The organism is Desulfosoma sp. (assembly GCA_037481875.1).
Classification (GTDB): Bacteria; Desulfobacterota; Syntrophobacteria; order Syntrophobacterales; family DSM-9756; genus Desulfosoma.
In genome coordinates this window covers 114,099-167,163 of record JBBFKY010000002.1, presented here as the reverse complement: position 1 = coordinate 167,163, position 53,065 = coordinate 114,099, and the positions used below count along the sequence as shown (strand labels likewise).

Sequence of the window (53,065 nt, the reverse complement as noted above, 5' to 3'; positions counted from 1 at the left end):
TGACTCACTAACTCAATGACTCACTAACTCAATGACTCACTAACTCAATGACTCACTAACTCAATGACTCAATGACTTAATGACTTAATGACTTAATGACTTAATGACTTAATGACTCAATGACTTAATAACTCAATGATTCCATTTTGATTCCCCTCAACCCATTTCCGTGAATCACATACTTCATGAACCTCTTTGCCCAGCCACTCTTAGGTGTCGGTTACCTTTTTGGGGCCTCAAAGAATAGGTCATAACGGGGAACGGTGTGGCCTAAGGTGGAGCGGCCATCGAAAAACCAGGTGATGGCGGCACCGGCAGACCAGCGCGTGTAATCGGAGGACCTGTCCACATCCAGGTGCATTCCTATGGCCCAATGAGGCTTGAGAAGTCTCACGGCCTTAAAGGATCCTGAATAGCCTAGGCCGGAAAAACGGTCCGCAGAATATTTTTCAGGCCGATCGCGCCGCGGGTAAACCGGGCTCGAATCGGTTTTGTAATAGAGGTAACCTGCAGATGCTTGGGTATCCAACCACCAAGGCTTGTCGGGGTCCGTGCGATACCGAACCGTAGGCCCCGCCATTATAAAACCGGAGGGACTGAAGTAACCCCCGTGGCCTAGGGTGTAAAAGTCGACATTTCGATCGTAGTGACCCGCAGCAAGAAACGCTCCTACGGAAACGGTTCCGGCTTTCCAAGGGTAGCTTTGGCCTGCCGCCACATCGCTCGAGACGGAAAAGTTCCGCCACACCTCTTCTCCATGATAATAGTCGGCACCCACTCGAACACTGGACCAGGTTCCACCGGATCCGGAACGGCTATAAGCCAGTGATCCTCCGGTTCGAACCACTCGGCCCCAGGTCTTGTCCGAATAGGGATCTCGCTGGCCGATCCAAGAAAGGAGCGAATCTTTCACCGGCTCCTGATGGAATTCCAAACTCCATGCAGGATCCGAGAGCTCTAAAGCAAAGGTCGGCAAGGGATCCACCGGTCCTTCCAAAGGGGTCAAGCCTACTTCAGCTCGAAGATTCCAAACCCCTTCTTTGAGAAACGCCACAGAAGGGGAAATCAAAGTCTTGGATGTGATCCATCGAGACGCATGGAAGGTTGGGGACTGCAAAAGGCCTGCAGATCCCACAAAAGGTCTTTTTCCGGGATCATTGCAATCCAGATCAAGGCCTTCCAGCTTCAGAGTCCACAAAGACGCGGTAGCTGTGGGCACATAAACGTGCCAGGGCATGCGAAGGGTTTTCAACCGCGATGTTCCGTCATCTCCAGAGCGGCTTTCATAGGCGATAGCGAGCGTACTCCACGGCGAAGCCTCCTTTGCCGTCTTTGAGGCGGCCTGAGCGGCATGCAGGACCTTACCTGTTCTTTGAAAATGAGCTGTCGCGGCTTCCCTCAGAGAAGGGTCCTCGCTTGCAGTAAGTACCATAGCCTTCCAGTAGGCCTCAGCCATTTTGCCGGACCGTTCCAAGGAAAGCAGGAGCCCTTGAGCGTCTTCGTGCTCTTGTGCCAAAGCCAGAGCTGTTTCAAAAGCTGTAGCGGCTTCGGACGCCCGTCCCTGCTTCAAAAGAACCCAGCCCAGTGAACGCCATGGAGCTACGACTTTCTTCTCAAGCTCGGCCGCTTGTCCATAAGCGGCTTCAGCTCCCGGAAGATCGTTTTCCTGCTCTCGATGAGCTCCTTCTTCCATGTGAAGGCGAAAAAGTGCTTTTCGACGATCTTCGGAATAAGGCGGTGTCATGGAATCCAAGGTTTGCTGTGCTTGAGCAAATTTCTTTTGGGATATGAGGGCGTGGGCAAGGCCTAAAAGGCTGTCCTGACGCTCTGGTTGAGTGGTGTGAGCCTTAGAAAAAAAGCCTTGCGCCTCCGAAAACCGGCCCGCATGAAAAGCATGCCAACCGAGCTTCACCAATGTATCGGGATCATCTGGTTTTTTTTCCAAGATCTTGCGCGCCAGTTGTTCCGTTTCTGCAGAGGTTTCGGGAAGAGTGAACAGCTTTCGACGCAAAGCTTCCGTTTCCAAGGCATCCAGGCCGTCTCGATAAGACGCGGGAACATACACCCGCTCCTTTTCGGACTTGATCCATGCCAGCAACTGGTCCGCCGGCGCTAGATCCAAGAGTTCGGAATACACTCCCAAACGAAGGGCATATCGGTGATGCGTACATTCCAAAAGTTTTTCTTGAAGATTTCGAGCTTCAACCATTTTTCCCTTTTGCCGAAGCACTCGAGCCGCTTCGAAAAAGGCTTCCGGGGCCACGCAACGGCGAAGCACTCTCTGGTTTCGGTCCACGAATTCTGAAGCTTTTTCAGCATCCTCAGCCTTGGTCACCAAAGCCGCCTCTTGCCTGATCCTTGTTTCCAAGAGGTTCCTCTGCACCCGGGCTCCTGCCCGGTGGTATCCCCTAAGCCACTTTTCCATCTCTTGAAGGCGATATCCCTGCCTGTGAAGATCTTGGACAAGAACAGCCGCCTCTTTTCGCCTCTGCAGTCGCTCTAGACATAAGGCTTTCCCCCACTGCGCTTCCTGACGCACTGACAGGGGTCCCGTGCTAGACAGCACCGTTTCAAAAAGTTCAAGGGCCCTCTGAGGCCTCCCTTCACGAAAATGCCACCAGGCGATTTCCAGGGTGGCACGAGCCCGAACGCCGGGTTCGTTCTGATCCGAGGCCAAAATCTGTTGCGCCGACGCAAAAGACGGTGCCGTTGCACTTGCTGTTAGGCCCCCGATAAACACCACCCAAAAAATAGCCGCCAGCAGCTTTGTTTGTCTCATTTGGAAAATCTCCCCACAGCTCCTTTGAAGAAAGGCAGATTCAAAGCTTTAGGAAGCCTGCCCGCAGCCGGCAACCTGCGGGTACCGATCGAAGATTCTCTGAGACCGCCCGAGGATCATTGCAGCGAACACCCTTTCATTTAGGGGCGAGGCGGCGCCTCGCTTCTACAGCCTGAAACTGTGTGTTTTCTCCTGGAAATGCGAACCTTTCGCCGACTCTTTGTGTGTGAGGGGACGCCCGCGCTCCCAGGATAAAAAACCGCTCTCGGACAGCCTCATAGTCGTCTGCAAGACTCTTTTTTGATCTGCTTGACAACACACTGTCCGTAGGGGCGGACCGAAGTGTTCGCCCAAAACCTTCCCCCTGCTCAAGTCATTTCCAAGAAGACGTAAAGGCAGGCTCATACATTCAGCCTAAACTCTCTAAGGCGCGTCTGGTGGCCAAAGACCTCTAGGGGCAGAACGAAGGGTTGGCCTGAAACCTTCACACCAAAACACTGTCCCTTACACAGCCAATCTTTACAAATGATTCTAGAGTCTTATGCGTCACGAAAATATCCATCACGAACCGAAAGTTTCGGGGAACTTCCAGACAAAAGCTTCAGCGCAAAAGAGGTAGATACTTTTCCGCATCCTGATACCGTTTGAGAGTCAGGAGGGTTTCCACTAGAGCAGGTGCCGTTTCTTCAAGTCTGATGCCCTGAGTCACCAAATCTTCCAGCAAGTCCGCAGCGTCCGAAAGACGGTTCAATCGAATCAAGCTGTACGCCAGACCCAATCGAGCTTCCTCGGTGACACTCTTCAATGCTTCCTCGCGGGTCAACTCTTCAAAAAGTCTTGCAGCATCCTGGTATCGAGCCTGATTGTAGTAACCCCAGGCGATGGTCAGGCGAGTGCGTGCCATGTCCAGAGGATTCCCTACAGGCCGTTTTTCCTGAACATCGTGCTGGAAATTCCCCGTCGAACGGGGAGGCTGCTCGGCAGCGGGGTGCGATGCCACGGGAACAGAAACGGCCTTCGGAAACAGGAGGTGTTCCTGCGATCCCTTTTCCACATGAATCAATGCCGCCTGATTGGATTCCTGAGCCCTGGCTTGCAGGACTCCGAAAAGCGTGAGGGCCAGGATTGCTCCCACCAGGCATCTTACGGAATGCGAGTGATGGCTTCGACACCGTCGGCGGAAAGAAGCAAAAGGATTTAGAGCCAAAAGCCTGTCCGATAATGAAGAAAAGCGATGGTGTTCCAGGGAGCGTGGGCCCTCGCCCCGCTCTTGATGCGGGCAGGACGCCGGCGATTCCAGCCGAAAATCGGTTCTAGAACGTGCGCCCAGCGGTTTGAAAAAAAAGAGGGTTTTCATAGGGCTTTTCACCTCGTCGGGAGTGGGCTCTTAACGTTTTTCCGACATTTCTGGGTCCGGCGTGTTCGGCGTTTCGGACTGTGCGAATGCTTGGAAATAAGGTTTGCCTTGCCGGATTTGCATGAAATGTCCGTCCATGGTGAAAACGGCTGCTTGTAGGGGCGCACCGGTGTGTGTCCCTGAGGATTTCCCATTGCCGGTCGGGTTCAGGACGGACATAAAGGTCCGCCCCTACACAGGTACGCGCGGGCCTGATCGTCTATGGACGTCCGTGGGGCCAGCCCTGAGGCGCACATGGGCTTTCCCCTACTTGCGCAGTCACGGTCTGACCCTACGAGGCTTTTGGTAAGAAGCGACAACCCTAAATTGACCTAGAGACCTTCCACCGATCGAAGGCTCAGGAGGTACAGGGTATTGGAATAGTAGTCCTCCTTTTCATGAACCACCTTTTCGCGGGCCAGTCTCCAAAGCTTTTCGGCGGTCTTTAATTTGTTCAGTTTTTGAGCTGCCGCCGCCCACACGGCGTGAAACCCTCCCGGTGCTTCGTCTAAAGATACCGCCGGTTCCAGAACATCGACCCACAGGGGCAAGGACTCATTTCTGTCCACCCAATCTAACATTCCTGACCATTGTTGAAGAGCTTCCCGATGGTCCGCCCAGGCCAGATACAACGGGATTCGCACGGCCTCATAGCCGAAGCGGGAAGACCTTTTTTTAAAAACCTCCATAGCCTCCTCTCGCACTAGGATCCAATCCGGAGGAAGATTCCAGGAGAGGCTTCGAAAACGATTCAGCATTTCCAAACCGCTTTGAACTAGACGGTTCCAAATCGGGTCATTGTCATAGCGAGCTAGGATCTGAAAAGCCGGAAAAAAATAGTACGATAAATTCACCACAAGGCCTTGTTCCTCGAAAAAGCCGTAGTAGCCGGGAAGAAGAAGTGGACGGTCTTTTATGTTCCCAATCAGGTGTTCCTTAACAGCGCCGGCCAGTTCCAAGGCTTTGGTTCGAAGGCCCGCATCCCCCCAACGCTCGAAACCCTTCAAGAGTCCATAGATCACTAAAAGATCACCGTCCGTAGCGTTGTTCAAATCAAGCACACGCCACTTTCCGTTAGGTCTTTGTCCCCAGGCCCAAGCCAGTAAGCGATCCGAACCGCGTACCTGCAGGTTATTTTGAGTCCATTGCCAAATGAGATCAAAAGCCTGCCGGTCATCGACGGAAACAGACAGAATCAAGCCGTAACCCTGCCCTTCGGAATGGCTTATCTGCCGATTCATACGATCAATGATCCGCCCGTCTGGACTCACAAAGCGATTCTTGTAACTATCCCAGAGAGCCCGTTCCAAACCCAAGGCCGTAAAGGGCTTTCCCATCACAAGAATCATCCCTAAGAAAACCACACTAATCTTGACTCGCACTTAATCGCCTCCGACGGTACTTCTTAAGGAGCCTGAAAATAATGTAGCTTACCAAAGCCAAGGTTAACAGGACCGTGAGTGCAAAAGCCCAAGGGTACGTGTAGACGAAAAAGTCTAAACGAGTCAACGGGGTAAGGCTGCCCACACGATAAGTTTCACCCACGCGAAGGCTTTGCACCCGTGTCTTGAGCCCATCCCAATCCAGGAGCGCCAGATCGCCTCGACACGCGCCCTGGGTTTCAAATTCCCAAAGAGACTTGGCTGCTCGAGAGATCACCGCCGCCTCGTGCGCCGTCAAGACCAACAGGGTCCGATTGGATGTTCCCGGCAAACGATATTCCATCAGGGCGGCTCTTCGTGCGGAAAGGCCCCCGGTTTGGTCCGTTCGAGCGAAACGCGCCACGGAGGTGTCCTGAGGCACACCCGTCCGGCCCAACAAACCCCGCAGCCAACGGTTGATCCAGTTTTCCCCTTGGGGAGGTTCACTGCGCGGCGGTGAAGCCACAGGATAAGCGGCCTGGACGGGCTGGAGCAGATGATACGGGGCGGCCCGCAACAAATCCTGGGGAAGGGCCTTTAAGGAAGCCACGGCCAGGACATTTACGGAAGGCTGTCCCGGTAACGTCTCCCAAATCTGCAACCCCACCGGAGGATAGCCGACTTTTTGGCTCATGAGCGCCACCAGGTTCACAGCCGCTTCCATGGAAGCGAAGTCGGCCTCGGGAAGAAGCAGGGCGGCTTCACGTCCGTCAGGATGCCGGGCGAAGGGAAAACCATCTTTGAAAAAGAGACTCAAGTCAGGCATGGCCGCAAAGTGAGAAATGCCTGGAATATGGAGTGTGGAGTCATCAAAGACGGTAAGGAGAAGATGGTTCGTCTGAATAAGGGTACAGCGGCCTGTGATGAGAGGCGTTAAAACCGTATGGAAAGCCAGTTCGTTGTCACCTGGTCGCAAGAGGTAGGTGGGAAAGGAGATACGATACCCTTGGTAGTGCGCACCAGCTTTTTCACTAAGGGGAATAGAGGCAAAGAACTTACCGTTAAAAAAGAGCGCCAACACGGAATCCTCACGCATGCCCGCACTGTAGGCTACATGCAAGGATAAGGTGGCGTACTTATGGGGTTTGATAAGGATATCCGACGGCAAGCGAAACCGTAGGATGGACGGAGCGGGTCTGTAGCCCTGAAAGGTAACACTGGGAAAACCCAAGTCTTGAAAGGTGTAGGTCCGGTCCAATTGCAGCATCCCTCGAGCTTCGTACGGATTCACCGCAGGCAGAGCCACCTCTTGAACCAGGGTGAACGCCGAATCCGGAAAAGGAAAGGAAAGAAAAGCAAGAGCCTGAACCGCCTTTTCCACCGCAGCATCATTTGGTCCGCTCACAAGAATCAACGCATGAGTGGCATCCAACGTGTTGGAGGCATCATTCTCTTTCCCAGCAGGATTTGGCATATGCCGAACTTCCAAGTAAGCCCCGTCGGGGGTTGGAGCCGAAGATCCCAGAATGCGCGAGAGAAACTCAGGGGATCCTACCACGACGTTGTCCCGGCCGGGTTCCAAATTGTCGGAGACGGAAAACGTCACGGGACGATAAGCAAAACGAAGAGCGACCGCAGATGCCGCAAGGACAGCCCGTTTCGCATCGTCCTTAGATGCAGAAGCTACCACAATGTGAACCTTTTCCGGCCTTGGATTGGCAGGGTCAAAAACCACGGTGGGCAGGGCGCTCAGTCGCAACGGCAAAGGCTTCAGTGATACGGTCCAATCCAGGTAAGCTTCATCCAGCTTGAGGGTCGTCCACAGCTCCGGAGCGGTAGGATCCTCGCAGTCCAGCACATAGTGCTGAGTGACCTTAAAAGAGAGATCATTGTAACCCGGGCTCAAGAGATTCGTCGGCAAACGAACCGAAACCCTTCCTTCGGGAGCCTGTGCCTCGAGGACCACTTGGGCCAAAGGGTGCCCGTTGAGTTCAACGATGAGCCGTGAATTTTCCCGGAGCAGGGCCGTGGAATTCACGTAGGAAAAGGTGAGCACGGCTTCATGGATATGCCACCGTTCGGGAACCGGCAGGCTTACGTCAAATCCGTTGTAAGCTCCCTGCATCTTGTGAACGGATACGGGCACCAACTGAGGCAATGGCACCCTGAAACGCATGGGCCCCGTTGGGACACCGTTCTTTTCAACATCGGCGAATGCCCCCAGAGGACAGAGCTGGCACAGAAAGGCCGCTGCCAGAACCCAAGCTAGCGGGATCACAAAGCCTCTTGGTCTCTTTTGAATCCTCGCGTCCATAGAATCCCCATCATCTTCCATGTGTTATGCGCCAACAATCTGCCCGTGCCGACAAAATTCTGAAAAGCTTTTTGAATACCTGTCTTAAGAAGCAACACATAGCCACGTCCCAAGGCCAAATGCCCCCGTGGATAAGATTCCCAAAAACGCCGCCAACGCTCACTATCGCCATAGATAAAACTTACTCGATCCGCAAAGGCTTGAGCCCCGTCATCCGCCCATTGGCAGCCGAAGGTGCATTCTCGTTGTTTGTTGATTTGACAAGGATCCATTCTAACGATTTGAATCGATAGGGAATACTCCTTTTGGGAACTGTCTGTGGCGCACAATGTCAAAATCTTACTCGGGTGAAGAAGTTGGGCGTCGTTCGAACCTACTCGAAGTCTCACACCGCCTAAAGAGAGATCCACGATGCGCGCCTGTATCCTGCGGTTGTCTTCGGTAAGAAGAAAGGCCGGTTCATCGGTGACCACCCGATGATGGCGCCGCCATTGATGCAGTTCCCAAGCGGCTCCCAAACAGAGCAAAATGATTCCCAGATTGTAGACATTCCAGAATAAGCAGATGAGGATGACGTCCCGTTCGAGAGGGAACGTGATCCAGCGGTGGTAACCTGCTCCCATGGCCAATAATGCCAGGACCAACATGGCATAAAAGGGATATCCCAAAGGGCTGGGGGCATCCGATTCAAGATGCCCTCCTTTGGGGGTGACCTTGAAACGGGGGGATCGAGGGTTCTTAAGGGTAGAGAGGACCGCCGGCAGCAGATAAATGCTCTGAACTGTCTCGAAGAATTCCGAAAACAAAGTGTGGCGCACATCCCCGTAAAGATAATGGGCTGCAAGCATGGACCCAAAAAGATGCGGCAGGGCGTAGGCGATCACCTGAATCACCGACGCGTTGTAGACTCGAAGGCTGAAGAAAAGGTAGGCCATGGGGGCGAGAAGGAAAACGATACGGGCCAGGCCGAAAAACCAGAATAGACAGGAATTGAGATAACAAAGTTTCTGGATAAAGCTGAGCCCCTTAGACAGCAAAGGGTTTTTAAGAAGAAAAAGCTGAACCATGCCTTGGGCCCAACGAGAGCGCTGCAGTATGAAGGCGTCAAAGGTTTCCGGAGACAGGCCGCAGACCATGGGACGGTTGACGTACACGCTCCTATAGCCACGCCGGTGAAGTTCTAAGGCCGTTTCGGCGTCTTCCGTGATGGTTTCCCCCTGAATGCCGCCCACTTCGACGAGGTAGGAACGGCGCAAAAGGGCTGCGGAGCCACAGAAAAAGGATGCGTTCCAGAAATCCAACCCCAGGTGAATGCGCCGGTAAAACATTTCGTTTTCTCCGGGTAAGCGTCCATAGATGCCAAGGTTCTTTTCCACGGGGCTGGGATTGATGAAAAAGTGAGGGGTTTGCACCAGGAAAAGCTTTTCGTCCTTCAAAAAGTAAGGCACCGTTCTTTTGAGAATATCTCGAGTCGGAACATGATCACAGTCCAAAATAAGAATAAGATCACTGCAGGACTGCTGAATCCCCACATTCACGCAGGTAAAACTTTTCCCTTCCATCTTGAAAGCATCGGTAGAACAGAGGCACTGCAGCGCATAATTAATGTTGCCCGCTTTGGCGCGCCCGTTATCATCTCTGGTCATGTAATGGACCCCGATCTCCGAGGCCAGCTTCTTCAGTCGTTCATGACGAATGGTCGCCGCACGGGCCTTTTCCGGGTCCGGATCGTTTCTTCGGGCTACCGTTCCCCCGTCGTCTAAAATGTAAATGTTCATTTTGTCTGGAGGATAGTCGATGAGCGTGCAGGCCAGAGCCGTGGTTCGAACAATCTCTTCGGGCTCGTTGTAAGTGGGAATGAGAATGTCCACGGTTGGATATTGGGATGGGTCTTGAGGAAGGCTCGGCTCTTCTGTGCGTTCCAAAGGCCAAATGTTCACGAAAAGTCCCAGAAGATGAATGCTGATACCGTAGGTTTCGGCGCCGTAGAGAAGCAGCATGCCGATACAATCCCACGGGCCGGTATAGCTAAGGGTTTCAAAGGTTCGAAACATCCAATAGCGGAGCGAAAGAAACGCACTCAGAAGAATGATGAAAACGCGAATGGGAATGGTCCCGGTTTTCCAGCGTATCAGGAGCCATAAGACCACAAGAAGGCCCCAGCCCACCAAAACTTGGTCCCGAAGTTCCAGATAAATGGTGGCGGCATAGGTAAGATAAGCCCAAAGAACAGAAAGAAATGCCCATGGAATCCAGCGCGTCACGCTCACGTTGTTCATTTGCCGCTGTGCTGTGTTCGACGACATATCCAAGTCGACTCTCGGAATTCAGCTCTAATAGAAAACACTCCACCATGACTCTATTCTCATTATGTCTTATCGAACGGTCAAACGAGGCTCTTTAAAAAAAACTTTGCCTTTTGTCAAAAAGTTGTAGGTTTCAAGAAATCCGTCTCTGAGCACGGTCGAGCCATTCGCGGGCATGAGCTAAGGTTTGGTCGGTAATGGTGACACCGCCCAGCATGCGCGCCAGCTCTGAGACACGTTCCTGAGGCTCGAGTCGAGTCATAATGGTCTGGGTGGTTTCGCCTGCGAGTTCCTTGGCCACACGGTAATGGTGGGTTCCGAAACAGGCGATTTGAGGCAGGTGTGTGATACAGATAATCTGAAAACGCTGCGAAAGATTGTGCAACTGACGTCCCACAAGCTCCGCCGTGCGACCGCCAATGCCTGTGTCCACTTCGTCAAAAATGAGTGTTTCCGCTTCGCCCTGGCGACTGAGAAGGGTTTTCAAGGCCAGGAGAATACGGGAAAGTTCACCGCCTGAGGCCACCTTGGACAAGGGCTTCAGGGCTTCCCCCGGATTGGCGGAAAGAAGGAATTCCGCACGGTCGATGCCTTTGGGCGTCACACGTCCGGCAAAGCTTTGACCCGTGTCTTCCCCCGAATGGCAAAAAGCCACATCAAAACGAGCCTTGGGAAGATCCAGACGCGCCAAGATGTCTTCCACTTCACCTCGAAGTTCTATGGCCGCCGCTTGCCTTTTTCGAGAAAGTTCCTCCGCCAAAGCACGCAAACGTTCTTCCGCCTGAACCACCTCTTTCTGCAGGACCGATTCTTCCCACGCCACGTCGGCATCTTCACCTAAAGCCTTTCGAAGATCTTCCCGTTTTCGAATCATGTCCTCCACGGTGGGACCATACTTTTTCGCCAACCGTCCCAACACCGCCAGACGGTCTTCCACCTCCGCCAATCTTCCTGGATCAAAGCGAATGGATTCCACGTAACGCTGCATCAAAAAACTTAATTCTTCCGCATGAATTCGAGCTTGCTCCACATGCTCCAGAGCCTGCCTCTGAGAAGGATCAATACCGACGATAATCTCAAGATGTTTATTGATCTCTCCCAGTTTTTCCAACACCGATCCGTGATCTCGATAAAGAAGCCGATACGCCGCTTCGGCGGCTTCATGCAGGACGGCCGCATGTTGTAAGAGCTTGCGTTCCGCCTGCAATTCCTCGTCTTCGTGAGGCAAAAGCCCAGCTCCTTCCAATTCCTGAAGTTGAAAGCGCATGAAATCCATCTGCTGCTGCCTCTGTTCTTTCATGCGCTGAAGTTTTTTTAGAGACTCCAGCCGTTGCACCCATTCCCCGTAAGCTTTCGTCACCTTCGAAACATCGGAGCCCAGGTTGCCGTACTGATCCAGAAGCTCCAAGTGAATGTCAGGGTTCAAGAGGATCTGGTGTTCGTGTTGTCCAGAGATGGAAATGAGTCCTGTGGCCAGAGCCTGCAGTTGGGACAGGGTAGCCAGGCGCCCGTTGATGAAGATTCGGTTTCTTCCCGAACGACTGACTGTGCGTTTAATCAGGAGCTCCGTAGATGGTTTCACGTCGAGACTTTCAAGACGCGGCCCCAGAATCTCCGGGGTTTCGAAGGTAAACAGAGCTTCCACGGTAGCTTCTTCGGCTCCTGTACGAATCATTTCCTGGGAGGCACGTCCTCCTAAAAGAAGATTCACGGCCCCAACCAATATGGACTTTCCGGCTCCGGTCTCCCCGGTGATCACCGTAAAACCCGAATCAAAGGTCACATGAAGCTTCGAAATGATGGCAAAATTGTGCACCACAAGTTCACTCAGCACGGAAGACTCCCCCTTGAATGCTCGTGGAAAAAACTTTTCCTAAACCGAGCCTCTTTTGGTAAGTTACTACGCTTTGCAGACCCGAAGCGCCATTTTTTTCAGCAAGGAAGGATTGCATGATGAGCAGCTGGTTTCAGTCCGTCAAGAAGGCTTTTTTCGGTGAGAGGGGAAAAGAAAAACAAAGCCTCTCAGACGATGCCTTTGGCTTTTCGATCCCGGACAAACCCCGGTTTCTTCTCAGCCCCATCTTTGAAAAACTCATCGCTAAAACCTCCATTCCCGAAGATCAGCAAAAGCTACTGGAAACCTTAGCCGATAAGGGTTGCATCATCTACGCTCTTCGACATCGATCCCAGCTGGATTTCGTTTACGTGAGTCTGCGACTTCACCAGTTAGGGCTTCCTGCTCCGACCTTTCTCTTCGACCTAAGGCCGTATTTTTGGCAGCCTAGAACCTACGCAACCACCGTGATCCTTCGAAATCTTGCGCAACATCTGAGTCGCGACGGTGTTCCGGACCCTTACGAACACGGCTATTATCGCGATATGCTGCACCAGGGCCGATCAGGCCTTCTTTTTCTTTTAGGCAAAAAAGGCTACTACCAACGGGCCGTCATGGTGCAGCACGATCCTTTGGATCATTTGCTGACCTTGCAAAAAGAAATATCCCGCCCCATTTTCGTGGTGCCCCTGGTGCTGCTTTACAGCCGCGCCCCTCGAAAAGAAAGACGTGGAATTTGGGACATTGTCTTCGGTAACCTGGAAAATCCAGGTCTAGTGAGAAAGCTCGTCTCTTTCATTCGAAACTACTCCTACGCCGCCATTGAAGTGGGGGAACCTTTAGACCTGCTTCAGGTGCAGGCCGAATTGTCTCAAGACCCTTGGGAACGTCGCAAACAGGTTTTTGAACTGCGGCGGACCTTAACCGAATCGGGTGACAAGATTCGCCGAGCCGTGGTGGGCCCCCAAATCAAAAGCAAACTGGAACTCAAGGAGATCATTCTCCATCACCCTAAGCTGGAAGCCTTTATGAAACGCCGGGCCAAGGCTTCTGGGGAACCCGTATGGAAGATCCGTAAAGAAGCCGATAAATACCTTGAAGAAATCGCCGCCGATTACAGCTACACCATGATTCAATTGGGTGAAAAGCTTCTTACCTGGTTGTGGAACAACCTTTTCGACGGCATTGACGTCGACATGGAAAGCCTCCACCGCGTGCGCAAAGCCGCTCGGCATAATACTTTGGTGTACGTGCCCTGCCACAAGAGCCATATCGACTATCTGATTCTCTCCTACGTCCTCTTTCGAAACAACCTTTACTCGCCCTTTATCGCCGCAGGCAAAAATCTATCCTTTTGGCCGTTGGGTCCTATCTTTCGTCGAGGCGGTGCCTTTTTTATTCGCAGAACCTTTAAAGGGGCTCGGTTTTATTCAGAAGTCTTTTCCCTTTACGTCAAAACCATGGTACGTTTCGGGCATAACATCGAGTTTTTCATTGAAGGGGGACGCAGCCGCACCGGCAAAATGGTCCTGCCCAAACTGGGTCTTCTGGCCATTCTTATTCAGGCTGTGGAAGAAGGGTTCTGTGACGACCTTGTATTTGTCCCGACGTCTATTTGCTATGACCGCATTCCCGAAGAGGAAGTTTACGTTAACGAAATCACGGGAGGTACCAAAAGAGAAGAAAGCTTGGGACAGCTTGTTCGGGCCGGACGTTTTCTCAAAAAACGTTACGGACGTGTCTATGTTCGGTTCGCTGAACCCATATCGCTGCGGCGTTACCTGGAACGTCACCGTTATGATTTAAAAAACCTCTCTTCCAAGGTTCGCCATGCCATGTACCGAGACTTCGCTTTTCGCATCATTTCCAACATCAACCAAGCCTCCTTGGTCACGCCCCATGCCCTCGTCTCTGCGGCTTTGTTGTCTGGAGCACGTAAGGGCACGGCTTTGGTCCAACTCACCCAGACGATCCACCTGCTCTTTCAATACCTGGAACAAAACGGTGTGCGATTTTCCCGAAGTTTTCAAAACTACGACCAGGTCATTGAAGATACCCTCAAGGATTTGGTCAAAAGCAAGCTTCTGGAAAGGCTCAAAGACGAAGATGACGAACTGGAAGAAGAAGTCTTTATCCTCGACGACGATCACCGGCTCACTTTGGAATACTACAAAAACAATATCATCCACTTTTTTCTGCCGGCCTCTTTCGTGGCCACGTCCATTCTCAGGCAAGAAACCTTCCGGTTCAGTCTTGGGGATATCTTGGAAGACCTGGCTTTTATGAAAGACTTTTTCAAATATGAATTTGTCTACGACATGGATGTACGCGACCATCAGATGGCCAAGCAGCTCCTGAATGTTTTTGAAAGACTGGGCTGGCTGCGTAGCCTTGATCCTGCCGAAGACCAGCCCTACATGCTGACGCATCGAGGTCTCATGGCTGTGCAGGCTTTTCACGGGCTGATTCGCAACTTTTTCGAAACTTACTGGCTGGTCTTGCGCTCTCTTCGCTATGTGCAAAAGAAACCTTACTCGGAAAAAGATCTCATCAAAAAGGTACTGTCCACAGGTCAAAAACACCTTAAAATGGGACTTATCGAAAGACCCGAATCCATTTCCAAAATCGTCTGCGGGAATGCTCTGAGCTATTTCGTGGAAAAGGGGCTTTTGGAACGGCGCCTCGATGAATCCAAAGGCATAGACAAGGCGGTGGAAAAATTGGAATACACCGCCGAACGTCAACAAGTGCAATACTACAGCCGGCAGATCAGCCGGCTGCTTCGAGCACCCCATTTGGCTTTGCAATAAAGCGCCGAAGGACCATCAGGGAAGAATTACCAGATCCTCCGGCGTGATATTGATCGGTTCAGCCCTATGTGCTGTCACCACATAGGTGTTTTCGTATCCGGCGATACCAATGCCCGGGATGACCCATTTAGGTTCAAAGGCAAAAGTCATTCCTTCACGCAGCACCATTTTTTGTCCCTTGGCGATAAAGGGAAACTCATCCACTTCCAGGCCCAATCCATGCCCTAAAAAGGAGACACCGGTGTCATGAGGACCCATAAAATGCTCCAGTCGTCCAGCCTTTCGAACCTGCTCCAGCATCTGCTCGTAGAGCTCACCGGTCACGGCGCCAGGCACTGCGTGTTCTCGAAGCCATAGATGCAGCTCTCGGCACATGGCGTAGCGATCTTGCAAAATGGGAGAAGGGGGGCCTAGGCTGAAGTTCCGTGTTTGATCGTTCAAATAGCCGTTATGGTTCATCATGGTGTCCACACTGACGAGATCCCCACGGCCTATGGTGCGATATCCTGAACCTTGGCTGAAAGCGGGACTGATCCCTGGACCTCCGGTGGGATGATCGGCATAAGGCGCCTCGGCAGCTTCAGGCCCTGAAAGAACATGTCCGAAATAGATTTCCAGGTTGAATCCTCGCACCCTGGAAAACCCTAAATGGCCCGCCAACCTGGCTGTTTTTTCCAGTTCCGCCAAAAGATCCCATTCCCGCATGCCTTCGTGAAGAAACCGAGGCACCGCTTGAGCCACCGCATCGGAAATGACCGCCGCTTGACGCATCATGTCCAACTCCCAGGAAGACTTAAGCATGCGCACCTGCCTAATAAGACCGCTCACGTCCACGATGCGATCCCTGGGAAAGAGTTTCTCGTCAAAGTAAAAGAAGGTGTTGGCCGGCAAGACATCCAGCTCCATGCCCAACGTGCGTGGGGATGAACGCCCTACAGCCTCATCCACCAGAGAAGGAAGTTGTTTAAGGCTTTCCAACGGAAGGACCGGTCTCAGCGGCGTTTGTTGTTCGGCACGCTGCACATCACGGCGCACGGCAAAGAGGGGATGTCCGGAGGCTGGAATGATGAGACAGGCGTCTTGAACCGTCCCGGAAAAATAATAAAGATCGGTGTTTTGGCGAATGAGGGCCGCATCCACTTGGTGAGAACGCAGCAGAGCTTGAAAGCCGACGATCCTTTGAGCAATTTCGGAAGAAGGAACGAGAAGCATGGTCTTTCCCCTTTTTCTTTTGACGCCGCACGTTTCGGGTCATGGATTCGGCCGAGATTCCTGAACCTGCATGGCGTGACGAAGACGATCCAAGGAAAGATCCGCAAGGCAAGGCACGACCCAATGGGCCTGCTGCAGAGCGGCTGGAGGATACGTATGGGCCACAGCCACCACGAAAAGACCGGCACTTAGAGCCGCCTGAATCCCTGTGGGGGTATCCTCGATCACTACCACCCCTTGCGGTGAGGATCCATCATCTTCCGGGGCACCACGCAGGGTAGGATGGATGGCCCGGAGAGCCTCCAGGGCTTTTTGATAGGTTTCTGGATGTGGTTTCCCCTTGGCCACATCATCGGCCGAAACAATGACGGAAAAAGCGTCAAGCATTTCCAGGCTCTTCAAAATGAGGTGGATTTCTTCTTTTCTGGCACCGGATGCGATCGCTAAAGGCAGTCCGGCACTGTTAAGGTTTTCCACGAGCTCCTTCGCTCCGGCAAAGGGAACCACGCCTCGCGAGACAATATTCTGAAAAGCCGCTTCTTTATCCCTCAAAAGACGTTCAAAAAGATCGCTATCCAGGGCTCTGCCGGCATCCTCAAAGATGGTTCGAAGAGCGTCCCGATCATCGAAACCGATATAGCGTTCCAGATAGACCTCGTAAGAGTGAGCCAACCCCAAAGGGGCTAACACATCGCAAAAAGCTTGGTAATGCAAGGGTTCGGAATCCACGAGAACACCGTCGAAATCGAAAATGACCGCTTTAAGTTCTTGCCGGTTGACAGGCATCTTGAGCTCCTTTGCATGAGAATCGTTCCTGCCTTTGAGAGTTTTGTTTGCGAATGATAGCAGAACGGCGCTATTGTTCAAAGGATCCTCCTATAGCGTCGAGATTCTCTTTGCGTGTCGTGCATCCAAACCTGCGGACGCCGCACACGGCACTGCACCATGAGGCTTCCCATGGGCTTATTCTCAAGCAAATACTCAGTTCTGGCTTCCACACGCACCAAACTTATCGCCACTTTCTTTCTCTTTTCCTTTCTCACCGGCGGAGTTCCCCTTTTGATCGGTGGCGGCATGCTCTACAAAACATTCTTGCGTGAAGCCAAAATTCGGGTCATTCAGGACTTGAACGCGGCACGACAAATGTATGCGGATCACTTGGACAAGATGGCGTTGGCCTTGTCCGTTGCGGCGCATACGGAGCCTTTTTCACGTTTGTCTCAAGACATCCATGAACAAAACTTGGAGCCGCCTCTTCGAACTCTGGCGGAAAACGGTCCTTTCGACCTGGTGGCCCTGGCCTATGAATCTCAAGGCATCTGGGTTCTTTCCTCCAAGGCCTTGCGCCGTGTGAACGCCTCATTGGGCGCTTTCCCCTGGCTTGAAAAGGTCTTGAAGACCCATCGGCCCCTTCGAGGAACCTTGGTGCTTCCTCTTTCCGATTTAGCCCTTTTGGACCCTGTGCTGGCCGAAAAGGCTCGACCCCCCCTCAAACCTTCCTCGTCCAAAGACACCTCCTCGCTCACCTTTTTGGAAGAAGCCATGGTGCTGGCGGTCGTGCTTCCAGTGGGGGGTTCTTCTGAGGGCTCGGCCGCCCTTTTCGGCATTACGGTGTTGAACGGAGCGTCCGCGTTTGTGGACACGATTCGGGAAAGCCTGTTTCGAGGCACCGAGCACCACGGCTGGAATTTGGGGACCGTGACCGTTTTCTTGAAAGATGTGCGCATCGCCACCAATGTCTTGAATGCCGACGGTCAGCGAGCTTTGGGCACAAGAGCTTCCCCTGATGTAGCCCGCCAGGTTCTGGAACAGGGTCAACGTTGGAATGATCGAGCCTTTGTGGTGAACGACTGGTACATCACCTGTTATGAACCCATTGTGGATGAGGATGGGCATCGCATCGGCATGCTCTACGTAGGCGTCCTGGAAAAACCGTATGCCGACGTGCGCAACAAAGCGATCCTGCTCTTTGCGGCCTTAAGTGTCCTTGGCATGAGCGTGGCCATCTGGCTGGGGTACTTTCTGGAATGGAAAATCATCGCCCCCATGGCACGCTTGAGCCGCGCGGCGGCGGAAGTGGCTCAAGGCAACATGCATCCGGATTTGGGCCCTGCCGAAAAGGGGGAAGTCGGAGCCATGCAGAAAGCCTTTGCATCCATGCTGGAAGCGATTCGCGATCGAGAAACACGGCAAAGGCAAGAAGCTGAAAACAAGCTCGTGGTGGCACAGAAACTGAGCAGCATCGGTCGATTGGCGGCAGGAGTGGCCCATGAAGTCAACAATCCTTTGACGGGGGTTCTCACCTGCGGCCATCTTCTGTTGCAGCGAGATGATCTGGACGAAGAAGCCCGGGAAATGCTGACCGTTATCGTGGACGCGACGGAAAGAGTGCGCCGTATCGTCAAAAGCCTTCTGGACTTCTCTCGACAGACCACACCGCGCATGGAACCTTCGGACCTGCACCGAGTAGTCCTGGACACTCTTCCTCTGGTGGAAAATCAGGCCACCCTCAAGGGCATTCAGTTGCGGTACGAACCCGGCCAAGACCTACCCCTGGTGAAAATGGACGTGCAGCAAATCAAGAGTGTGCTCCTTAACCTTTTACTCAATGCTTTGGATGCCACCGAACCGGGAGGGAAAATCACCGTTGCGAGTCGTGTGGCACCTGCGACAAACCGAGAAGGGATCAAACGTCTTGGGGTGGAACTGAGCGTCCAAGACACCGGATGCGGCATCCCTTCTGAAAATCTGGAAAAGATCTTCGAACCTTTCTTTTCCACAAAAGAAGTCGGAAAGGGAACCGGGTTGGGACTCTCGGTAGCCTACGGCATTGTATCCCGACATGGAGGTGTGATTCGGGTACAGAGTCAGGTAGGGCAGGGTACAGAATTCAGCCTCTGGCTTCCCGTAGAAGAAGAGCCAAAAAATAGAACCTTGCAGGAAAGCACATTGTGACCGTTGCATCGAACACCATTTCTTCGAAGGGGCGAGGCTATGGCTCGTCCCTACAAAGGCCAAACCAGGCCGTTTCCTTAGATGCGTGCTCATGACCCGCCGTTTATGCGGGCGGGACACCCGCACTCCCAGGGAGAATTTTTTTCCCAGACACGCTTCTGGACCTCCTTGTTTCTTATGGGTTATCTAGAGCTACTGTCTTTGAACCACCCAATGACCCTCTACAAAAAGGAGAGAAGCCATGATCAAAACAGTCGCGCTCACCGTCGGATGTTCACTGCTATGGGTATCATCTTTGTTTTTGGTTCCAAAAGCGGTTGAGGGAAGCCCTGAAGGACGTCAGCTTGTCCAAAGTCGGTGCACCGTATGCCACAATCTCACGCGTGTTCGAGACCATATCCCCAAAAACGACCGAAACACCTGGCATGCCTATGTGACGCGGATGCAAAAGCATGGAGCGCGCGTTAGCGATGCAGAAAAGGAAGTTATCGTAGACTTCCTTTCTTCTCTGAAATCCGGAAAAGATCTCTAAGCTGAAGCTTGGGCGATGGATGGACGAGCCGTAAAAATCTTTATCGGTCTCGGGGCTTTTCTGCCTTTGCTTCTCATTGGCTCATGGGTAGCTTTTGTCTTGCCGCAAATGGGAACCATGGGAACAGCCGATAGGGCTGCGGCGTTGAGTTCCATTCTCGCCCAAAACGGCTTGGTTTTTCTCGTCGTCCTCGTGGTGCTGGGAAGTCGAACTCGGGTGGTCGAACATTTCATTGGACTGGATCGAATGATCCGCACTCATAGACCCCTGGCGCTGCTCACTTTCGGCCTGCTCCTTTGTCATGTGGCCTTTCAAGGTGTACGCTTCTATGCTCTCGGAGGAAAAGACCTTGCCCTGTCGGCGCTTGTCGGCTCCACCGTGTGGGAAATGACGGTAGGTCGTATGTCCCTTCTCCTGGTTCTCCTTGTCGCCATGGCGGCCCTGTCGGGAAAGATTCTTCGTGTTCCTTTCATCCTGTGGAAACCTCTGCATGGCCTGGCTTATGGGGCTGTTCCTTTAGCGTTTGCCCATGCCCTCTTTCGAGGGACCACCATGGGAGAAGGACTTCGCTTTGGAGTTTGGCTTGTTCTTCTGTCAATTTTCTTGGGTGTTTCGCTTGGACGGTTGATAAAAATCCTTCGAGGAAGTCGCATCTTATGCCAGGTTGAGCAGATCGTTCCGGAAACGCATGATACGGTTTCTGTTTGGCTTCGACCCCTGAAAGAAACGGGAAAATTGGCGCCTCGACGGGCGGGACAATTCGCCCTGTTACGCCTTGCCACAAAGCGCGGGTTCAGTGAACCGCACCCTTTCACCATCTCTGGTCCTCCCGAAGACCAAGTGCTTCGTTTTACCATCAAGAGAACCGGTTCGTTCACTCAGCGGATTCATAGGCTGTCTTCAGGGGATCGTATCCTGTACGAAGGGCCTTTTGGCGTGTTTTTGGCCGACGTGAACAGGTACTCATCCCTTGCCTTAATTGCGGGCGGAGTCGGCATCACACCCTTTTTGAGTTTGTTGCGGCATTTTCAGGTCACCAGCCAAGCAGTTCCCACGGTTCTTCTGTATGCCAACAAGACCCTTAAAGATATCATCGCACGGGAAGAGCTGAGCGCCATGGCTCAAACTATGCCACTTCAAGTGGTCCATGTCCTCAGTCGAGAAACCTTCCCCAACGGATATCCCGAAGATGGCCCGCGGGTTTTATTCCTTAAAGGGCATATCACAGCCGAAATCCTGAAAAGCCAACTTCAAGCCGATCAGGGCTTTTACCTGTGCGGACCTCCTGCCATGCAACAAACCGTCCTCAAAGAAATTCGGGCTGCCTTCGGCCTGAAACCTTCTTCTGTCTCGAGAGAACTTTTTTTCTGGTAAAAAAAGACCGAAACTGAGCGCATTTTCTCTAAAGTCCTGTCCGTTCTGTGCCGATCATAGGGCAGGATGGAAAAGCGGTGCATCGGCAAAGCATCTTACTTTTCGTCATGCACGCAGACCCTGAAACATGCAAAAGACAGAGGAGGGCAAGAGATGCAACAGAGACGATGGACTGTGGGGAAACGCTTGGGTTTGACATTTGCGGTGTTGTGTGGGGTTGTGGCGGTTCTCGGAGGCGTGGCGTACTTTACGGCTATTCGGGCTGTCAGCGCTTTAAATGAGGTGGGCCATGTGAGACTGCCCAGTGTGGAAGCGACCTTGGTCATGGCCGAAAAGCTGCAAGACATTCGCGCAAGTCTTCGAACCTTGGCCATTTCAGGGCTGGATTCTGCGGTCCGGCAGCGCCAGTATGAAAACATCGCCAAAGCTCGAGAGGCCTATCAAGGCGCCATGAAAATCTATGAGCCGTTACCGCAGACTCCGGAAGAAGCCGAAGTGTGGAAACAGTTCAAGGTGGCCCATGAAGCTTGGAAGGCGGAAAACAACAAGGCGCTGGAAATGTCCAAGCGCTTTGACGCCTTAGGAATCAAGGATCCTGACGAGCTCAAATCAAAAATTTCGATGTTCACCGCAGATCACCTGAATCTGGAAGCCCGAGTTTTGGACATGATCCTTACGGGCAAATCGTTCCAAGGCGGTGAAGACCATACAGCCTGTCGTTTCGGAAAATGGCTTACCCAGTTTTCCACGCAAAATCCTGAACTCAAAAATCTCCTGGCTTCCGTTCAGGAACCTCATCGTCTGTTTCACGAAACCCTTCGTGAAATCAAGGAATTGGTTCGTTCAGGAAGGAACGAAGAAGCCCGCGTGCTTGTTGAAAACCGTTTTCGACTGGCTCGTGAAGAGGTCTTCAAACACTTTGAAGGGATTAACAAGATAGCCGATGACGCGCATGCGACCATGGCAGCCCTTGAAGAACAATTGCTTGGGCCTGTGCTCGAGAAACAACGCATCGCCTTGCCTCTCTTGGAAAAAGTGGTGGCCATCAACCGAGACGTGGGGAAAAGCGTCTCCGAGCACTCCATCACCTTTGCCGAACGCATGAAAGTCTTCATGACTTCTGCGGCGCTGATCGGCCTTGGGTTCGCCATTCTCCTCGGGGCCGTCATCACTCGCGGCATCAACGCGGTGCTGAGAAAGACTTCGGAGGAACTGGGGGAAAGCGCCGAACAGGTGGTTTCGGCGGCCGGTCAGGTGGCTTCGGCAAGCCAGCAGTTGGCTGAAGGGGCTTCTCAGCAGGCCGCAGGTATTGAAGAAACCTCTTCCGCCGTGGAAGAGATGGCTTCCATGACCCGGCAAAACGCAGACAATGCGGCTCAGGCCGACGGACTCATGAAACAGGCCGCCAAAGCCGCAGAAAAAGCTAAGGTCAGCATGGTCGAGCTCTTGGAATCCATGGAAGAAATTACACGATCAAGTGAACAAACCCAAAAGATCATTAAAACCATTGATGAAATCGCGTTTCAGACGAATCTTTTGGCTCTGAACGCCGCCGTGGAAGCGGCTCGAGCGGGGGAAGCCGGGGCCGGTTTTGCGGTGGTGGCCGATGAAGTCCGAAACCTTGCCATGCGTGCGGCGGAAGCGGCCAAGAACACGGCGCAGCTCATCGAAGGCACGGTGGTGCGGGTGAAACAAGGGGCGGATCTTACGGAAGCCACCAATCAGGCTTTTTCCCAAGTCCATGAAAGTGTGATCAAGGTGGCGGAACTGGTGAACGAGATCGCTGCGGCTTCCCATGAACAAAGTGAAGGGATCACGCAGGTGAACACGGCCATCTCGGAGATGGACAAAGTGGTGCAACAAACGGCGGCCAATGCTGAAGAATCCGCCTCCGCCGCGGAAGAACTGAATGCTCAGGCGGCTCAATTGCAGTCTCTGGTGGAAGAACTTCAGGCCCTCGTGGGAAGGCGAGGCGACGGTCTCAAGATCAAAGGCTTAGCCTGGAAGAAAGAAAAAGCACCCCCTTCGCCAAAAGACAAAGTGTTTTCGCGGAAAGAGCCGAAATCCGTGGCCAAGGCAGGAAACGGCAAAGCTCACCCTGCGACGCTAAACAAAAGCGACAAGACCTCACCACAAGAACTCATTCCTTTTGACGAGGATTTGCAGGATTTCTAAGAGACCATGAGTTTGTCCGAAAACTTACAGTGACCGTTGCATCGCTTGCCATCTCAAGGCAGGGGCGAGTCGGCGCCTGGCCTCTGCCGAAAACGGCATTGTCGCAGCAGTCCTTCGCCTGCTTGGACGAGATCCTAAGAGCTTATTCGAGAATAAGACAAGGCGATGGTTTTTTTATGAAAGCAAGGACATCCACCCAGCCGTTTGTGCAGCCAAAAAGCACGATAACCCAAGGGAAAGATGGGCTTGAGACGTAGGGGTACGGCGCGCCTGGCCCCCTACGTCTTGACCTGGAACGGTTCCATCTAAGTTCTCGGACAGCCTTCAAGGCTCTGATTAAAAAGCCGGCTTGTAAATTTCTTGCCAATCGAAACCAATACCCATTTGGTCATTTCTGGGAACTTCGTCAAAATAAGCCGACGCAAGGCCTGATGGGGCCGATCGACGTATCCCCCTCCAGATTTACCTTCCAGCTCCGCATTCACTGAAAAATATTCTTAAGTAGGCCTGCCCGATGGGTGTTGTCTCCACGAAAAGAAAAAAGTCGCACCTGGACCGGAAGCTCATGGTGCCGCTCACTGAAAATCCCACCAAATCTCTTTGTCACGTCTCTGGCACACCCATCTTTCTCAACGCCAGCAGCAACCTCATTGTCGTTTGGCAAACGTAGTGGAAGACGACAAGACGCTGCTCAAGGTGACCGGATTACCTTCTAAACCAAGCCCTGAAACTGCAAACTTTTGTTAGCAGATGCTAAGGCAGGTATACGCTAGCAAGCCCGCGGCATGGAACATATTTAGAAGTATTCCGATAGGTTAAGCAATTATCGCCTTATGGGGCTCGCTATTTGCTTTGCAGGCGAGAGTCAACGGCGCCTGAGCCCGAGCCCAGTTGGGGGCGGCTGACTGAAAAGATGGCACGCAAAAGAGGAAAACCCAAAAGCAAAGGAGAGGAATATGGAGCCGACATCCAAGAACGAGCAAATCGTTATGGACAGAGCCACAGCAAGCTGGTCCGACCTATGGACAAAGGAAGACTATTGGGCCATCTGGCTGGGATTCATTCTTCTGATCGCAGGTCTTATTGCCTTTTGGTCTGCAAAACCTAAAGGAATGCACGAGATCATCGCTAAATCCAATGCGATCATGGAGGCGGAAGCTTCCCGAGCGCCGTTCAAGACCATCGAATGGTACCAAGCTCAGGATGCCAAAAAGAAATTAAAGGCGACCAACAGTGAGGTTGGCAAGTTTTTCAGGAAATGGCTGGCGCACCCGAAAGATTGGAGCACCGATATCACTCAGTCTTTTTACATGAGCAAGGAGCGGGCCGATGCTCTCAATACGGCCAACATGCCGAAATACGAAGCCGCCAAAGCCAAGGAAGCCGACGCTTTGGCGGTTGCCATGGCCGCTCAAAATGCTGCGGCTCAAGCCGGATTCCAAGATGCGGCGTTGAACGCTGCGGCCGTAGAAAAGATCGACGCCTGGCGAAAAGCTCATGCGGCCGCTTCCAAGGCCAAGGCTAAGACGGAGCATAAGCCGTACAATCTGATTCCGACGCTTCTCGGACTCGGTGTCGTGATGGCTCTCTTCTTTTCCATAGGCATTAAATTTATGGGAAAAGGTGTTTTTGCTTTCCTCAAGGGCTTTGGAGCGGTCTTCCTTATTAGTGTCGTGGCTTACTGTTTGGCGAGTCAGGCCACCATGAAACACTATGGTGTCGAATACGCCGTGTGGGCTATCGCCATCGGCATGCTGATCGCCAATACCATCGGAACACCGCAATGGATCAAACCTGCGTTAGAAGTCGAGTATTTCATCAAGACCGGACTTGTCCTACTAGGCGCTGAAGTCCTTTTCTCAAAGATTGTCGCCATCGGGATACCGGGTATCTTCGTGGCCTGGGTTGTAACTCCTATCGTCCTTATTACCACCTTTATCTTTGGGCAAAAGGTGCTCAAAATGCCTTCGAAAACTCTCAATATCGTGATTTCCGCCGATATGAGCGTTTGTGGTACGTCCGCAGCCATTGCAACCGCGGCCGCTTGCCGAGCCAAAAAGGAGGAATTGACCCTGGCCATCGGTATTTCGCTGGTATTTACGGCCATCATGATGGTGGCCATGCCCGCCTTCATTAAAGCTGTGGGAATGCCCCATATTCTTGGCGGTGCATGGATGGGCGGTACCATTGACGCCACAGGTGCCGTAGCCGCAGCCGGAGCGTTTCTTTCGGACAAAGCGCTGTACGTCGCCGCTACCATCAAAATGATTCAAAATGTCTTGATCGGCGTGACGGCCTTCGGAGTCGCCGTGTACTGGTGCGCCAAAGTTGAATGTGTGGAGGGTCAACGGGTCAGCTGGATGGAAATTTGGTACCGTTTTCCGAAGTTCGTGTTGGGCTTTCTGGCCGCTTCTATTCTTTTTTCGGTTTTGGACGCACAGTTGGGATCCGACGCAGGCTACGTCATGCTCGACCAGGGAGTGCTACGCGGTTTTACAGGCTTGGCCCGAGGCTGGTGTTTCTCTCTGGCTTTTGCTTCCATCGGTCTCGCTACGAATTTTCGGGAGCTGGCTCACTATTTCAAAGGCGGCAAGCCAGTCATCCTCTACGTCTGCGGTCAGAGTTTCAACCTCGCTCTGACCTTGGCCATGGCATACCTGATGTTCTACGTGGTTTTCCCGGAGATCACCGCAAAGATTTAAAGGCGGTTTCATCCGGCATCCCCTTGAGGAGATCATTTCAGTCTCCTCGAGGGGCAATGAAGACAAAAACCACGCAGGAGGACTGAATTATGGAAAATGCAAGAGCACCCCGGCAATGGCTGGCCTTTTTAGGAGGCTGGATCCTTTTCTGGTGTTTCATGTTTCTTGTCTGCCCTGCCTTAAACCGAACCTTCGTCACCATGGATCAGATAGCTCAAGTGATTGATGAGCACAATCTGCGTACAGGCATGTTCTTTTACACGGACGTGGAGGTTACGGGCGATGCCGGTGTAGAAACTCGCAGCAGCATTCGCTTTGGACCTCACGGTGTGAAACGCTCAAGTTCCATGGTGCAAGACTAGTCTTTATCCAGATCAAAAAGTCTGTCGATGCGCTGGAAGACCTGCTTGAAAAAGCGAAGGAGCATAGGGAGACAGCCCGCCAGATAGGCCATTTGTTCGAACGGACTTCCACCTCGGCCCAGGACCCCAAGGTAAAACTGAAAGCCTACGATAAGGGTTAGGGCAGAGCCAACGCATCTCGTGAGGTTCGTCGTGATCCTCATAAGGCATCGCCTACCCGAAATCTGGCCCCGCATGAACAAAATCGCCGCCGCCACCATTCCCAGAATCGACATCCAAGCAAGGGAAAATAAAAGGACCGAGGCCGCTCCCAAAAGGGCGGCTATAACCATGGACAACAACAAACCCTGCATGGATGGCTCCAGTGCTCGTTCTTTGGACCTTCGTCCCGGTGGACATCAGGCCGCACACAACTCATCCCCAGCGAACTGAGGTGTTGCCAAGAGCCTGGTCATGAAATACGCTTTTCCGTGATATCTTAAACCCCAGCGCACGAGACGAGAATCATCGACACGCCATGAAACTGCCTCACTTTTATACCACACAAAGCAAGTTTTTCTTCGGCCTCACCGTGGCCGCCATCCTGATCGGCACCATCCTCGCCTTTGGTTTTTATATTCAGGTGCGCAACGTTCTGGAAGGAGAGGTCCAAGAAAAGGCGGAAATTATTTTCGGACAGGTTGAATCCGTGCAGAATTATGTTCGCAGAACGCTTCGCCCTCGAATGTATCGGGAACTTCCCGATAAGTTCGTCATCGAAGCCATGTCTTCTTCGTTCATTTCACGATCCGTCATGGAACAGACAGGTCAGAAGCTGGGACATGTTCTCTACCGCCGCGTCGCCGAGAACGCTCGAAATCCACAGTTTGAGGCGAACGACATTGAACGGGGACTGATCGCCTTCTTTCGTGAACATCCCGATCTTCATCTTTGGGAGGGCCATATTCGCTTCAACGATGTCGACCACTATGTGATGGCTCGGCCGGTACGATTCGAACAAAGTTGCCTTCACTGTCATGGTCGATCGGAGGACGCTCCGCCGGAACTGTTGCAGCAGTACGGAGAGCGAGGTTTCGGCCGGACTGAAAACCAGGTGGGCGGTATCGATTTTATCGGAATTCCCACATCTCCTCACACGGCAAAGTTGAAGCAACGCCTCCTCATTTCTCTCACCATCTTTTCCTTGGGAGCCGTGCTCTTTTTCCTATCCACGCAGTTCATCTTTAAACGTGTGGTCACGGACAATCTGCGCCATCTCATGCAACTGCTGCAAAACAGCCTTCGAGATGCCAAGGGACAGGAGCTTTTGAGAGAAATTCAGAGTCGCGATGAAATCGGGGCGATGATCCAGGGAGTGGCCCAATTGGGTCAGCACATTGCCGAAAACCGCGCTCAACTGGAAGAATACGCCGCGGCCTTGGAAGACCGCGTCGCCCAACGGACTCAAGAACTCGCCCGTGAATCCTTGGAACGAAGAGCCGATGTGGAGCTTTTCGTTCAGTTGCTCCATACCGCCACGCGCTGCCAGACAAAGTCGCAACTCTGGCAGCGCTCCCTTCCTCTTCTGGGTCGGCGTTTTGCCTTGAAGCGTGCCGCTTACACCTGCACTTTCACGTCGCACAACCAATTCCTCTGGCCTGACGGAGCTGCCAAGCCGAAGCTTCCTGAAGATTACGTGAACATTCTGACCCAGTCCGGAATACGTGTGGATCAAAACGTGGCTCTGATCTCTGTGGAGTCTTCAGAAAGAAACCCCGAGGGGCTGCTGTATCTGGAAAAAAAACCAGGAGAGGCTTTTAGGGCCGAGGATCAGGAAATCCTTCGAGCTCTTGGGCGTCAGCTCGGCATTGCCGCAGAGTATTTATGGGCTCTTGAGAGCCTTCTGCGATATTCGGACCAGTTACAGTCTATCTTTGAAGGCATTTCAGATCCTCTGCTTTTGCTAGACGGTCAGGGGACGGTGATCGTCACAAACAACGCCGCTCGAGAGTTGGCTCGGCAACTCTCCGATGGCCGCTGTGAGGACGGAAACCTTTTGCCTTTACTTTTGGATGGTGAAAAGCAGCAATGGCTCCAAAGCCTTTCAAAGGCCACGTCTCGCGAAGCCTCGAAAGTCATGGAAGTAAAGCTGGCCTCGGGCCGAGTCTTTCTTCTTGGCTTGCATCCTCTGAAGGATGATGAGAGACGTCAGTTGGTTGTGCACGTGACCGAGGTCACCGAGCAGCGTCGCATGCTTGAGCAGGTGAGTCGCTCGGAAAAGATGGCCACAGTCGGTAAGCTGGCCGCAGGACTAGCCCATGAAATCAATAACCCGCTGGGAGTGATCCTTTGTTACGCCGAACTGCTCAAACAGTCCGCCAAGCCGGAACAGCTCGCCGATTTGGACGTGATCCTTCGTCACACAAGACAGGCTCGCGAGGTGCTGCGTAACCTTTTGGACTTCGCACGCCCGAAAGTGACAGACGGCCGGAGTACCGATATTCGAGCTGCGATCCAGGCAATCATTCGTGTGTTCAGCGTGCAGGCGGAAAAGAAGAAGGCGACGGTCCAATTTGAAACCGATGGATCCGACCCGATGGTGGAAGCGTCCTCTCAGGTGCTGGAGCAGATTATGGCCAATCTCCTTTTGAATGCTCTGGATGCTCTGCCCCCTCAGGGCGGTCGTATCCTGGTAACCCTTAACCATGATACGGTTCGTGATGAGGTGGTCCTGACAGTCAAAGACAACGGAATAGGATTGAACGAAAATGAGCTTTCACAGATTTTTGTCCCGTTTTACACCACCAAAGGCCCCGGCAAAGGGGTGGGACTGGGATTGAGTCTGGTCTACAGTTACCTTCAAGAACTTGGCGGCCGTGTGGAGGCGTGCAACAACCCAGAGGGTGGTGCCTGTTTCATTCTTTTCATTCCCAGAAAGGCGACCGTGAAAGAGAGTGTGACCCAATGTCCGTGGACCCCGTGAATCCAGTAGAGCTGCGAGAGGGCTTTCGTATTCTCGTGGTGGACGATGAGATGGACTTCGCCCGCGGACTCTGCAGGCTCATCACGGCTGAATTTCCTGATGTGGAATGCCTTCCTCTTCCAAACGGCCATGAAGCGCTGGCCGAGCTCAAAGCGCGCGGTGCTGATCTTCTCATCACGGATCTACGCATGCCCGGCATGGATGGCATGTCCTTGCTGGATCATGCTCTAGAGTTGTATCCACAGATGGCGGCTGTGGTGCTGACCGCTTATGGTGCCATTGAAACAGCCGTGGAAGCCGTCAAACTGGGTGCCTATGATTTTTTAACCAAGCCGGTGGAAAAGAACCATCTTCTGTGCGTGGTGCGCCGTGGATTGGAACGATGCCGGTTGACCAAGGAAAACGCAAGGCTTCGAGAGCTCTTGGAAGCGGGAGGCACCACGCTTATCGGGGAAAGCCCTAGTATGGTGCGTTTGAGGAACTCGGTGGCTGCGGTCGCTCGAAACGATTATCCGGTGCTGGTGCGAGGGGAGTCAGGTTCGGGTAAAGAGTTGGTCGTAAGGCTTATTCACATTCTTTCACCAAGAGCCGCCAAGCCTTTCCTTTCGGTAAACTGCCCGGCATTACCTGAAAATCTCTTGGAAAGTGAGCTTTTCGGTCATGAAAAGGGAGCTTTCACAGGGGCCGATCGGGCTCGACGAGGTCTGTTTTTGCAGGCAAACGGAGGTACCGTTCACCTGGACGAAATAGGAGATATTCCTCACAGTGTGCAAACCAAACTGCTACGCGTGCTGCAAGAGCAGGAAATCAAGCCTGTGGGAGCCGATCGCGTGGTAAAGGTCAACGTTCGAGTCATCACCTCGACGAATCAAGACCTTGAGGAAAAAATCGCTCAGCGCACTTTTCGAGAAGACCTCTACTACCGCTTGAATGTCCTCACCATCACGGTGCCGCCCCTGAGAGAACGTATTGAAGACATTCCTCTGCTGGCTCAGTATTTTTTGAAAAAAACATGTAATGAGCTGAAAACGCAGGAAAAGTATATCTCTCTTGAAGTGATCGAATGGCTCAAACACCGAGAGTGGCCCGGCAACGTCCGTGAACTTCAAAACATGATGCGACGCCTCGCGGTGTTCTGTCCTGGAGAAGTGATCGATCTGCAATCTTTACGTCTGGTGGAAGCGGGAGCTATTCCGGAAAATTCCCAGTCCATGAAAAGGATTCAGCCTTACTACAAAAAGGCCAAGGCTCGACTTTTGTCCTGTTTTACTGCAAACTATGTTCGGGACCTCCTTCAGGCAACCGGAGGGAACATCTACGAGGCCGCTCGGCAAAGCGGCCTTTCTCGTGTCGCCCTTCGGAAAATCCTCTCCCGCCTCAAAGGCGACCTGGCCCCCCGCGAACATGACGAAGGAAGCTAGTAAACGTCGAGATCACTAACATGACTGTAAAGAGCTGCTCTTCAAACGTGCAGGACATGACTCTAGGGGCCCCTGAAGGTCACATAAAGCCGGCTCCTCTTTCCAGCGCCGTACCAAAGGAAAAGCCGCCGCCGTCTCATACCGAAAGCCCTGTCAAGCGGCCTTTGAGCGCACTTCATGAATCACCGTAGAGAGTCCGTTTAATTGATCGGAAAAAAGACGGTGTACATTCAGCAGGATTCTCACGCTGTTTCCGTGTTTAGCCATACCTGAAATGTATTCCAAAGGGGCTCCCAAACCGTAGGCTGGCGCATCTTCAATGTGCCCTGCTTTGATACTTTCCACATGAGATACCGTGTCCACCACGACACCGATATGAATAAAGCGCCCTGCCTGAGGGATCTCCAAAATGATGATACAGGTCCGATCGTGGTAGGGAATTTCTGGAAGACCAAATTTCAGTCGAAGATCCACAATAGGAATCACCTGGCCCCTCAAGTTGACCACCCCTTTGAACGATCGCGGGGTTTCGGGTACCGATCGAATGGGTTTCATCCCGACGATTTCCCTTACAGACAAGACATCCACACCGTAAGTCTGATCCATGAGGTGAAATATAAGATACTGGCCTTCCCGATCCAGGTTCGCCTTGTTGGTGGAGCCTCCGTGCTGTTCGAGAAGTTCTACCTTCGCTCGAGCAAATATGCTTGCATCGTGTAAAATGGAACGGCGGACCAGGCTTCCGGTCTCACGACAGGCCCTTTCAGCAAAGCGAAGGTCCAACAATCGGCTGATATCCACTCGGGATCCCAAACCCATTTGATCCACCATATAGTCCTGTATTTTGACGAAATCGTCGGTGTTCGGCAGCAAATCGTCTGTTTTAATTCCCATGGAATCTGTCAGCACGTTTTTAAGGATGGCCTTTTTTAGTCCCAGGGTGCCTTGAGGGTCCAAGAACTGGACTCCGATTTCCGCTGCGGCTTCCGGGTTGTTGGCAATGAACTTGCCGGCCTGGACAAGCATCCCGACCAGCTCCTGCATGGCTTGCGGGTGCTCCTGAAGGATTTCATCGCGCACCGCCACAACACAGCACGGATGATTCTCCCACAATTCCCCCGACAAAAAGAGTTCGTCGGCGATACCCGCGGCAATGGCTTTGGTCCCGATGGGTTCAGCCACCATGAAGCCGCAGGCTCCGGGCTGCTCCGAAAGGAAATCGGGCATCCTCACAGGCGGAGCCACTTCATAGATCACATCACAACCAGGCTGTCCCGCAATACCCGGATTCAAGCCTAAGCCCTTGAAAAACATGTGGGAAAAAATGTGATGAATAGACAATTCGTGGGGAATAAAAAAAGTTTTGCCTTTCAACATGTTCACGATCGATTGTCCCGAAGCTTTTCGGCGTACGGCGATGCTTCCGTTTTTGTGCGCCAGCAAAACGATGCGCAAAGGAACCCCGTAGCCAAAAAGATCCATGGCCAAAGGGGCCAACACAAACGCCGCATCCACTTCGCCTTCCGCAAGAGCTTTCTGAACCGGGTTCCAGCTGCTCATGCACAAGGTCTCGAGTTCAAAATGGCGCGGAGTCTGCGCTCCGTTTTCAATAAAGCGCTTGACCACCCCTAATGTCAAATGATCCGTGATTTGAATGTGAGCCACCTTGAGCCTCACCTTGCCGGCTTCCGTCAACTCGATGCACCGATCCTGGGTGCACTTTCGATCCCTCAAAGTCTTCCCGGCCAGTGTATCCTCGATAGCCTTTTGCAGTTCCTGAGGCGCAAAGGGCTTAGTGATGACGTTGTTGGCCCCGGCTTCCGCCGCTTCCATGCGTTCTTTCATCTGCGCCCGGCCTGTGGCCATGATAAAAGGCAGCTCACGGTACCGCTCCTGGGAGCGTAATGCCCGTACCAACTCCAAACCACCCATATCGGGCATGTTCCAATCGCTGATCACCAGCGCGATGCGAGGGTTTTCCTCAAGAATGCGGAGAGCTTCCCGGCCGTTTTCTGCCTCGAGAATACTTGTATAGCCGAGAGAATTCAGGACCTTGATTTCCATTTTTCGTGTGATCGAAGAATCTTCCACCAGCAAGATCAGGATTTCCGTCTCCCGCGCCATGCTCTCATCTCCACTCTTGTGATTGCGTCAATGTTGTTGCGGACTTCTAAGAGGCGCTTTGACGCCTCAAGGAGCTTTCGTTCGTTGCTCAGGATGATCTTCGGCTTTTTGAAGAAAAAACTTGAGGAAAATTTTTGCTACGATAATCGACCCACGCCGTGGATGCCGACGAAGGAATGTCGAGGGCTCCTTGGGTTCGCGATGTTTTGCTTCTGTTCCAAAATCATTGACAAGTCCCCATCTCCACATCCAAGGGAAAGGGACGATGAAGACAGACCCCATCGCCTTTTGTGAAATAGCACACATTTAATGAAGAAATTCAGACCAATATCAATGCCTGGCGCGGTGGCAAACAGGCTTAGCGTTAGCTAGACCAATCACCTTAGCTTTTCGATTCCCTACATGCTCCCGAGAGGTTGTCCGAGAACGGATTCTTAGCGACGAGCGCTAGGGTGATCCCCGCATAACGAGATGCCTGCAGGCCTAGGCGCCCAGGTAATAATGCCTGTTGTTGGAGGGCGAGGCGCCGCCTCGCCGTTGCTTTGAAATGGCATTGGAGACCTCGGTGCCGGGAGTTCTCGGAAACACTCCTCATGGGCGCTTTGAAACGCACGCGGCATCCTTATGAGTAACGGCGACTTTTACTTGCGCATTCTGGAAAATGGGCGCTATTGTTTTCACGACGGTAAGTATTCGATGAAGAGGATCTTTCGTTTTCATCTTGGTGCCCCCGGCAGGATTCGAACCTGCGGCACCAGGATTAGGAATCCTGTGCTCTATCCTCCTGAGCTACGGGGGCCCTCGGAAAAACTTCTCACTCATAACACAGTGGTAGGAGCATTGCAAGCATGCTGGAGGGTTCGCGGGAAAGGGTGTCTCTTCACAAACCGGTTCCTATCGGACAATTCATCAAGGATGTGCTGGCGCAACAACCATCGTTTGCCAGCAAACCTCTCGGGGATTGGAAGGAACTGGTCGGAGAAAGTGTGGCGCGCCATTGTACACCTCGATCTCTGAAGAACGGGTGTTTGGTCATTATCGCTCGGGACAGTGTCTGGAAACATCATCTGGAACTGAACAAGGAAGCGCTGTTACGCCGCATCAATGAACAGTGGGGTCGTCGCGTCATTACGGAGATTCGAATTCGTGTAGGAGAAATCGAAGAAGTTGCCGATAAGTTGGACGCCAATTACGAAAAGCTTCAGAAGCTGGCGCCCAAGAAAGCAAGGAAGAAGAAAAAAAAGCCTCCCTTGAGGAAACTCACGGAGGCTGAAAAGGTTTTCGTCGCTTCCCTGAAGGATAAGGATTTACGCAAGATGGCGGAAAGACTATTGCGGCTCACTGCCGATGATGCACGGATTCCGTGAAGCTCCTCTCGAAATAAGCACCGTTTTGGGATCCGCCCCTTGGCTCAAGGAACCTCTCTTCATGTGTCGGAAGGTTGTGCTCTTTGAAAATGCTCCATGACGTTTCGAGCCACGGGTTCAGGAATGCCGGGAATGCGCATCAGTTCGTCTAGGGTCGCGTGCCGTAAACTTTCCATATCCTCAAAATGGGCTAAAAGAATCTGTTTACGTTTCGGACCCAAACCTTTGACGGCATCCAGAATGGAACTCAGTAGTTTTTTGCGATGACGGTGTTTGTATCCACTGACGGCAAACCGATGCGCTTCATCTCGCATGCGCTGGAAAAAATGAAGCACTTCGGGATGTCTCGATAAAAAAACAGGATTCTTTCGACCCGGAACATAGACTTTTTCATAAAATCCGCGGCCTTCCGGTCCCACATCCTTATCTTTTTCTTTGGCCAAAGCTAAAACAGGGAGCTTTTGGTCAAGACCTTTGGTTTCCAAGAGCCGGCAAATTCGGTTCAGTTGACTTTTTCCGCCGTCCAGGACCAAAAGATCAATGGTTTCAAAAGGGCGGCGCCGAGCGGTTAGCAGTCGGTCCACAGTTTCTTCCATCATGGCCGGATCATCGGGTTCTGATACAGTGCTAATGGAAAAACGACGATAAAGGGAAGGGCGAGGTTTTCCGTCCACGAAAGTGACCGCTGAGCCCACGGCATGACGTCCTGAAGTGTTCGAAACGTCCACGCACACGATATGACGGGGCAGGCGAGGTAGGTGAAAGATTTCCATGATCCGCGCCGCAACCTCAACGAAGAGATCGTCTTGGCGAAGGGAGCTGCGGTGATGTTCTTGAGCGTTTTTAATGGCGAGATCCAGCAAAGCTCGACGCCTACCACGTTGTGCAGCCCACAGGCGCACGTTTTTCCCTCGAATTTCTGTCAACCATTCTTCCAAGGTTTCGTGGCTTTCCAGTTCCATGGGAACGAGGATTTCATCGGGAATCCAACGTCCTTCCCCGTAGAATTGTTGCACGAAGGAAGCCAGGATGTCCGGAGGTTCGCCCGAAACCTCTTCCAAATGATACGTTTTTTGCCCTACCACGGCACCTCGGCGAACGAATAGCACCACCACGGTCCAGCGGTCTTCTTCCTCCGCAAAACCAAGCACGTCCTGATCCAGGAGGCGGTTCGAGACGATGTTTTGCGATTCCTGAATTTCTTCGATGAAGTGCAACCGGTCTCGATAATAGGCCGCCTTTTCAAAATCCAAAGCGTCGGCGGCTTGCTGCATTCTCTCTCGAAGCAGGTTCTGAAGCTTGTCCGTTTTGCCCTGAAGAAACAGAATCGCCTCGTCCACCATACGCCGGTATTCTTCTTGGGTCACTTTTCCGGCACATGCACCAAGACATCGTCCCAAAGAGTAGTTCAAGCATGGGCGATCCCGAGGCATCAGTTTGGGCGACTTGCATAAGCGCAAGGGAAACACTCGGTGAAGAACCTTGAGGGTTTCTCTTAGTGCATGAGCCGCATGATATGGACCGAAATAGAGGGCTCCGTCATTTTCAAACCGACGAACCACGGAAAGTCGAGGGTAAGGTTCTCGAGGATCCAGCCTCAGGGCAGGGTAATTTTTGTCATCCCTCAAAACCACATTGTATCGAGGCCGGTAGCGCTTGATGAGACTCGATTCCAGAAGCAAAGCTTCCTTTTCGTTTCTGGTGACAACAAATTCCAGGTGGGAGGCGTTTTTGAGCAGGGCCCGTGTCTTAACAGGGAGGCTTTCTGCAGCGCGAAAGTAGCTGGCCACCCGCTTTCGCAGATCTCGCGCCTTGCCGACGTATAGGACATGCGCTTTGGCATCTTTAAAAAGATAAACGCCGGGTTCATGGGGCATTCGAGGAACCTCCACCACCAATTTGCTGAAACTCGCCTCGCTGCCCCGACTTGTGGCACTGTCTTCTGTGGCGAATTGCTCTGTTTCCCGAGTACCCGTCGAGGCGCTTTCATCCATGCTGGGTTTATGAAAGTCCCGTCCAGGTTCCTGCACCGTAAGGACTTCCTCATCATGATGCGTGGCCGCTGGAGGCTCCTGCTGCCCGGAACCTTTCCCATCGAACCGACAAAAATCAAGCCTTGCCTCGAAGTCGCTATCCCTGAAACCGTTCATACACATTGACCGCACGCTTTTCACCGACACAGACCGACAGCCACGAACCGTTTTGCGACAAACTTTCGTCTGTTTCTATAGCACCAGAGAGAGGCGCGAGGCTAGGCCTCTGTCCAAGAACGATAAAGACCATTGCATCAAATGCCATTCGAAACTTGGGGTGAGGCGGCGCCTTGCCTCTCCAAACCCGAAACCGGGGCATTCCCTAAAACAAAGACCCTTGGGCCCGTTTATTGTGCGGGCCGTACGCCCGAACAAGGCATCTCCTTTGTACAATCAGAGAGTCCTAGAGGCGACGCCATGTACCCGCTCCAAGATCTTTCGCTCCAAGACTTTCTTGTCCTCCGCCCGAATCCTGGAAAAGGCTGGACAGAAGGGCGGGGTTTTGCTAAAAGAACCTCCGGCGGGACGTGGCTCAGTTTGGGAGAGCGCTGCGTTCGGGACGCAGAGGTCGCTGGTTCAAATCCAGTCGTCCCGACCATATCAGGGTGCAAAGCCGAAGGAAAAGCCTTCGGCTTCTTTTTTGTTACCAGCCCTCATTCTGATCGATTTCTTTTTTGGTTGAGAACCAGTTGAACCATGTGAAGAAGTTTTTCTGAACTAAAGGGCTTAGGCAGGAAATGCACATCAGGCAAAAGAATCCCTCGATGGGCCAGTTGATCATCTGTATAACCGGAAATGAAAAGAATCGGGACAGATGGCATGAATTCAGCAAGCCAACGGCTTAGTTTCACCCCGTTCATTTCCGGCATGACGACATCGGTCACCACAAGATCCACTTTGGGTGCTCTTTCCAAAATTTTTAATGCGTCCCTACCCGAAGACGCCGTTACCACATCATAGCCTCTGTCGCGCAAAACCTCTTCAATCATGGCCCGAAGTGGCTCTTCATCCTCCACCACAAGGATGGTCTCCGAACCCCTCCAATCCTGAAGGCGTTCCTGCCTTGCTATGAAGAAGTTGTCGGCTTGGAGTGTGGTTCGAGGGAGCAAGATTTGAAACGTCGCTCCTTGGCCCTTGGAACTTTGCACCAGAATATAGCCTCCAAGCTGTTTGACGATGCCGTAGACAGTAGCCAGACCAAGGCCGCTGCCTCGTCCCTCGGGTTTTGTGGTAAAGAAAGGTTCAAAAATTCTATGTTGAATTTCCGGGTCAATTCCGTGCCCGGTATCATGCACCTGAAGACACACATACTCACCGGGTTGCATGACAAAAAGCCCGGCATTTCTCGGTTCCACAATAGCCTCATTGCGAGTCTCCACCGTGATGCGGCCCCCTCCCTTCATGGCGTCTCGAGCATTAATGACCAGGTTCAGAAGGATTTGCTCGATAAACATAGGATCCGCCATGACTGCCCACAGATCCGGGCTAAGCTGTAGGGTGATCTCGATGTCTTCTCCCACGGCACGGCGAAGTATAGGGCTGAAGCCCTTGACGAGCAGATTCAGGTCAAGAGGCGCGGCACGCATGACCTGCTTTCGGCTAAATGCCAGCAACTGTCTGGTTAGGCTGGAACCCCGTTCGGCAGCCTTTTCGATTTCATCCACACGCTTTTTGATAGCACCGTTCAGATCGGATTTTTTTCTCATGAGATCACAGCAGCCGAGAATGATCGTAAGGATATTATTAAAATCATGAGCAATGCCTGCAGACAACTTTCCCACGGCATCCATTTTTTGGGAATGTAACAGCTGTTTTTGCATTTGGATTTCCTGAGTGATATCCCTTGCGCATTGCACCACTCCCAGTAGTTTCCCCTGCCGATCTCTAAGCCTTGCAGCCACGATACTCGTATACCTTTCTTGGCCACGAAAGACGATTTTCCCGGTCAACTGCAGCCCTTCCGAATGAAAAGGCAACGGCTGTGCTTTCCATTTGGGATGTTTTTGAATAAGCTCCTGCGGCGTCATTTCCAGGAGAAGTAGCGCGGGAATAGGCAGATTTTTCCTTTCCAAAATCGGCTCCAGATTTAAAGGCCTTGCTAAGACCTCCCGTTGAGACATTCCGGTCATCGTCTCACACACCTTGTTCCAAAAAACCACTCTTCCCTGAAGATCGATCACAAAAAGGCCGATCGGAATTCCATCAAGAACCGTTTGCAAGTATTCTCGCTGTTTTTCTTGTTCCAGCTCTAAGGCCTTTTTTTGCGTCACATCTCTTACGCAGGCCAGAATACGCGCCTCTCCGGATTGAAACACAAGACTCAATTGAACTTCGGCGTTGATAAGGCCACCGTTTAGGGTCTCATGTAGCCATTCAAACCTTTGCGGACACCCCGCCAAGGTAGATTGCAACAAATCAGTCCCTTTCTTATGGGATAGGCTACCGTCCGGTTGAATTTTCGAGGAGAGATCCATGGGTGTTTTACCAATGAGCTGTTCCTTCGTGGCTTGGAAGAGGCGACATGCGGAGGCATTGCATTCCAGAATAGTCCCTTTTTCATCGAGAATCATCAGGGCATCGTCCGCTTTGTCAAAAACCGCTCGGTACCAATTTTCTGCCTCGGCCAAGGCAGCCTGCATGGCTCGATGTTGCGCGGCCACGTCCTCAAGACAACCGGTAACCTCCTTTATATCGTGCAGCTTTCGGCGAAGCCGAGCCCGGAGCACAAAGGCCAGAGTCGCCAAGATCAGAACTCCTGCCAAGGCCGTGTAGAGATATGCCTGCGGGACTCCTGCGCGCGAGGCTTCCTTAGGGGTTTGCAACCAGTGGGATAGAGCTCGATAGAGAAAAGAATCGGCATCTGCTTTCCATTCGCGAATATGTCGATCGACGCTGTCAAGAAGATCGAAGGAGTCGTTCATCGAGCCGGCAAATTTGATCTCGACAGGGTGCACCACCACCGGAGTGCTCTGAACATTGCGGCCTGCTGTGGAAAAAGTCGCATAAATTCGGTTGGTAAGCCCCATGTCCGCCTGGCCGCTTTCCACCATGGCCACAACCGCGTCGTATGAGGATGTTTTTATTAGCTCGACTTCAATTTGAAAACGATCGAGCAATTCCAACAATGGTGGTACGTAAACATCCTCACTGAGAACGGCGATTTTTTTTCCTTGAAGCTCCGTAATGCTCTCGATGGATCGGCCCTTGGCGGTAATCAACACACCCCAGTTGACCAACACAGTTTCACGACTGAACCGGAAGAAGTGGGCCCGCTCCGGGCTTTCCGCAATGGCAGGCACCACATCCACGACGCCATCTTTAAGGGCTCTCAAACAATTTTCCCAGACCTCGTAACGATACTGCAAGGACCATTGTTCTCTTCGAGCAATTTCGTTCAGAAGCTCACTGAAAAGACCTGAAGCCCGACCAGCCTCATCGCGGAAAGAGAGGGGAAACCCTTCGTAGAAACAGACCCGAACCGTTCGGCTGTGCGCTACTGTCGTAAAGACCATAAAGAGCAAGAACAAAAGGAAAGTGCAGGGACACCACTTCTTGATCATTTCATGGCTCCTGCTTAAACTGGCACTGAGATGCGCAGGTTTTTCCGGTGCTTTTCCTGATAACCTAGATTTATGAGGGATTGCAACAATTTTATGCTCAATGGCACAAGGAGGAACGGTATGTCCCAGATTATCGCCTGTGTCACTCGGGAAGGAATTATCCTGGGCGTTGACGCCAAAGCGGTGGATGTGGATGCCCAAGGAAATGTGGTCCACAGCACGGTGGAATGGCTCCATCCCCTGGGAACTCGAGCCGCTGTGGCGGCCGGCGGAGCGCCGGAAGGAGCCGAGATGGCTCGGTTGTTAAGCCGCTTTGTCATGGAGGAAAAACTTCAGGACATCTCCGACATTTACCCGGCGGCCTTGTCTTTTCTTGCCTCCCAGTACAACGAATTTCTGCGCAAAATGTGCCGCGTGGTTCCAGTGGATCCCATCCATCAGGTGCATTTCATCCTAGCGGGCATCTCTGCGCAGGATTCAGAAAATCCTTTCAAGCTTTATCTTGTCTGGACTAAAAAAAAGCAGCCCCAGTTGGACGGTGAGGAAATTCGCCATGCTTTTACGGTGCCTCGACGTATGGCTTTGGAATATCGACTGAGCCAAATGGCGCAAAGAGGTGCTGCGGTGCAGGAGGTGCTCAAGGAAGTACGTTCGGCCATGGAATCCCTCAGCTGGTATAAAGAGGAAGTGGGGCCGCCGTATCGCTTCGCCGTTCTTTCCAAAGAAGGTTTTCAAGAGGTGTCCCCCGCCTAATCATTCTTTCGTTCGTGGCTTGTGCAACACCACACCTCGCTTGGAAAGGCGGGCATGCTGCCTGCATTAAAAGCGGCCCAAAGGTTTTCGCCTGCAACAAAAAATTCGGTTTCAAGCTTAAAAGGGCGAGGCGCCGCCTCGCCCCTACCTTGAAACGGCAACAAAGACCTCGGTATTTCAAGTTCTCGGAAACGCTCGAAGGACCAAGAAGTCGGCGGCTGATTTAATCAATCCCCTCTTCAGGCAACTTGTAGGATTTGTCGGGCTGCGTGGCATTCAAGATCCAGATGGAGCAAGCCCGGAGCCTTTGCCCATTCTGTTATGAGCATTTTTTCCCGGTGCATTCCGCCACCCATGCCAAATACGGTTCATGGCCGTCTTGCACCGGTACCGCGATGATTTCTGGAACTTCATAGCTATGTAAGGCCTTGACACGGGCTTTTAAGAGCGGGAAAACGTCACGTGTGGTTTTGGCTATGAGAAGGTATTCAGGGTCGTCGCAAATTTCGCCTTTCCACAGATAAATGGAACGGATGGCAGGAATGATGTTCACGCAGGCGGCCAGTCCTTCTTCAACCACGGTTTTGGCTATGGAATAGGCTTCATCGGCTTGGCTCACGGTAATAAAGCTGATCCAAACATCAGACGCCATCATGTGCCCTCCTTCTTTCCAGGTGCGTGTGTGGTGACATGGGCGTAAAACATGTTTTTAAACCATAGCGTGCTTCATGAGCGAATACAACCGGGACCAGTGGAAAAGCTTCAAGGCCATTGAGGCGACCATGCATGCCTTATCGGAAGATCGAGTGGCTGCACTGCGCTCGGACCTAGAGCCTTATCTCGTTTTTCGACGAAAACTGCGCGTCTTTCATGAAAGGTTTTTTGAGCGTTCTTGCGTGTCCCTTTGCTTTGAAACACATCGAAGCGCTTGCTGCGGTTTTGAAAGTATTTTTACCTTTTTTGCAGACCAGGTGATCACTTATATTCTTTCAAAAGCCCACGAAAGGGAGCAGCTTTTTGAAGCTCTCCTTAGGCCTTACCGCTCCGACCGCTGCGTGTATTTGGGGCCCGAGGGTTGTGTGTGGAAACTGCCTCCTATCTCATGCGCCATGTTTTATTGTGAAGAAGTCAAAGATTTGGTCTTTTCAGCCCGGCCCGAAGCCGCCGAACTTTGGCAAGAACTACGAACCGCCGAAAAGACTTTTACTTATCCGGACCGCCTCGTGCTTTTTGATACCATCGAAAGTCTTTTTCGATCTCTTGGTGTGGATTCTCCGCACATGTACTTTCACAAGAGCCCAGGACTTCTGCGCATCAAGAAAAAAGCCATCAGTAAAACCCCTACCTTGCCATGCTTCAAACCTACGCGGGCATAAACACTAGATCCCAGACATTTTGGAGAGGCAGACCCGTTCTTTCACCTTCATTCTGTAGGGGAGGCCCCATATGTCCGACCCGAAATGAACGCCGAGTCACGGTGGATCCTTGTTCGGTTCGCAACCAAAGCGTTGCAAGGGCGGCCCCATATGTCCGCCCCAGAACCCGCCGTCGGGGCAGGTTTTTAGAACGCCCACGCCGGTGCGCCCCTTCATGAAAATGTCTGCCTTCGGCGCGGCTGTTAGGGGCTATGAAAAAGGGGATGGTCCTGTGGCTACAACCACACGGATGCCGTGCGTTCAGCAGATGCCGGCGATAGAGGTTCTTGCGTGACCTACTCGATGGACCTGCCTGAAGGGGGCCTTCCCTTAAACAAAATCCTCTATGGGTTCAATAGGCGTTTTCGCTTTTCCACACTTGAAAAATGGTCAAAAAGAGAATTTTGATATCAAGCCACAAGGACCAGGACCTTAGGTATTCCAGATCGAATTCCACTCTTTTTTGCATCTTTTCCAGCGTGTCCGTTTCTCCTCGCCACCCCTTGATCTGGGCCAACCCTGTAATACCGGGCCTCACCTTGTGGCGAAGCATGTAGCCGAAAACTTTTTTTCGAAATTCTTCATTTAAAGCTACGGGGTGTGGTCGAGGTCCCACAAGAGACAAGCGCCCCTGAAGAACATTGATAAGTTGAGGAAGCTCGTCGAGAGATGACTTTCTCAGAAAGCTTCCAAGAGGGGTCACACGAGGATCACCCTTAGTCGCTTGTTTGAACGTATACCCATCTTCACACACCGTCATGGTGCGAAACTTGTAAACCTTGATGGGTTGCCCATCCAAGCCGTACCGCCATTGTTTGAAGAGAATCGGTCCAGGAGACGTCAGTTTTACAAGAACGGCAATCACGGCCATGACAGGAGCAGCGAGGAGAAGCGCCAGGCTCCCCAGAACCAGGTCTTCGGTGCGTTTGAGGAGATTGTTCACGCCCATGTGGGGAGAATCCCAGAGTCCCACAAAAGCCATGTTGTCCAGACGGATCATGTGGCCGCCGAGGAACACATCCAAGAGAAAAACGTCAGGAACCACGAAGACAGACGCCGTCGTGTCCGCCAGTTCCCTCACCAGCCATTCCGTTTTTTCATAGGCTTTGGTGGGAAGGGCCAAATAAACGTGGTGAATGTTCTTTTCCTTGACGTACTGAGGAAGATCCTTCAGCGGTCCCAAGTAGGGCAGGCTGTCCAGAGGCTCGTCGCTTTTGTCGTCAAAGAATCCCGTGATCTTGACTCCGATCCAAGGGTTTTCCTTGAAACAGGCAATAAGGTGCTCAGCCAGATGCCCTCGACCGGCGACCACACCCTGGCGGATGTTCCAGCCTTTGGCACGCAACCTTCGCACAATGGTGCGTAGCACCAGTCTTTCGGAACATAAAAGGATCGGCAAGATCACCATCCACGACAAAACCACTTCCCTTGCATAAATGGCGTTCATCTTGACGGCATAGGCCAATATGAGAGAAGTGCCGAAGAGAATAAGACAGCCAAGAAGCACTCGGTACAGTTCCTGACGTAAAGGAGTGCCCCGCCAAGAGCGATAAATTCCGGCAAGATGAAATATCCCGAGACCTTGAAGAAAAATAACGGTGGCCGTTGCCGGATATAAAGGTTCATGGTAGCTGTGAAAATAGACACTGACGGCGAGAAACACCAAGGCGGCCACCAGAGGGTCCAGCACTCGGTGTGTGGAAATAAGCAGCGGTTCGTAAGAGCGAAGACGTCCTTCACTCATAGGGGTTCATCCTCGATTCTTGGTTCGCGGTGCGAGACGACGGGTGATGAATTCCGAAGCCACAAGCCCGGTCAGGTAAAAGGGTTCCACCAGATATCGTTTCCACAAACGTTTCGGCTCACTCATAAGCCGATAAAGCCATTCCAATCCCAAACGGCCCATCCATCGTGGCGGCATGGGCACCACGCCTGCCACAAAGTCAAAACAGGCTCCCGAATTAAGAATCACGGAGGTTTTTAAGGCATCCAAATTATCAAGGATCCATGCTTCCTGGCGAGGCATACCCATGCCGACCATGAGAATATGTGGATGAAATTCGGCGATCGTAGCAAGGACAGCCCGATTTTCCGGTCCTTTTGTATCAAAGTAGCCGTGGTGGGTTTGTATCTGCAGCTTCGGAGCCGCGCGCCGCAAGACTTCCACAGCTTTTTCTCCCACACCGGGACGTCCTCCCAGATGAAAGACTCGGTAACCCCTATGGGCCATCGCTTGCATCAGGGGAACAATCCAGTCCACATAAGTGGTGCGATGTTCCGTACGCAAAGGAACGCCTAAAATTTTGGCCAACAACACAAGAGACATGCCATCCACATGAATGATACGGGCGGCATCGCAAAAGGCCCGAAAAGTTGCATTGTGATGGTACAAGTAGACACTATGCAGGTTGTGATTGGCCACAATCACTTTGCCTTTTTTTTCCACCGCTTCCACGACGCTTGCGGTCAGTTGTTCAGTAGTGAGTGCATGAACCGTGACACCTAAAAGTTGAACGGCTTCCATCAAGACCCTTTTCGAGACAAGATGCGTTGCACTTCTGTGATGAGATGTCGAACTCGCACTTCCCATCCATGACGGGTCAAGGCATGCTCTCGGGCCTTAGTTCCCATGCTTGACCAGCGATCCCGATCCCGGTAAGCACGACGGAGCACGTCCTTTAGGTCGGTCATGGAATCCGGAGCGAAAAGATATCCCGTTTCTTCCGGGACTACAACGCGAAGTGCATCTTCATAAGCCGCAGCCACCACGGGCTTGGCCATGGCCAGGTATTCATAAAGCTTCAAGGGGGAATGGTACATGGTGCCTATTTTTAAAGGAACTTGCCCGGAATACCCCAAGTCGACACGCCCAAGCACCAAGGGAACGTCGTCCCAGGGAACTCCCCCCAAAAACAGGACTCGATCGCTGAGCCCTCGATCTCGCGCCATGGTTTCCCAAGAATTTCGTTCCGGACCGTCTCCGGCGACCACCAGAGCCCAATGAATCCCTTCTTCCTTGAGTTCAGCCAAAGCCATGATAAGGCGGTCCAACCCCTGCCAAGCGATGAGGCTTCCCACAAAACCCAAGGTGGGCATTTCAAAATAGCGAGATCCGTCGGCTTTGGCGGGATCAAAACGATGGGTGTCGACGCCGTTGGGCACAATAACAATCTTTTCTTCAGGTATGCCGGCTTCTCTCATGATGATATCCCGTAAGGGACTCGTAATGCACACGAGAACATCGCAGTCACGGTACGCTTGAATTTCTAATCGGCGCGCCACGGGACCCAGGGCGATGCTGCGCCTTTCCATTTTAGCTTCATAAAAAAAGGGCCCGTTGGTTTCCAAAATCCACGGAATACCACGCTTCTGAAAGGCTCGCCCGAGAGACTGAAAAATCCCAAAGCGCTCATAGACCCAGTCTACCGGTCCAACTTCCTGCCATGCCGTGCGGCGATAACGATAAGCGAGGACAAGCCGCACCAGATCGGCGGCCATTCGAGTCCCCAAACCCCGGCGCAGTTTCTGTTCTGAGCCTGCGTTTACCCATGCCGCAGGCATGCGATCCCCAACGATAAACGGACGCACCTCCCAGCCCAGATTGCGAAATGCCCCGATAAAACCCAAAATATGCGACCTGGGTCCAGCGGCTTCTGCTTCCGGCCGTGTGGACACTCGAGGAGCTCCGGAAAGGTAACCAAGTCTTTTCGGATTCATGGCTTCTCACCTAGACCACAGACTCGACGGTACAAATTTTCCAAGACCGTGTTTTGAACGCGTCGATCAAAACGGCCTTCCACCCAGGCCCGCCCGGCTCGACCCATGGCATTCCTAAGATCGTCGTTTTCCATCAAGGTCTTGAGATAGGATGTCAGGGCCGAAGCATCGTGTTCTGGGGCAAGAAACCCGGTTTCGCCGTGGAGCACAACTTCAGGAACGCCTCCTACGGCATAACCCACCACAGGAACACCACAGGCCTGCGCTTCCACGTAGACCATTCCAAAACTTTCCGCTTCACCGTTCGGCATCCTGAGGGTCGGCATACAAAAAACGTATGCTTTCTGCATTTCATGGCGCACGGCGTCATGGGACAGGGCTCCCAGGAAAGTGCACGCGGCCCCGAGCTTATTTCGGGCAAGCGTTTCAAAAATGGAGCGGTCAGGACCGTCACCGACGATCCTCAGGTGCAATTGAGGAAAAGAGTCCCGAATCCTTGCAGCAGCCTCGATGAGATGGTGCAGTCCTTTTTGTTCAACAAGGCGTCCGACAAAGAGAATGCGACCTGGTTTCGGAGACGCGTCGGGCCGAAAACGGTTCAGGTCAATCCCGTGAGGAATGACTTCGATCTTGTGTTCAGGAATTCCCTGTCGCCTCACCGCCATAGCCTTGACGAAACGACTTGGAGTCACAAAGGCTTGCGCCGTCCGTACCAATTTTTTACGGCGCAGGCGATAAAGTCGGTGACCCACAGAGGAACCCCAGGAATACTCATCCTTAACCGTAGCGTCACTTCCGTGATAACTGACGATAAGCGGTACCTTAAGTCGTTCAGCTAAAGGCATGGCAAGGCTTCCGTCCGGGCCGAAGTGGGCATGGATGAGCACAGGGCGCACGGACCGGCACCAATCCAAAATGTCTCGAGGAATCATACCAAAAAACTTGAAAAGGATTTCCCGAAGAAATCCTCGGCGAGTTCCTGGATTGATCAATCGCATTCGATCCGGCGGAAGCTGAATCCGAGGTTCATGGCCGGGTTTGGATCCGAGCAAGTAGGCTTCAAAATTTTCCAAGCCAAGCGTTTGATTGACCACAAAGGTTTCACTTAAGGGAAGGAGGTGATCCCTAAAGGCCAGAATGCGTGGACGGGTCTTCAAGAGCGTTCCTCCTCCTGATCCGGCGGCACAGTGGCCGCGGCCACCGCCAACAGCCAGAGAATACTGTTGGGGCGCATGAAATAGGATTCCGGAAGGTTATAAAACAGAATAAACAAGCCGAGAAGAACCCAAAACAAGGCCAGGGGGCGTCCTTGGGTGGCGGTCCGCCAGTGAAAAACAAGAGGGCTGAGCAGCAAGCCGGCTCCGAGCATCATTCCCACAAGCCCCAGTTCCAGCCAGAGATCCAGAAAACCGTTGTGCGCATGTTCCGGCAACCAGGTCAGGACTCTGTAAACTTCTGCGGAAGGTCCTTCCCATCCCAGCCAAAAAGCTCGAAAACCATACCCGGTCCAGAGCCTGTCCCGAAGAAGGGGAATCAAAGCGGCCCAGAGCGGCGTGCGCCCGGTTAAGGTTACATCTCGCCGAAGCACTTGTAAAATCAGATCGAAATTGAGCATGGCATAAAAGGCTGCGGTGGCAAATCCCAGAGCAAAGACGAAGATGGTGGGCCCTTTCCAGAGACGTCGACGGGGCAGTTCACGAAGCCCAAGCCCCAGAGCGCTCAAGACAACGACAACCACAAGGGACGAAGCCGACTGTGATTTCCAGAGACTTACCACGGCAAGCACCAAAGCGACGTTCCACAGGTGGGGCCGTTGGTCGGTCCAGCGAACAAAACCGAAAGTCAGCACTCCCAGTGCCGAGATTCGCCCAAGAACATTCTTATGAAGAAAGGCACCGTTCCATGCGCCTTCATGGGGATATTCCATCACCGCCCAATGGGGCGCTCCCAGCACTAGCATCAGGCTGATGCCAAGGGCGATGAAGAACGTCCATCCCAGCAAGGTCAAAAATTCCTGGTCGGTGAAGCGAACCCGAAGGGCCATAGCATAAACGGCAACGATGGCAACACCTACCGTTCGACGTAAGGTCAAATCCGGTGCTTCGGACCAGAAAAAGGAAAAGGCGGCCCACAAAAGAAGGATCCACACCAGGGATGAACGCCACAAGGTGTGAAGGAATTTCCACGGGGTTGTGAAGACCACGGCCGTTACAAAGCCCAAGGAAAACAATACCACGAACACCTGTTCAGGTTCCAAGCCGGCGGGTTCAGGAAGACCCTTCATTTCCGCCCATAAGGGAAGAAAAAAGTCCATGAGAAGCCAGAGAACGGCCATGTGCAGAAGTTTTTCCGCGACCAAACCCAGACGCTTAACCATGGCGCCTTCTCAAGGTTCGAGCCAGGATCCACAAGACCACAGCCAATGCTCCGTCCGAAATTAGACTACTCCAAGCCGCGCCGAGCCATCCATAACGCGGAATCCACCACAGGTTAAGCACCAGGTTGAGCGCAGCCACACCCACCTGCGCGACTGTTCGGTGTCCCTGATAGCCGGAACCTGTTAAAGCGTCCGCCGCCAAAAAATGCACCGTTCGAATGAGAAGCAATGGAGCCAGCCAAGGAATGATGGCAGGGGTCAGAGCGTAGTCACGTCCCAAAATCCATGGAAAAATGGGAGCGCAGACCGTGAGGCCTACCCAGGCAAGAGTGCCGTAGGCGCAGGACCAGGGCAAAAGTTTTCGTGAAAACTGCAAAGCCGCCCCAAGCCCCTTGGCCCCTTCCTGAAAAAACCTGGGATACGTGGAAGCCAAAAGCGCTTTGATGGGCGTAAAGCCGGCATCCACCAACCGATAGCACGCCGCGTAAGCTCCCGCCATGTCCCCAGACCCTAATCTCAAAAGGATGGTCTTATCAATGTCATTATAGGCCCCCTGAGCCGAAAGACTTACAGCGAAATAAAAACCTTCGCGCCATTGTCCGCGGAGCGGTTTCAAGGACCACGAAGCCCGTCCCCAAAGCACCCTTACCCACAGAACGCCGAAAAGGCCGGACCCCAACCCACTGAGCATATAAAAGAAAGACCATAGGGCTGCCGTTTTTTCCATGGGAAGCCACCCCAGAGCAACCGCCCCCAAAAGGCGCAACAGACTTACGGCACTCCAGATGATCGACGTTCCGGATAATTTCTGTTGGGCTTGAAAAGCTTGACTGGCCAAGTCCGCGCACCGTGTTCCCAGCAGATCGGCAACGGCGATGGGAGCCATGACGGTTAAGGCCAGCTGAGGTGAAAAGAGCACGATCCCGAGACCTACAGCGCAGGCTATGAGTGCCAATCCTGAGAGGATGGCCGTAAGCAGTGCCGCACCCCAATAAGTGGCAAAGAGTTTCGGTTGGCGTGCCGTGTGTTTGATAAGAATATTGCCGGTGCCCCATGTGGCGAAAGGCACCAAAACGGAAACGACGGCCAAACACCCTGAAAAAACACCGAATGCTTCCGGGCGAAGTAGACGAGCCACCAGGACAAAGGTGGCAAACTGCACCCCGAGGCGAAAACCAAATCCACCGAGCATCCACAGGGTGTTTCGAATAAGGGATGCCGACGCCGGGATTTTCAAGAAACCCCTCTCCATAAGGCCTAAAAACCGGCGGAATCTTGTGGCGTCTTCGCCAAGCCTTCGGCACTGAGGCTTCGTTCCCGCAAGAAGTCATCAAAATAGTCGATGGTCTTGCGAAGTCCTTCCCGCAGCGGCACCGTCGGCGCCCAACCCAGAATCTGTTTCGCTCGCGTGATATCCGGACGACGGCGAACGGGATCATCCTTGGGCAAAGGTTCAAAGCGAATCTCGGACTTGGATCCGGTCAGTTCCAAGACCAACTGAGCCAACTCCATGATGGTGAATTCGTCGGGATTTCCTAAATTGATGGGGCCCGTCACTTCTTCCGGGGATTCCATGAGTCGAATGAGACCTTCAACCATGTCATCCACATAGCAAAAGGATCGGGTTTGAGAGCCATCGCCGTAGACCGTCAAAGGCTTGTTTAAGAGCGCTTGAACGATGAAATTACTCACGACCCTTCCATCATTGGGGTGCATACGGGGTCCATAGGTATTGAAGATACGAGCCACCTTGATGGAAAGCTTATGCTGGCGACGGTAATCGAAAAACAAGGTCTCCGCACATCTTTTACCCTCGTCGTAACAAGAACGGGGACCGATGGGATTCACGTTGCCACGGTAATCTTCCGTTTGAGGATGAATCGTGGGATCACCATATACTTCCGAGGTAGAAGCTTGCAGAATGCGAGCCTTAAGCCTCTTGGCCAGTCCGAGCATATTAATGGAGCCATGGACGCACACCTTGGTCGTCTGCACGGGATCATTCTGATAATGCACGGGGGAGGCAGGGCAGGCCAAGTTGTAGATTTGATCCACCTCGACAAAGAGCGGAAAGGTAATATCATGACGGTGTAATTCAAAAAACGGGTTATTCAAAAGGTGCACGATATTTCCTTTGGTGCCCGTATAAAAATTGTCCACACACAAGACATCATGTCCCAGATCCAGAAGCCTTTCGCAGAGATGGGATCCCAAAAAACCGGCGCCGCCAGTGACGAGGACACGCTTTTGCAAATGCATGAAAATTCCTCCTTCGTTCCCTTCCGTGAGTGTTTCTCGGAACCGACTGATGCGGCTTCACCGAAGGGTGGTTTTGCGAACATGCCGCTCCCGCATGCCTAGACCCAGCAACAAGCCCAAAAAGCTTCCTGCCATAACGGCCCCGACCAGATGCCATTTCTTTTGAGGTCGAACAGGGGAGGGACCGGCTACGGGAGGCACCACCTGTTCGAGAGGAACCAGCGAGACCAATTTCTGACGTTCCAGAGCCATTTCTGCTTCGAAACGACGTTTTTTAAGGTCTAGAGCGTCTCGAGCCAGTTGAAGGCTTGCCAACACTCGGGACTCTTCAGCGATTTCATTGCGCAACGTTTTCACCATGCTTTCATGTTCCAGAAGCACGTGGAACATGTTGGCATCGGGCTTTAAAGCCGTTATTTCCTGAAGCCTTTTTTCCACGGACTCCAAAAGACGCCTTTTGGTCACAAGATCCGCTTTGCGGCCCTCTATTTCCATGTTCAGAGATGGTCGTTCCACGGAATCCACATGATGGATCAAGCTTTCCAGTGCTTGCATCCTTTCCTGAATCTTTTTGGTGGAAACGGCAATCAGTGGTTCTTTTCCCGACGATTGATAGTACTGAAGCACATTTTCATAGAATTGCCGAAGGATTTGAACCCCTTCGGCGGGGTCGGCATGATACAAGGTCACCGTGACCGTGGTGGCGCTTCGGCCTTGCGCGGGATGCAAAGAGAGCGATCGACGGAGACCCCCATCCTCGGGAAGGAAAGCTCGGTAGGCATCCTGCCGGAAAAAATCCATCACATCCCCGACGTTCCAGCTACGGATTTCTTTTCCCGTTTCGTCAAAAGCCGTGATACCGGGTCGCACCTGCATTTTCACGGCATAAAGCGGGGTCGCTTTCCAAAGATAAAGCGTCGCCGCCGCCAGGCATACCGCAATGCCTAGCACAAGATACTTCCATGAATAGACCACAAGGTCCATAAGATCCATCACGAAGCCTCGGGATGCGTCCTTTTGCATATGTCGGTCTCTCCTCCGGCAAACCCTTAAAATCGATCATTCTACGGGTTGCCTAGCGCCCATGGTAAAAAACCCTCTCGCATACGTGAGAGGGTCCAAAGAAGCGGTCGGGCGCCATATCTACACGAGCCCGCAAATGGGGTCAATGGGAATCCTTGAGGGAGATCGGGGAACATCCCCGCCGAGGCGGGGATGAAGAGGCCGGAAGAAATATGGGTTTTTCAGAAAAGCCTCAGATCTTTTTTTCCTGCACGAGACGGGCGAAGTGTTCAAAAGAACGATCATAGGTGCGTTCCGCATCCTTGGGAAAACAACAGCCCGGAAGTTGGCGGCTTTTCAAGTGGTATTGAAGGCATTCACAACAAAGGCCCTTCTTGGCACAAGGTTCATAAGAACACACGCACAGCTGCAGATTTTTTTCCTTCTTGCATTCCATAGGGTTCCCCTGAAAGCCGTCTTTAGTGATGGGCTTCCTGAGCCGCTTTTTTGTCGCCTTTGGCAATGATAAGGCTTAAAAGGAAAAGCAGCACGATTTCCCAAACCACAACCGCCGTCCACTTTTCAAAAAAATGCCAAAACAATCCCCCGCCGATGATCGCGGGAACACAACCTACCACCAACATTCCAAGACGCCATGCCCATTGCGACATCGTTCCCTCCTGTGCGCGTTTTATTTCACAATGTTCCCTTCTAGCAGATTCGCAAACTTCACGCAAGAGATTCTGCCACTCCATCTTCCATTGTGGGCTTGGTTCTGCTAAAGGAGAGGGGACCGAACCCTGTGGCGAAAAGGTGAGGGGTGGAGGCGGATCTTTGAAGCTTATCATTGTTGGAGCGGGTGAAGTCGGCTTTCATATTGCGCAACGACTGTCCCTAGAACACAAGGAAGTGGTCGTCATTGACAGGAACCCGGAGGCCCTCAAGCGCCTTTCGGACTTGGCCGATGTGCAGACTTTGGAAGGTTCCGGCAGTGACCCGCGTATGCTTCAGGCCGCCGGCATTGAAGAGGCCCAGACCTTTCTGGCGGTGACAGACGCCGACGAAACCAATCTGATCGCCACCTTTTACGCCAACATTCTTGCTCCACACATCAAAAAACTGGCTCGTATACGCAACGACGCCTACACCCAGTTTCAACCCGGATTACTGGAAAAGCACCTTAACCTTGACAAGATCATCAACCCAGATCAGGAACTGGTGCGCACCATCGAAGGCCTCATGGCCGTCCCGGATGCGGAAGATATTTGGGAATTGGCTGAGGGACGCATTCAGCTCGTCGGTCTTCGAGTGCCTTCCCGATCCCCTCTCGAGGGCAAATCCCTCATTGAATTGGGTCAAGCGTCCCCAAACCTTCCCTACATTGTTGGCGCCGTCTTTCGCCATGACCACTTGATCGTCCCTACCGGGAAAGATTTTCTACGTGCCGGGGACTTGATCTACGTGGTCTCCGACAAGGACCACATGCGGAGTGTGCTGGCTTTTTTTGGGTGTCGAGGAAGACCTCCGGAAAACATTTTGATCATCGGGGGAGGGGATATCGGGCTGAGACTGGCCAAGCAATTGGAAAAACGAGATGTCCGTGTGCGGCTGCTGGAAAAGGATCGCGCTCGTTGTGATGTGCTTTCGCAAACCCTCAACAAAACCATTGTGCTTCACGGGGATGGAACAGACCAGGACATCCTGATGGAGGAAAACATCGCCCAGATGGACTTGGTCCTCTCTCTTACCGGCGACGAAGAAACCAACATGCTCTGCTCCCTGTTGACCCAGCGGTTGGGAGCGCAAAGGATCATCACGCGTCTGAGCAAGTTCGCTTACATGCCTATCGCCCAAGCGGTAGGTTTGGGGCGTGTGGTCAATCCGCGGCTTTCGGCTATCAACAGCATTTTGCAGTACGTGCGCCAAGGAAAAATCCTTTCGGCCGTGTCACTTCGAGGGGAAG

Annotated in this window: 36 protein-coding genes and 2 tRNA genes (1 of these 38 running past the window's edge); 14 read left to right on the top strand and 24 right to left on the bottom strand. The window is 52.6% G+C overall.

The window, feature by feature from the left end; genetic code table 11:
• Nucleotides 1–220: 220 nt before the first annotated feature.
• The 6 genes from WHS46_03570 to recN form a co-directional block, all read right to left on the bottom strand.
• A complete protein-coding gene (locus WHS46_03570) occupies nt 221–2,779 on the bottom strand; it encodes a cellulose synthase subunit BcsC-related outer membrane protein (protein ID MEJ5347751.1) in 2,559 nt (852 codons plus the stop codon).
• A gap of 601 nt (nt 2,780–3,380) precedes the next feature.
• A complete protein-coding gene (locus tag WHS46_03565) occupies nt 3,381–3,914 on the bottom strand; it encodes a tetratricopeptide repeat protein (GenBank protein MEJ5347750.1) in 534 nt (177 codons plus the stop codon).
• A gap of 593 nt (nt 3,915–4,507) precedes the next feature.
• Nucleotides 4,508–5,557, bottom strand: coding sequence for a glycosyl hydrolase family 8 (locus WHS46_03560; GenBank protein ID MEJ5347749.1), 1,050 nt, complete (start codon nt 5,555–5,557; stop codon nt 4,508–4,510).
• The gene (locus WHS46_03555; GenBank protein ID MEJ5347748.1) at nt 5,541–7,712 is read right to left on the bottom strand and encodes a cellulose biosynthesis cyclic di-GMP-binding regulatory protein BcsB; all 2,172 of its coding nucleotides are present in this window, start codon (nt 7,710–7,712) and stop codon (nt 5,541–5,543) included. Before WHS46_03555 ends, WHS46_03560 begins: the two co-directional genes overlap by 17 nt.
• A 98-nt stretch (nt 7,713–7,810) precedes the next feature.
• Entirely contained in the window at nt 7,811–10,129 is a 2,319-nt protein-coding gene (locus WHS46_03550; GenBank protein MEJ5347747.1) for a glycosyltransferase family 2 protein, read from the bottom strand.
• Between the two features lie 160 nt (nt 10,130–10,289).
• The gene (gene recN / locus WHS46_03545; protein MEJ5347746.1) at nt 10,290–11,990 is read right to left on the bottom strand and encodes a DNA repair protein RecN; all 1,701 of its coding nucleotides are present in this window, start codon (nt 11,988–11,990) and stop codon (nt 10,290–10,292) included.
• Between the two features lie 116 nt (nt 11,991–12,106).
• Between recN and WHS46_03540 the strand changes: the two genes are divergently transcribed.
• Complete coding sequence (locus WHS46_03540; GenBank protein MEJ5347745.1) at nt 12,107–14,800, top strand: 1-acyl-sn-glycerol-3-phosphate acyltransferase; 2,694 nt, start codon at nt 12,107–12,109, stop codon at nt 14,798–14,800.
• Nucleotides 14,801–14,815: 15 nt separating this feature from the next.
• Here the strand turns inward: WHS46_03540 and WHS46_03535 are convergent, their stop codons facing one another.
• Together WHS46_03535 and WHS46_03530 are read right to left on the bottom strand one after the other, a co-directional pair.
• Nucleotides 14,816–16,012 (bottom strand): Xaa-Pro peptidase family protein, encoded by a 1,197-nt coding sequence (locus WHS46_03535; protein ID MEJ5347744.1) that lies wholly within the window; start codon nt 16,010–16,012, stop codon nt 14,816–14,818.
• Nucleotides 16,013–16,051: 39 nt separating this feature from the next.
• Nucleotides 16,052–16,798: an HAD family phosphatase gene (locus tag WHS46_03530; GenBank protein MEJ5347743.1), complete on the bottom strand. Its 747-nt coding sequence runs from the start codon at nt 16,796–16,798 to the stop codon at nt 16,052–16,054.
• 171 nt (nt 16,799–16,969) lie between these two features.
• Here WHS46_03530 and WHS46_03525 point away from each other — a divergent pair, with 171 nt between their 5' ends.
• From WHS46_03525 to WHS46_03500, 6 genes are all read left to right on the top strand, one after another.
• Nucleotides 16,970–18,967, top strand: coding sequence for a cache domain-containing protein (locus WHS46_03525; protein MEJ5347742.1), 1,998 nt, complete (start codon nt 16,970–16,972; stop codon nt 18,965–18,967).
• Between the two features lie 241 nt (nt 18,968–19,208).
• Entirely contained in the window at nt 19,209–19,499 is a 291-nt protein-coding gene (locus tag WHS46_03520) for a hypothetical protein (GenBank protein ID MEJ5347741.1), read from the top strand.
• A gap of 15 nt (nt 19,500–19,514) precedes the next feature.
• Complete coding sequence (locus WHS46_03515; GenBank protein ID MEJ5347740.1) at nt 19,515–20,873, top strand: ferric reductase-like transmembrane domain-containing protein; 1,359 nt, start codon at nt 19,515–19,517, stop codon at nt 20,871–20,873.
• A gap of 153 nt (nt 20,874–21,026) precedes the next feature.
• Nucleotides 21,027–23,048 (top strand): methyl-accepting chemotaxis protein, encoded by a 2,022-nt coding sequence (locus tag WHS46_03510; GenBank protein ID MEJ5347739.1) that lies wholly within the window; start codon nt 21,027–21,029, stop codon nt 23,046–23,048.
• 956 nt (nt 23,049–24,004) lie between these two features.
• Nucleotides 24,005–25,750 (top strand): putative sulfate exporter family transporter, encoded by a 1,746-nt coding sequence (locus WHS46_03505; GenBank protein MEJ5347738.1) that lies wholly within the window; start codon nt 24,005–24,007, stop codon nt 25,748–25,750.
• An 89-nt stretch (nt 25,751–25,839) separates the two neighbouring features.
• The gene (locus tag WHS46_03500) at nt 25,840–26,112 is read left to right on the top strand and encodes a hypothetical protein (protein MEJ5347737.1); all 273 of its coding nucleotides are present in this window, start codon (nt 25,840–25,842) and stop codon (nt 26,110–26,112) included.
• On the opposite strand, the gene WHS46_03495 is transcribed toward WHS46_03500, so the two are convergent.
• Nucleotides 26,109–26,465, bottom strand: a complete 357-nt coding sequence (locus WHS46_03495; GenBank protein MEJ5347736.1) for a hypothetical protein — start codon at nt 26,463–26,465, stop codon at nt 26,109–26,111. The two genes, WHS46_03500 and WHS46_03495, sit on opposite strands and share 4 nt — an antisense overlap.
• 164 nt (nt 26,466–26,629) lie before the next feature.
• Between WHS46_03495 and WHS46_03490 the strand changes: the two genes are divergently transcribed.
• Together WHS46_03490 and WHS46_03485 are read left to right on the top strand one after the other, a co-directional pair.
• Nucleotides 26,630–29,074, top strand: a complete 2,445-nt coding sequence (locus WHS46_03490; protein ID MEJ5347735.1) for a DUF3365 domain-containing protein — start codon at nt 26,630–26,632, stop codon at nt 29,072–29,074.
• Complete coding sequence (locus WHS46_03485) at nt 29,056–30,495, top strand: sigma-54 dependent transcriptional regulator (protein ID MEJ5347734.1); 1,440 nt, start codon at nt 29,056–29,058, stop codon at nt 30,493–30,495. The genes WHS46_03490 and WHS46_03485 overlap by 19 nt, the downstream gene beginning before the upstream one ends.
• A 153-nt stretch (nt 30,496–30,648) precedes the next feature.
• Here WHS46_03485 and WHS46_03480 read toward each other — a convergent pair whose 3' ends face one another.
• Together WHS46_03480 and WHS46_03475 are read right to left on the bottom strand one after the other, a co-directional pair.
• The gene (locus tag WHS46_03480; protein ID MEJ5347733.1) at nt 30,649–32,619 is read right to left on the bottom strand and encodes a chemotaxis protein CheW; all 1,971 of its coding nucleotides are present in this window, start codon (nt 32,617–32,619) and stop codon (nt 30,649–30,651) included.
• Nucleotides 32,620–33,341: 722 nt separating this feature from the next.
• Nucleotides 33,342–33,418 (bottom strand) — tRNA-Arg (locus WHS46_03475).
• A gap of 49 nt (nt 33,419–33,467) precedes the next feature.
• Here WHS46_03475 and WHS46_03470 point away from each other — a divergent pair.
• Nucleotides 33,468–33,986, top strand: coding sequence for a DUF721 domain-containing protein (locus tag WHS46_03470; GenBank protein ID MEJ5347732.1), 519 nt, complete (start codon nt 33,468–33,470; stop codon nt 33,984–33,986).
• 59 nt (nt 33,987–34,045) lie between these two features.
• Here WHS46_03470 and uvrC read toward each other — a convergent pair whose 3' ends face one another.
• Entirely contained in the window at nt 34,046–36,016 is a 1,971-nt protein-coding gene (uvrC, locus tag WHS46_03465) for an excinuclease ABC subunit UvrC (protein ID MEJ5347731.1), read from the bottom strand.
• A 524-nt stretch (nt 36,017–36,540) separates the two neighbouring features.
• Between uvrC and WHS46_03460 the strand changes: the two genes are divergently transcribed.
• Nucleotides 36,541–36,617 (top strand) — tRNA-Pro (locus WHS46_03460).
• A 55-nt stretch (nt 36,618–36,672) separates the two neighbouring features.
• On the opposite strand, the gene WHS46_03455 is transcribed toward WHS46_03460, so the two are convergent.
• Nucleotides 36,673–39,579 carry a PAS domain S-box protein gene (locus WHS46_03455; protein MEJ5347730.1) on the bottom strand — a complete coding sequence of 969 codons (2,907 nt, stop codon included), beginning with the start codon at nt 39,577–39,579 and terminating at the stop codon, nt 36,673–36,675.
• 120 nt (nt 39,580–39,699) lie between these two features.
• Between WHS46_03455 and WHS46_03450 the strand changes: the two genes are divergently transcribed.
• Complete coding sequence (locus tag WHS46_03450; protein MEJ5347729.1) at nt 39,700–40,332, top strand: hypothetical protein; 633 nt, start codon at nt 39,700–39,702, stop codon at nt 40,330–40,332.
• A gap of 319 nt (nt 40,333–40,651) precedes the next feature.
• Here the strand turns inward: WHS46_03450 and cutA are convergent, their stop codons facing one another.
• A complete protein-coding gene (cutA, locus tag WHS46_03445) occupies nt 40,652–40,987 on the bottom strand; it encodes a divalent-cation tolerance protein CutA (protein ID MEJ5347728.1) in 336 nt (111 codons plus the stop codon).
• A 73-nt stretch (nt 40,988–41,060) separates the two neighbouring features.
• On the opposite strand from cutA, the gene WHS46_03440 reads away from it, so the two are divergent.
• The gene (locus WHS46_03440) at nt 41,061–41,708 is read left to right on the top strand and encodes a hypothetical protein (GenBank protein MEJ5347727.1); all 648 of its coding nucleotides are present in this window, start codon (nt 41,061–41,063) and stop codon (nt 41,706–41,708) included.
• A gap of 391 nt (nt 41,709–42,099) precedes the next feature.
• Here WHS46_03440 and WHS46_03435 read toward each other — a convergent pair whose 3' ends face one another.
• The 10 genes from WHS46_03435 to WHS46_03390 all read right to left on the bottom strand — a co-directional run bounded on the left by WHS46_03435 (nt 42,100) and on the right by WHS46_03390 (nt 51,773).
• Complete coding sequence (locus WHS46_03435) at nt 42,100–43,491, bottom strand: undecaprenyl-phosphate glucose phosphotransferase (GenBank protein MEJ5347726.1); 1,392 nt, start codon at nt 43,489–43,491, stop codon at nt 42,100–42,102.
• 6 nt (nt 43,492–43,497) lie between these two features.
• Entirely contained in the window at nt 43,498–44,271 is a 774-nt protein-coding gene (locus tag WHS46_03430) for a WecB/TagA/CpsF family glycosyltransferase (protein ID MEJ5347725.1), read from the bottom strand.
• Nucleotides 44,271–45,464 (bottom strand): glycosyltransferase, encoded by a 1,194-nt coding sequence (locus tag WHS46_03425; GenBank protein MEJ5347724.1) that lies wholly within the window; start codon nt 45,462–45,464, stop codon nt 44,271–44,273. Before WHS46_03425 ends, WHS46_03430 begins: the two co-directional genes overlap by 1 nt.
• Complete coding sequence (locus WHS46_03420) at nt 45,461–46,621, bottom strand: glycosyltransferase (GenBank protein ID MEJ5347723.1); 1,161 nt, start codon at nt 46,619–46,621, stop codon at nt 45,461–45,463. Before WHS46_03420 ends, WHS46_03425 begins: the two co-directional genes overlap by 4 nt.
• Nucleotides 46,618–47,841 (bottom strand): O-antigen ligase family protein, encoded by a 1,224-nt coding sequence (locus WHS46_03415; GenBank protein ID MEJ5347722.1) that lies wholly within the window; start codon nt 47,839–47,841, stop codon nt 46,618–46,620. The genes WHS46_03420 and WHS46_03415 overlap by 4 nt, the downstream gene beginning before the upstream one ends.
• Nucleotides 47,834–49,078: an oligosaccharide flippase family protein gene (locus tag WHS46_03410; GenBank protein MEJ5347721.1), complete on the bottom strand. Its 1,245-nt coding sequence runs from the start codon at nt 49,076–49,078 to the stop codon at nt 47,834–47,836. The genes WHS46_03415 and WHS46_03410 overlap by 8 nt, the downstream gene beginning before the upstream one ends.
• A 20-nt stretch (nt 49,079–49,098) precedes the next feature.
• Entirely contained in the window at nt 49,099–50,100 is a 1,002-nt protein-coding gene (locus WHS46_03405; protein MEJ5347720.1) for a UDP-glucuronic acid decarboxylase family protein, read from the bottom strand.
• 57 nt (nt 50,101–50,157) lie between these two features.
• On the bottom strand, nt 50,158–51,123 hold the full coding sequence (locus WHS46_03400) for a hypothetical protein (protein MEJ5347719.1): 966 nt from the start codon (nt 51,121–51,123) through the stop codon (nt 50,158–50,160).
• A gap of 232 nt (nt 51,124–51,355) precedes the next feature.
• Nucleotides 51,356–51,559 carry a DUF6485 family protein gene (locus tag WHS46_03395; protein MEJ5347718.1) on the bottom strand — a complete coding sequence of 68 codons (204 nt, stop codon included), beginning with the start codon at nt 51,557–51,559 and terminating at the stop codon, nt 51,356–51,358.
• Nucleotides 51,560–51,581: 22 nt separating this feature from the next.
• Nucleotides 51,582–51,773, bottom strand: a complete 192-nt coding sequence (locus WHS46_03390; GenBank protein MEJ5347717.1) for a hypothetical protein — start codon at nt 51,771–51,773, stop codon at nt 51,582–51,584.
• A 163-nt stretch (nt 51,774–51,936) separates the two neighbouring features.
• Between WHS46_03390 and trkA the strand changes: the two genes are divergently transcribed.
• Nucleotides 51,937–53,065 carry the 5' portion of a Trk system potassium transporter TrkA gene (trkA, locus tag WHS46_03385; GenBank protein MEJ5347716.1) on the top strand. 236 nt of this gene lie beyond the right edge of the window, so only the first 1,129 of its 1,365 coding nucleotides appear in the window; its start codon is at nt 51,937–51,939; its stop codon lies beyond the right edge, outside the window.

Excerpts from the sequence above, each read along its gene's own strand:
- WHS46_03570 (MEJ5347751.1), bottom strand. The coding sequence starts at position 2,779 with ATGAGACAAACAAAGCTGCTGGCGGCTATTTTTTGGGTGGTGTTTATC.
- WHS46_03555 (MEJ5347748.1), bottom strand. The coding sequence starts at position 7,712 with ATGCGTTTCAGGGTGCCATTGCCTCAGTTGGTGCCCGTATCCGTTCAC.
- WHS46_03550 (MEJ5347747.1), bottom strand. The coding sequence starts at position 10,129 with ATGAACAACGTGAGCGTGACGCGCTGGATTCCATGGGCATTTCTTTCT.
- WHS46_03540 (MEJ5347745.1), top strand. The coding sequence starts at position 12,107 with ATGATGAGCAGCTGGTTTCAGTCCGTCAAGAAGGCTTTTTTCGGTGAG.
- WHS46_03535 (MEJ5347744.1), bottom strand. The coding sequence starts at position 16,012 with ATGCTTCTCGTTCCTTCTTCCGAAATTGCTCAAAGGATCGTCGGCTTT.
- WHS46_03530 (MEJ5347743.1), bottom strand. The coding sequence starts at position 16,798 with ATGCCTGTCAACCGGCAAGAACTTAAAGCGGTCATTTTCGATTTCGAC.
- WHS46_03525 (MEJ5347742.1), top strand. The coding sequence starts at position 16,970 with ATGGGCTTATTCTCAAGCAAATACTCAGTTCTGGCTTCCACACGCACC.
- WHS46_03520 (MEJ5347741.1), top strand. The coding sequence starts at position 19,209 with ATGATCAAAACAGTCGCGCTCACCGTCGGATGTTCACTGCTATGGGTA.
- WHS46_03515 (MEJ5347740.1), top strand. The coding sequence starts at position 19,515 with ATGGATGGACGAGCCGTAAAAATCTTTATCGGTCTCGGGGCTTTTCTG.
- WHS46_03510 (MEJ5347739.1), top strand. The coding sequence starts at position 21,027 with ATGCAACAGAGACGATGGACTGTGGGGAAACGCTTGGGTTTGACATTT.
- WHS46_03505 (MEJ5347738.1), top strand. The coding sequence starts at position 24,005 with ATGGAGCCGACATCCAAGAACGAGCAAATCGTTATGGACAGAGCCACA.
- WHS46_03500 (MEJ5347737.1), top strand. The coding sequence starts at position 25,840 with ATGGAAAATGCAAGAGCACCCCGGCAATGGCTGGCCTTTTTAGGAGGC.
- WHS46_03495 (MEJ5347736.1), bottom strand. The coding sequence starts at position 26,465 with ATGCAGGGTTTGTTGTTGTCCATGGTTATAGCCGCCCTTTTGGGAGCG.
- WHS46_03490 (MEJ5347735.1), top strand. The coding sequence starts at position 26,630 with ATGAAACTGCCTCACTTTTATACCACACAAAGCAAGTTTTTCTTCGGC.
- WHS46_03485 (MEJ5347734.1), top strand. The coding sequence starts at position 29,056 with ATGTCCGTGGACCCCGTGAATCCAGTAGAGCTGCGAGAGGGCTTTCGT.
- WHS46_03480 (MEJ5347733.1), bottom strand. The coding sequence starts at position 32,619 with ATGGCGCGGGAGACGGAAATCCTGATCTTGCTGGTGGAAGATTCTTCG.
- WHS46_03470 (MEJ5347732.1), top strand. The coding sequence starts at position 33,468 with ATGCTGGAGGGTTCGCGGGAAAGGGTGTCTCTTCACAAACCGGTTCCT.
- WHS46_03455 (MEJ5347730.1), bottom strand. The coding sequence starts at position 39,579 with ATGATCAAGAAGTGGTGTCCCTGCACTTTCCTTTTGTTCTTGCTCTTT.
- WHS46_03450 (MEJ5347729.1), top strand. The coding sequence starts at position 39,700 with ATGTCCCAGATTATCGCCTGTGTCACTCGGGAAGGAATTATCCTGGGC.
- cutA (MEJ5347728.1), bottom strand. The coding sequence starts at position 40,987 with ATGATGGCGTCTGATGTTTGGATCAGCTTTATTACCGTGAGCCAAGCC.
- WHS46_03440 (MEJ5347727.1), top strand. The coding sequence starts at position 41,061 with ATGAGCGAATACAACCGGGACCAGTGGAAAAGCTTCAAGGCCATTGAG.
- WHS46_03435 (MEJ5347726.1), bottom strand. The coding sequence starts at position 43,491 with ATGAGTGAAGGACGTCTTCGCTCTTACGAACCGCTGCTTATTTCCACA.
- WHS46_03430 (MEJ5347725.1), bottom strand. The coding sequence starts at position 44,271 with ATGGAAGCCGTTCAACTTTTAGGTGTCACGGTTCATGCACTCACTACT.
- WHS46_03425 (MEJ5347724.1), bottom strand. The coding sequence starts at position 45,464 with ATGAATCCGAAAAGACTTGGTTACCTTTCCGGAGCTCCTCGAGTGTCC.
- WHS46_03415 (MEJ5347722.1), bottom strand. The coding sequence starts at position 47,841 with ATGGTTAAGCGTCTGGGTTTGGTCGCGGAAAAACTTCTGCACATGGCC.
- WHS46_03405 (MEJ5347720.1), bottom strand. The coding sequence starts at position 50,100 with ATGCATTTGCAAAAGCGTGTCCTCGTCACTGGCGGCGCCGGTTTTTTG.
- WHS46_03400 (MEJ5347719.1), bottom strand. The coding sequence starts at position 51,123 with ATGCAAAAGGACGCATCCCGAGGCTTCGTGATGGATCTTATGGACCTT.
- WHS46_03395 (MEJ5347718.1), bottom strand. The coding sequence starts at position 51,559 with ATGGAATGCAAGAAGGAAAAAAATCTGCAGCTGTGCGTGTGTTCTTAT.
- WHS46_03390 (MEJ5347717.1), bottom strand. The coding sequence starts at position 51,773 with ATGTCGCAATGGGCATGGCGTCTTGGAATGTTGGTGGTAGGTTGTGTT.